This is a genomic window from Sphingomonas sp. EC-HK361 (assembly GCF_902498785.1).
Lineage (GTDB): Bacteria > Pseudomonadota > Alphaproteobacteria > Sphingomonadales > Sphingomonadaceae > Sphingomonas.
The window spans coordinates 726,665-782,566 of sequence record NZ_LR701494.1 but is presented as its reverse complement, the minus strand read 5'-3'; the positions used below and the strand labels follow the sequence as shown (position 1 = coordinate 782,566).

Genomic DNA, 55,902 nt, shown 5'->3' with positions numbered 1-55,902 from the left:
TCCCGCGCGAAAACCGCTTCTGATTCCAGCGTTATGCGGCCGTTTCGGTTGGAATTTTCTTTAGCCGCTCTTAACGGGTGACCGCGTAGGCCGGCGCCAATGGCGTCGCAATATGAGAGCTTGGCGCTCCAGGGCATGGGGCTGATACCGCCGGGGCTGACCGCCGCCGACGGCGCGCTCGAGCTGTTGCCGATTCCGGCCGTCATCGTCGGACCCTGTGACACGGGTCTGTTTTTCGAGGCGCACAACAAGGCCTTCCGCCACGCCGGGCTTGGCCACTCGCCCGATCGCTCGATCCTCGTGCGTCAGCTCGGCGAGCGGTTGATGCACTTCCTTCTCGACGGCGCGACGCGCGACGAATTCATCTGGGAAACCGGGGACTCCGTCGAAATCCGGCATTACCGGGTGACCATCGCGCGGATTGCCTCGCGCTGCGAGCCGCGCGCGCTGGTCACGCTGGTCGACCAGACCGGCGAGATGCGGACCGAGCGCAATCTGCGGCGCGAAATGCTGACCGACAGCCTCACCGGCCTCGCCAACCGGGCGGGGTTCAACGAGCGCCTCGAAGCGCTTGTGGCGGGGCAGCAGCAGCCCTTCGCGGTGCTCGTCGTCGATCTCGAACGGTTCAGCCGCGTGAACGCGTGCCTCGGCTCGCTTGCGGGGGACGAACTGCTGATCACGGTCGCGCGGCGGTTGAAGGCCGCGCTCAGGACTTGCGATATCCTGGCGCGCACCGGCGGTGACGAATTCGCGATCCTTCTCGCGATCGACGAAGACGCGGACGAGGCGCTCCGGGTCGCCGCCCGCCTGCGCGCGGTGCTTGCGGCGCCGTTCCGCCTCAGCGAAACCGAGGTGCGCATCTCCTGCTCGATCGGCATCGCGCACGGCGACGAGGTGCAGGACGAGGATGTCGGCGCGGTCATCCGCCACGCGCAGTTCGCGGTCAACCGGTCGAAGAAGAGCGGGCGCGACGAGGTCTATCAGAAGCGCGCCTTTGCGATTGCGCGCGAGGAGTTCGCGGTCGAGGCGGCACTTCGCCGCGCGATCGACAGCCGCGCGCTGCGGCTCCACTATCAGCCGATCTGCGACCTTTCGACCGGGCGGATCGCCGCGTTCGAGGGGCTGGCGCGCTGGACCGACGAGTGCGGCCGCAGTCATCCGCCCGACGAGTTCATCGCGCTGGCCGAGAATACCGGGCTCATCATGCCGCTGGGCCGGTGGGCCATCGACGAGGTCGTCGCGACGCTGGCCCGTTGGGATCGGCGCTATGGCGGCGATTGCGGGGTCAAGCTTGCGGTCAACCTGTCGGCGATCCAGCTCCACCGCGACGAGATCGCGCCGGTGGTGGCGGCCGCGCTCGCCGCCCACGGGGTCGACGGCACGCGGCTGAAGCTCGAACTCACCGAGAGCGCGCTCGTCACCGATCCGGACCGGATCGCCGACACGCTGCATGCGCTTAAGGCGCTCGGCACGACGCTGGCGATGGACGATTTCGGCACCGGCTATTCGAACCTCGCCTCCCTCCAGAAGCTGCCGATCGACATCTTGAAGATCGACCGGAGCTTCGTGACCGGGATGCTGGCCGACCGGGACAAGATCGCGATCGTGCGCGCGATCCTGAGCCTTGCGCAGACTCTCGGCATGACAACGGTTGCCGAGGGGATCGAGACGCAGGAACTGGCGCAGACGCTGTCCGCGCTCGGCTGCACGCACGGTCAGGGTTATGTCTTCGCGCGGCCGCTGGAAGCCGAGGAAGCCTACCGGCTGCTGCTCGCCCGCAACATCTGATCGACCGCGGCATCGGCGAGGGCCGAGACGCGCGCCTCGTCGGGAAAGCCTTCCGCGATCCACTGCGTTTCGATCCCGCGTAGCGCGCGTGCGACGTCCGGTCCCTTCGCAAGCCCGCGCGCGACGAGCGCTCCGCCCGACAGCGGCAGGCGCGGCGGCGTGAAGCCTTGCAGCGCGTTCACATCGGCCCCCGCAATAAGGAGCCGATCGGTCGCCTGCTCGACGCCGACGCGGTAGGCGAGCGCACGTGCCCCCTCGTCGCCGGGGCCGCCGCTCGCTGCGATCAGCCGCTTGCGCTGGGCATTGGACAGTTTCAGCCGCGCGCCGATATCGTCGGCCGCCTCGCGCGGGACGAGGACGGCGAGGCGGCGGATCGCGTCGGGCGCAATGCCATTGGCGCCTTCTGCCCCAGCCAGCCGGGTCAGACGATCGACCGCGGCGGCGTCGATCTCCGGCAGCACCGGCCTCAGGATACCGCGATCGACCATGAGCGCCAGGGTCTCGACCGCGCCGCTCGCGACGAGCAGCTTCAGCAACTCGGCCGCGATCCGCTCGCGTGACAGCGCCATCAGGTCGTTCGCGCGCGCGACGCAGGCCGCCAGACCGCCCTCATCGACCGCGTCACCGAACCGTGCGTGGAAGCGGAAGAAGCGCAGGATGCGCAGGTGATCCTCCGCGATGCGCTGGAACGGATCGCCGATGAAGCGCACGCGCCCGGCTTCCAGATCGGCCAGGCCGTCGAAATAATCGTGGATTTCGGTCGTGACCGGATCGGACGACAGCGCGTTCATCGTGAAGTCGCGCCGCGCCGCATCCTCGCGCCAGTCGTCGGTGAAGGCGACGGTCGCGTGCCGTCCGTCGGTTTCGAGATCGCGGCGCAGCGTCGTCACCTCGACGACGGTGCCTTGCGACACCGCGGTGATCGTGCCGTGCGCGATGCCGGTCGGGATCGCCTTGATCCGCGCCGCCTCCAGCCGGTCGATCACCGTCTCGGGCGCGTGCACGGTCGCGATGTCGATATCGGACACATCGAGGCCGAGAAGCGTGTCGCGCACCGCGCCGCCGACATACCGCGCCTCGCCAGCATCGCCGCCGAGCGCGCGGGTCAGCTCGGCGAGTCCCGGGCGACCGAGCCATGGGGCGTCGGGCAGCGTCACCATTGCAGCCGCCGCGACAGGTTCACGATCATCCCGGCCGTTGCCCCCCAAATCCGTCGATCCTGCCACAATATCTCGTAAAAATGGCGTTCGCGACCCTGCCAGTGCGCGCTCGCCGCGCGGTGATTGGCGGGATCGAGCAGGAAATCCAGTGGCACCTCGAAGACCGCCGCCACCTCCGCCTCGCTCGGCACGAGCGACAGGTCGGGGGGCACGACGCCGATGACCGGCGTGATGCTGAACCCGGTGCCGGTGCGGTAGCGATCGGCGGTGCCAACGACCGCGACGGCGGAGGGATCGAGCGCGATCTCCTCGTCCGCCTCGCGCAGTGCGGCGGCGACCGCGTCCTCGCCCGCGTCGATCCGTCCGCCGGGAAAGGCGACCTGGCCGGCATGGCGGCGCAGCGTTTCGGTGCGCTGGGTGAGGATGACACCCGGCCGCACGCGGTCGGTGACAGGGACGAGCACGGCCGCCTGGGCAAGCGCGCCGTGGTCGGCGATGTCGGGATGGTCGCCGCTCATCAGGTCGCGCGCCGGAGCGGCGACCAGCGCGGCGGCGAGCCGCTCGGCCAGCGTCATTGCGAAGCCGGCGGCTGCAACGCGAAGAAGGCGCCCGCGCTCCACACGCCCGGCGGTTCGTCGGGGCCCGCCAGCGCGAACTCGGCGAGCTCGTAATAGAGGCTGCGTGCAACGAGCGCCTCCAGCCCGCCGCGGACGTGGAGATAGGGGTGGGGGCCGTCGTCCCGTTCCTCGAAGCGAAGCGGGTGCTCGGCGGACGCGGTGACCATGTCGCCGGTGTTGAGCCGGAAGGCGAGGCGCGCGTCGCGGCCCGTGCCCTCGGCCTTCAGTTCGACGGCGACGAACGGTGCGTCCTCGACCGCGATGTCGAGCTTCTCGACCGGCGTGACGAGGACATAGCCGCTATCCTCCTCACGCCGCAGGATTCGGCTGAATGCGCGGACCATCGCGGTGCGGCCGATCGGCGATCCCTGGTGATACCAGGTGCCGTCGCGTGCGATCCGCATCTCGCTGTCGCCGCAATGCGTGGGGTGCCATTGCTCGACGGGGGGCAGCCGGTCGTCGGCAGCAAGCCGCGCGATATCGGCGATCGTCAGCGTATCGAAATTGGGGGGCGGCGCCATCGGCATGGCCTGCGAGGTAGGCGCGCGTCGCTGCGCGGTAAAGAGTCAGGCGATGACCGCGACCCGCGGGGCGATCTCTCCGGGGCCGCGCGGCACCAGCGCGCCGCGCGCCAGCAGGCGGTGGCGCTCGACCGGGCCGGGGAGGCGCCACCTGGCGGTCGCGTCGGCGGTGAAGCCGAAGAAACGCTCGTAATAATCGGGATCGCCGACGAGCATGAGCGCGCCGTCCAGCCCTTGCGCGCCAGCGGCGATCAGGCTTGCCCCCATCAGCATGCGGCCGATTCCGGCCTGCTGATGCGCCGGATCGACCGCGACCGGGCCGACCAAGACGAGAGACGTGCACGCGCCGTCGTCGCCGATGTGCCGGACCGGCCAGCACTGGATCGAGCCGACAAGCGTGTCCCCATCGACTGCGGCAAGGCTGAGGCCGCTCAGCGCCCGCGTTTCTTCCCGCAGCCGATACGCGGTGCGCGCATGGCGATCGGCGCCGAACGCGCGGTCGAGCAACTGCTCGACAGCGGCGGCATCGATCGTCTCCAGCGGCGCAAGTTCGATCACGGCAATCCAGACGGCGTTGAAGACGCATGCCGCGTCGGAGGCGCGGCGCTTTAGCTGGAGCGCTGGTGAACGCAAGCGGAATGCGGGGGCCGCCGCCCGCGACTCGCCAAGGCGCGCGAACCTGCTACAGGCGCGGCGCATGAACGACAGCCTCCAGCTCGAGGTCCACGATCTCGAAGTGCCGGTCCTGACCGGCATCTACTCCGAAGAGACGCATTTGCCGCAACCGCTGCGCATCTCGATGACGGTGGACCTGGATTGTCCCGATCACTTCGCGCCCGATACGCCGCTGTCGGGGTCGAAAAACTATATGGACCTGAAGCACGCCGCGACGACCGCGCTGCCCCAAGGCGTGCATTTCACGCTGATCGAGGGGGTTGCGGATCATATCTGCGACACGCTGTTCCTGCAGGACAAGCGCGTGCGACGGGTGATGATCCGGATCGTGAAGCTTGCCATCGCCGAGGGGGGCGAATCGATCGGCATCACGCTCGTGCGGCACCGCCGCTGATGGTGGCGACGATCACGCCGCGCGACCTAGCCTCGCTGGAAGCTGGTGTCGCGAGCGCTGGCGGAGATGTGACGGTCCTGCTCGATTCGGCGCTGCCGCCGGTCCCGCTCGCCGCAATGCGCGCCGCCATCGGCCCGCTCGCGGTGGAACAGGCGCCGACGCGCCGGATCAACGCCGTGGCCGCCGATACGGGCGCTCACCCCGACGACGTTGCCGCAGCGTGCGCATGGCTCGCCGACGCGACATCGACGACGGGGCAGGTGATCGAGATCAGCGCGCGGGGCTGACCGCGGGCGCGCCGGTCGTGCGCCCGCACGGACCGAGCCGGTCGAGGACGAATCGATAGTCGTCCTGCGCGGCGCTCGCGTCGCCCGGCGCCAGGGATGCGGTGCTGCGATCGGGAAGCGCGGGCGGCAATGTGCACGCGAGGCGATACCACAGCAGCGTGTCGCGCGCGGGCGGGGCGGCGGCATCGTCGACGATCTCCGACAGCGCGACCGCCCAGCGCGGCTGCTCGCCGGGGCGGCGCAGGATCGAGAGCGAGACCGGGCGGTTGTCCGCAGTGGTCAGGAAAATCTGCGTCTCGCCTTCGCCCGGCAGCGATCCGGCGACGTGGAAGGCGTTGCCGATGCCGGTCACGACCGGCGGCGCGTCGCTGGCGAGCGTTGCCTGGACGATGCCGCGCACCTGCGCCTCCGCAGCCGGCGTCCAGTCGCGCTGGGCATCCGGCTTCACAAGCTGGACCTGATCGGGACGGCCGTCGACGGTGCGTGCGAAGAGCAGCACACGCAATTTCTTCAGTTTGGGCGCGCGTCCGCGCGGATCGAGGGGAAGATCGACGAGATAGCCGATGCGCGGCGGGATCGCGCTGGCGCCGCGGATCAGCGCCGTCACATCGGCCTCGACATAAAATCGCGCCGAGCCCGCGGCGACATTCGCCGCCTCCGGCCCCTTGATTCGGGTGGCCGAGCGAATCGCCGCATCGACGACGAGCGGGGCGGCGAGCACGAGATCGGCGGTGTCGGCATACCCATAGGGTGACGTGGCGGCAGGGGCGGAACCGGAACCGTTTCCAGGCGCTGTGGCCTGAGAGATTGCTGCGGAGGAGACGGAAAGTGCCGCAATCGCGACGACTTGGGAAAAACGGGGGAGGCGAAGCATGGCATTTCCGTTACGCGAAGCCCCGCGGATTATACAGAAATAATTCTGCCACGGAGCGCTTGTACGTTTGTTGCGTGAGACAAAGCGTTTGCGCGTTCGTTGACGTGCGGTTAGGACTCGCGCTCTGTCCGAGGATACATTAGCCCACGGGCGGTGGGCGCGGGGTCCGGTTTTCGCGGATCGCGTGCCCGATTGTCGTCCGGCCATTGGGAAGAGGGAGTTTCGTTGCTGAATGGCCTATGCTGACCAGAAGATGAGCGGAGGCAAGATCGGGGCGATCGTTATCGTCGCGCTGATCCATCTTGCCCTCGGCTATGCCTTCGTCACCGGCCTTGCGTACCAGTACGCCAAGAAGGTGTCGGAGAAGCTGAATACGTTCGACGTCGAGGAGCCGCCGCCGATCGTGCAGAATCCGAATCCGCCGCCCGTGACGATTGCCACGGTGCCGACTCCGCCGCCGGCCTATGTGCCGACGCCGATCGTCGCGCCCCCGGCACCGCCTGCGCCGCCCGCGCCGCCGGTCGTCAGCAAGGCGGCTGGTGCCAAGGGTAATCCGGCCGATTGGATCACCAACGATGATTATCCGCCCAGCTCGATCCGTGCGGAGGAGCAGGGGACATCGGTGATTGCCTGGACGATCAGTACTGCAGGCAGGGTCGAGAATTGTCGCGTCACCCAGTCGAGCGGCTCATCGGCGCTGGATCAGGCAGCCTGCCGCGCGTTGACACGCCGTGGCAGATATACGGCTGCGACCGATGCTGCCGGCAATCCGATTGCCACGACGTCGTCCCGACGAGTGGTATGGAAATTGCCTGAAGACCGTTAATGGGGCGAAAGTCCGCAAGAAATCAGCTAGTTAGAGGGAATAACTGAATGTTCACCACTGTTCTTGCCGCCGCCTCGACCGGCGCGGCCGCCCCCCAGGGGGAAAACCCGTACGGCTTGATCGCCGCACTCGAGCAGGGCGGTATCATCGCCCAGTCCGTGTTCGGCATCCTGGTGCTGATGTCGATCGTGTCGTTCTACATCATGTTCACCAAGCTGTTCGAGCAGCAGAAGATCATCAACCAGTCCAAGCGGGTGCGTGCCGGCTTCTGGACCGCCAACAACCTGCGCGACGGTTCGGCCAAGCTCGAGAAGAACTCGGCTTACAAGCAGATCGTCGATGACGGCCTGGCGGCGCAGGATCAGCACAAGTCGCTGACCGACCCGGTCGAGGCGCATGACTGGCTGCACGGCTCGCTGGCGCGTTCGGAAGCGGCGATCAACTCGAAGCTGGGTGGCGGTCTCGCCTTCCTGGCGACCGTGGGTGCGACCGCACCGTTCATCGGTCTGTTCGGGACGGTTATCGGCATCTACCGCGCGCTGATCAAGATCGGCGCGTCGGGCGATCCGTCGATCGACAAGGTCGCCGGCCCGGTCGGTGAGGCGCTCATCATGACCGCGCTCGGTCTGGCGGTCGCCGTGCCTGCGGTGCTTGCCTACAACTGGCTGCAGCGCCGCAACAAGTCGATCGCGGAGAACCTCTCGGCCTTCTCGAACGACGTGCTCGGCTACCTCGCGTCGAACGGTTCGGTTCGTCCGGCATCGGTCGGTGGCGTGAAGCCCGCTGCGGTCAAGCCCGCCGCCACGACGACTGCCGGCCAGACCGGTGGCGTTCCGCCGCGCGCATAAGTGACGGTCGGCCGGGTCGCCCGCATCGGGCGCCCGGCCGTCCCCCCGATCCCGGTGTTCGCGCCGGGACGGCATGAAGTAACGGATAGGATAGCTCTCACATGGCGATGAGCGTTGGTGGGGACTCCACCGATACACCGATGTCGGACATCAACACGACGCCCCTCGTGGACGTCATGCTGGTGCTCCTCATCATCTTCCTGATTGCGGTCCCGGTCGCGATCCAGGCGAAGAAGGTCAACCTGCCGAACGTGCGGTTCGACCCGACGACGACGAAGCCGGAGAACGTCCTTCTGGCGATCACCGGCACCGATGGGCAGTGCCAGGTCTATTGGGGGGTGACCCCGGTGACCCATGCCGAGCTGCTCGATCGTGCGGTTGCGAAGCTGAAATATGAGATCGCCCGTCAGGGTGGCCCGACCGCGCCTGGGCTGGAGCTGCCGGAAGTGCATATCCGCGGAGACGTGGAAACACCCTACCGCTGCATCGGCGGCGCGATCTACACGATGCAGATGGCCGGTTTCGCCAAGGTCGGGTTCATTTCGCGCCCGCCCCCCGGCGATACGATCGCGCGTCTGTAACCGCCGAACTCAGGAGTAGTTTGACATGGCAATGAGTGGCGGCCGCGACGACGGCGAGCCGATGATGGAAATGAACACGACGCCGTTGATCGACGTCATGCTCGTTCTCCTCATCATGTTTATCATCACGCTCCCCCGGCCGACCCATGCGGTCAAGGTCGACCTGCCGGTGAACGATCCCCGGCAGCAGAAGCCGCCGGTGGACCCGCAGAAGAACAAGATCACGATCGATCCGTCGGGCATCGTCGCCTGGAACGGTTCGCCGGTGAACGACGTGACGCTGCGCCAGTATCTCGATACCTCGGCGGCGATCAGCCCGGAGCCCGAACTGCAGTTCGCGCCTGATCGTCAGGCGCGCTACGAGGTTGTCGACCGGACCCTTGCGGTCATCAAGCGGTCGGCGGTCACGAAGCTTGGCTTCGTCGGCAACGAGCAGTATCGCAACGACTTCTGATTTCATCCGTCACGGATGGAGCAAGCAGGGCGGCCTTCGGGCCGCCCTTTTTTGTTGCCGCCGTCGCCCCGATTCAATCTCGCTTGCACTGATTTCACGAAAGTGACACAACAGTGTCACAAAAGTGAAACGCAACAGTCATGCGTTGCAGGAGATGGGCAATGGCATCTGCAAGGATGGGACAGAAGTTTGGACGCGCCGCGATGGCGGTTTCGGCCGCGCTCGGCGTGACGGCGGGTCCCGCGCTGGCGGGCAATACCGATCGGATGGGATATCAGGCGATCGCGGCGGGTAATCTCGCCGCGGCGGAGCGGACGATCACCGCTGAACGCCGGATATTTCCGCACCAGCCCGAACTCGCGCTGAACCTGGCGACGGTTTACGGCCGGACAGGGCGCGCCGATGCAGCGCGCAACCTCTACCGTGAGGTGCTGGCGCTGGAGCCGGTCGATCTCGTTCTGGCGGACGGTGCGAGCTACTCCTCCCACGCTATCGCGCGCGCCGGCCTGGCGCGACTGTCTGCGGAAACGATCGCTTTGCGTTGAGATAATAGCGATGGCCGGCTCTCCGCCGGCGGGCTGATCTGCGCAGTAACGGCGTACCGGGCTGATATTGGTGGTCCGCGCTCTGCCACGGGTCGATCGGCGCGCGGCTGGGCAAGTCAGCGGGGTATGGACCGTCCTCGATTTTTTGGCGATGTTGGATAGATCGGCAGGGTCATGGACGACGTTCGCAGGGTTACGTCGCGATTGACCCCAGGCTAGATTTCCTCATTTTCACCGTCATGCGGGGCTCGTTCCGGTGGCCAATGTCCCGCGTCGATCAAATGGCAGGTCAGCCCGTGACGGCGCATCTGGCAGACCGCTGCGCGACGAAGAGCGAGACCTCAGTCACGGTCCGTCGGGAATCGCCACTTTGCTTTGGTCGCCTTGGCCCGGGGCGGATCGCCGTTCAGCGCGATGGCGGCGATGCCTCTCCCGCCAACGCGAGGTCGGTTGTGCAGCGGCTCGGAGGGGGGGGCGGCATGCGATTACGATCGTTTGTGCGTCCTCCCCCTCCGTCAGCCTCGCTGCCACCTCCCCCTGGCGGGGGAGGATCGCGAAGCGGTACTTTTGCCAGACGCTAGGGCGTGTTCGCCTCCAGCTCCGCCAGCCACAGCTTCGCGTTGCCATCGGACGGCGCGCGCCAATCGCCGCGCGGCGACAGCGCGCCGCCGGCGGAAACCTTCGGGCCGTTGGGGATCGCCGATCGCTTGAACTGGCTCGTCTGGAAGAAGCGGACGAGGAACTTCGCCAGCCAGTCCTTGATCGTCGGCAGGTCGTAGGCGACGCGCGCCGCCTCCGGCAACCCGACCGGCCAGCGCCCGGCGGTTGCATCGCGCCAAGCATGCCAGGCGAGGAACGCGATCTTCGACGGCGCGAGGCCGTAGCGGATCACATGGTGCGCGAAAAAATCGTTGAGCGCGTAGGGGCCGATCCGCGTTTCCGTGCTTTGCATCGCCCCATCCGCGCCCGCCGGCACGAGCTCCGGCGAAATCTCGGTGGCGAGAATCGCCTCGAGAACCGCGTCGGTCGCCGCATCATATTGGTCGGTCGCGATGCACCAGCGGATCAGGAACTGGATCAGCGTTTTCGGCACGCCCGCGTTGACCGCATAATGGCTCATCTGGTCGCCGACGCCGTAGGTGCACCAGCCGAGCGCCAGTTCGGACAGGTCGCCGGTGCCGACGACGATCCCCTCGCGCTGGTTGGCAAGGCGGAAGAGATAATCGGTGCGCAGGCCCGCCTGGACGTTCTCGAACGTCACGTCATAGACGGGCTCGTGCGCCGCGAAAGGATGCCCGATCCCCTCCAGCAAGGTGCGCGCGGCGGGGCGGATGTCGATTTCCTCGGCCGTTATGCACAGCGCGCGCATCAGGTCCCACGCCTGCTGCTTCGTCGCGTCGCCGGTCGCGAAACCTGGCATGGTGAAGCCGAGGATATCAGCGCGCGGGCGGCCGAGCCGATCCATCACCTTCGCCGCGACGATCAGCGCATGCGTGGAATCCAGCCCGCCGGATATGCCGATGACGAGCCGCTTCGCGCCGGACGCGGTGACCCGGCGCGCGAGCGCCTCGACCTGGATGTTGAAGGCTTCGTAGCAATCCTCGTCCAGCCGCGCCGCGTCTTCGGGTACGAAGGGAAAGCGGCTGACCGGGCGGCGCAACCCGATATCGGCGAAGGTTGGCTGGTGGGTGAAGCCGATGCGGCGGAAGCGCGTTTCGGGGTGGCCCGCAACAGCCGCGGCGTCGTTGAACGTCCCGACGCGGGTGCGTTCCTGCCTGATGCGCTCGCAATCGACATCGACAACCAGCAACTCGGGGTCGTCGCCGAAGCGGGTGGACTCGGAAAGCTGGACGCCGAGTTCGTGCACCATGCCCTGACCGTCCCAGGCGAGGTCGGTCGTGCTCTCCCCTGGCCCGGCGGCGGAAAACACATAGGCGCAGATCGCGCGCGCGGACTGCGCGGCCGCCAGAACCGCGCGTTCGCGTGCCTTGCCGATGATGATGTTCGATGCGGAGAGATTGCAGCAGATGAGCGCTCCGGCGAGCGCGCCCATCGTCGAGGGCGGGGTCGGTGCCCAGTAATCCTCGCAGATTTCAGCATGGAAGGTGAAGTGGGCGAGATCGTCTGCGGCGAAGACAAGGTCGGGGCCGAAGGGCACCGTTTCGCCGCCGAGATCGATCGTCGCGTCCGAAAGGCCGGCGCCGCTCGCGAACCAGCGCTTCTCGTAATATTCGCGGTAATTGGGGAGGAAGGTCTTCGGCACCACGCCAAGCACATGCCCGCGCGCGATGACGACCGCGCAATTGTAGAGCCGCCCGGTGCGTTCGATCGCCGCGCCCACGAGAAGAACGGGGTTCAGCGTGGCGCTCGTCTCCACCACGGCGGCGATGGCCGCCAGCGTGGCGCCTTGCTGTGCGGTTTGCAGATGCAGGTCGTCGATCGCGTAGGAGGTGAGGTTGAGTTCGGGGAAGACGATCAGATCGACGCCCTCGGCATCGCCGCGCCGGGCAAGCTCGATCGTCGCGATCGCGTTCGCCGCGGTGTCGCCGACGCTCGCCGCCGGGGTTGCCGCCGCGACCCGCACGAAACCGTGCGAATGGATCGAATGGAAGGCGAAGCGTTCTGCCATGACGGCCTTCGCTTAGCCGGGTTTCAGGGCCGGTGTTAGTGCTTTCCGCTGATGGCCGAAGGAGCTAGAGCGACCCTGATGACGACGCCGCAGCCTTTGCCGTCACACCGTCTTTTCGAAGGCGGCGGGGAGATGGGCAGACTGATCCGGGAAAAGGATTGGTCGTCCTCGCCCATTGGATTGCCGGACTCCTGGCCGGCCGAGCTGCGCAGCACGATGAGCCTCATCCTTCCCGCGAGTTCGGAAATCGTCGTGTTCTGGGGCGATGACATGGTCGCGCTCTATAATGACGCATACGCCCCGACGATCGGCGACAAGCATCCGGCCGCGCTTGGCCGGCCCGCGCGGGAGGCCTGGGCGGAGCTGTGGGACGACCTTGAGCCGCTGCTGCGCCACGTCGTGACGACGGGCGAGACCTACGCAGCGAAGGACCGCCCCTTTTACATCGAGCGCCATGACGGGCTGGGCGAGGAGGTGTATTTCGACATTTCCTATTCGGCGATCCGGCTGGACGACGGCAGCGTGGGCGGCGTGCTGTGCATCGTGTCGGAGACGACCGACCGCGTATTGGCCTCGCGCGCCATTGCCGAAGACCGCGCACGGCTGTCGCAGATGTTCGACGAGGCGCCGAGCTTCATGACGCTGCTGCGCGGCCCGGCGCTGGTCTATGAAGTCGCCAACAGTGCCTATCTCGAACTGATCGGCAAGCCGCGCGAGGCAGTGGTTGGCAAGCCGCTCGCCGAGGTGCTGCCCGAGGTGGTCGCGCAGGGTTTCGCCGATCTCCTGACACTGGTGCGCGAAACCGGCCGGTCGCACCGCGCGCTCGCGGCGCCGGTGGATCTGGCAAGGGGCGAGAGCGGGGCGCTGGAGCGGCGCTATGTCGATTTCGTCTTTCAGCCGCTGACCGACGCGGCCGGCACGGTGACCGGCGTGTTCGTCGAGGGCAGCGACGTGACCGACAGGATGGCGGCGGAGGAACGGCTGCGCGTCAGCGAGGAATCGCTGCGCCTGGCGACCGACGCGGCGGGGATCGGGACGTGGGATCTCGATCTGGTGAACGACGTGCTGACCTGGTCGGATCGGTGCAAGGCGATGTTCGGCATCTCCCCGCGCGTCCCCGTCAGCCTCGTCGATTTCTATGCGGGTCTGCATCCCGACGATATCGACAGCACGCGTGCCGCCTTCGACCGCGCGCTCGATCCCGAAACCCGCGCGCCCTATGATGTGGCCTATCGGACGATCGGTGCCGAGGACGGCATCGTGCGCTGGATCGCGGCGCGCGGCATCGGCCTGTTCGACGAAGGGCGCTGCGTCCGGGCGCTGGGTACCGTCATCGACATCACCCAGCACCGCGTGCTCGACGACGAACTGCGCGAGAGCGAGGCGCGGTTCCGCACGCTTGCCGATACCGCGCCGGCGCTCATCTGGATGACCGATCGCGACGGCGCGACGATCTTTCTGAACAGCTGGTTCCGCACGCTGCTGGGCTTCGATCCGGCGAGCCTGGTCGGGCCGGAAGGCTGGCTGGCCGTCATCCATCCCGCCGACCGGGCGATCGCGCTCAAGAATCGCAGGGCGCGGATCGCCAACTACGAAGCCTTTGGTGGCGACATCCGGCTCGTCGATACGGATGGCAACACCCGCTGGGTCCATGCGGAAGGGCAGCCGCGGTTCGCCGCGGGCGAATTCATCGGCTATGTGGGCTGCGCGGTCGATGTGACCGAGGCGCATCAGGCGGCCGAGGCGCTCGAGGCCAGGATCGACGCGCGCACGGCAGAGCTGGCCGCGGCCAATGACGCGCTCGTCACGCAGATCGCCGAGCGCGAGCGGGTCGAGGCCACGCTCCAGCAGATGCAGCGGCTGGAGGCGATCGGCCAGCTGACCGCCGGGGTCGCGCATGATTTCAACAATCTGCTGACCGTCGTCCTTGGCAATGTCGCGATGGTGGAGCGCCAGCCGGATGGGACCGCGATCGACGCGAAGATCCGGCAGCGGCTTGGCCACGTCCGCACCGCGGCGGAGCGCGGCGCCTCGCTGACCGCGCAGCTCCTCGCCTTTGCGCGGCGCACGCCGCTTGCCAGCGAGGCAGTGGACCTGAACGATGTCGTGCAGCGGATGCAGTCGCTGCTGCAAAGTTCGCTTGGCGGATCGATCACCATCGCGACCGATCTCGCCCCCGGATTATGGCCGGCGCTCGTCGATCCGACGCAGGTCGAGCTCATCATCCTCAATCTTGCGATCAATGCGCGCGATGCGATGCCGGTCGGCGGTGCGCTGACTGTTGCCACGACCAACGTGACGCTGGACGCCCCGCGGAGTGCGGAGGAACCCCCGGCGGGCGACTATGTCGCGGTTGCCGTCCGCGATACCGGTACGGGCATGACGCCGGATGTCCGTGCGCGCGTGTTCGAACCATTCTTCACCACCAAGGAGGTCGGCAAGGGATCGGGCCTTGGTCTGGCCCAGGTCTTCGGATTCGCCAAGCAGTCGGGCGGCGGCGTCCGGATCGACACGGTCTTCGGGGCGGGAACGACCGTCACGGTTTTCCTGCCGCGCACCGATGCCGCGCACATGGCAACGATCCGTGATGATGCCGAGGAGCCCGGCGCACGCCATGGGGCAGGGCGAGTCCTGTTGCTCGACGATGACGACGCCGTGCGCGCCGTTGCCGCCGACGATCTGCGCCAGGCAGGGTTCGCGGTCGTCGAGGCGTCGAGCGGGGCTGCCGCGCTCGGTTTGATCGACGAGCACCGCGACATATCCGCAGCGATCGTCGATTTCGCGATGCCGGGAATGAACGGCGCCGAATTCGCGCGACGCGCGCGTGAACGCCGCGCGCTGCCGGTGCTGTTCGTGACCGGCTATGCCGACCGTGACGCTATCGATGCGCTCGACGATGTGGCGGTCGTCCTGAAACCCTATCGCAGCGGGGACGTCGCGCGCGCGCTCCGGCGCCTGATCGACAAGGTGCCCATGCCGTCGGCGCGCTGACCCGTCAGGTCGTGCGGCGCTCCACCAGCCGCGGCGAAAGCAGCGTCGCGTCGGTCGGCTGGTTGGCGATGCGGCGGATCAGCGTATCGACCAGCATCTCGCCCGCGCGGCGGAAATCCTGCGCGATCGTCGTCAGCGGCGGGTGGGCGAGGACGGCGGCGGGAATATCGTCGAAGCCGATGACGGCCACGTCTTCGGGCACGCGCATGCCGGCCTCTTCCAGCGCGCGCATCGCACCGATCGCGATGAGATCGGACGCGGCGAACACCGCATCGAACGCGACGCCGCGCGCGAGGAGCTGGCGCATCGCGCCATAGCCGTCATCCTCGACCGATTGCGCATCGACCTGCAGCGCCGCGTCGAAGGTCAGCCCGGCGTCGCGAAGCGCGGCGCACAGCCCGTGGAACCGCGCCTGGAACTCGGGATAATGGCCCGATGCGTCGCCGATGAACGCGATCGACCGGCGCCCCCGCGCGATCAGATGCTCGCCCGCGTCCCGCCCGCCGCGCAGGTTGTCGCACCCAATCGTGCCGACCGCGCTCGACGGATCGACCGACCCCCAGCGCACGAAATGCGTGCCCTGCCGCACCAGCTGTTCCTCGCGCGCGCGGTAGACCTCGTAATCGCCATAGCCGAGCAGGATGATCCCGTCCGCCTTGCGGCTGTCCTCGTAATCGACGTGCCAGTCCGACGACAGCTGCTGGAACGAGGTCAGCAGATCATAGCCGCGCCGCGCGCAGGTTTGCAGGATGGAGCCCAGCATCGACAGGAAAAACGGGTTGATGAGCGATCCGTCGGGCGTGCGTTCGTCGAAGAACAGCAGCGCCAGCGTATTGGTCTGGCCGCGGCGCAGCGACGATGCGTTCTTGTCGACCTTGTAGTTCAGCTGCGCGGCGATCGCCTCGATGCGCAGGCGGGTCGCCTCGCTGACCGTCTTGTCGCCGCGCAGCGCCCGGCTGACCGTCGGCTGCGACACGCCGGCGAGCGCCGCGATGTCGAACGAGGTTGGTTTGTCCTGCACCGGCATTGGCCTTTGCGTCGTCCTCTCCTGATTGGCTCTCCGCTGCTACGCCCGATGGCGCGCCAAGGCAAAGCGCCCGTGAATATGCCCGTGAATACGTATGTCGTCCGCTTCCATTGCGGCCGGAGTGGGATCATTGCGATCCTGTGAAATGCCCAGCGTCCGCAAGACGGCGCAGGATCAGTGGAGGGGACTATGACAGACTTTTCTCGCGCGGCGACCGCGCGCTTTCGTGCTCATCTGACGTTCGGCGCAAGCCTCGGCGCACTCGGCGCGGCCATGGTGCTGACCGCGACGCCGGCCCTCGCCCAGACGACGCCCGCGCCCGCGCAGACCCCAGCGCAGACCACTGACGATCAGACGGCGACCGACGATCAGGACATCGTCGTCACCGGCTTTCGTGCCAGCCTCGAATCCGCGGTCGCCGAGAAGAAGAACCGCGACCAGATCGTCGAATCGGTGTCGTCGGAAGATATCGGCAAGCTGCCCGACGCTTCGATCGCGGAATCGATCGCGCGCCTGCCGGGCCTGACCTCGCAGCGCGTATCGGGCCGCTCCAACGTCATCTCGATCCGCGGCTTCTCGCCCGACTTCTCGACGACGCTGCTGAACGGTCGCGAACAGACCTCGACCGGCGACAACCGCGCGGTGGAATACGATCAGTATCCGTCCGAGGTCGTCAACCAGGTCCTCGTCTACAAGACGCCGATGGCGAGCATCGTCGGTCAGGGCCTGTCGGGCACCGTCGACCTGCGCACGATCCGTCCGATCGAATATGGCAAGCGCGTGATCTCGATCGGCGCGCGCGGCGTCGATGCCGATCTGGGCAAGCTCAATTCGGGGTCGAAGCAATATGGCTACCGCGTCAACGGCACCTATGTCGACCAGTTCGCGGACGGCAAGATCGGTGTCGCGCTCGCTGCGAGCTATACCGACGAGCCTTATCAGATTCAGGAGTTCAACTCCTGGGGCTACAACACGATCAACGGCAACGCGCTGATCGGCGGGTCGAAGTCCTACGTCACCTCGACCGACCTGAAGCGCTTCGGCGTGACGGGGACGGTGGAGTTCAAGCCCGTCGACAACTTCACCTCGACCTTCGACGGCTTTTATTCGGACTTCAAGGACGACCAGATCAAGCGCGGCATCGAGCTGCCGCTTGCCTATGACGGGCAGGACAACAAGTCGGTCACCGACCCGACCAACAACGGCGCGCGCTTCAATCCCGCGACCGCGACGGCGACGAACGGCACCTACACCAACGGCACGTTCACCAACGTCGAAGGCGTGGTTCGCAACGATGCGTTCCAGCGGCACGCCAAGCTCTATTCCTTCGGCTGGAACAACAAGTGGGAAGGGGATGACGGCTGGAACGCGATGGTCGATGTCAGCCATTCGCGCACCGACCGCAACGAACTCGTCCTCGAAAGTTATTCGGGCACCGGCTTTCGCCGCGGCGTCGGCGCGACCGACACGATCGGCTTCACCACCAGCGAGACCGGTTCGTTCTACAGCCACCAGCTCGACTATTCCGATCCGAACCTGATCGGGCTGACCGATCCGCTCGGCTGGGGCGGCAGCAACATCCAGGCGGGTTATTACAACAACCGGATCGTGAAGGACCGGATCTGGCAGTACCGCGTCGAGGTCGAAAAGGAGATGGACGGCGGCTTCCTCTCCAGCATCAAGGCCGGGTGGAACTACACCAATCACGATAAGTCGCTGACGCCGGACGAGGCGCTGCTGCAGATCGCCGACGGATCGGTATTCAAGGCGATTCCGAGCAACTATCTGCTCAAGCCGACGCAGCAGGCCTATCTCGGACTCGGCCCGATCGTCAGCTACGATCCGCTCGCCCTGCTGGACGGCGGCATCTACAAGCTGACGCCGAACACGTCGCTCGATGTCCCGGCCAAGGCCTATCAGGTCCATGAGGACCTGATGACGCTATATGCCCAGGCGAACATCAAGACGCAGCTCGGCGCCAGCGAACTGACCGGCAATATCGGCCTGCAGGCGATCAACACCTCGCAGCATACCGACGGCTATTATGTCGTGAATAATGCGCTGGTCGCGAACCGCAAGGGCGCGGACTATTGGGACGTCATGCCGAGCCTGAACCTGTCGCTGCGGTTCCCCAGCGACTTCGTGATCCGCGCGGGGCTGGCGCGCGAAGTCATGCGTCCGCGCATGGACGATATGCGCCTCGCTGTCGCCTACGGCGTGGATCAACAGCGCCAGCTGATCGCGGGAAGCAGCGGCAACCCGTATCTGCGTCCGTTCCGCGCTAACGCGGCCGACCTGTCGTTCGAGAAGTATTTCGGCAACAAGGGGTATCTGGCAGCACAGTTCTTCTACAAGAAGCTCGTCAGCTACGTCATCGACCAGAGCATTCCCGAAACCGCCTATGACTATTCGGGTCTGCCGCTGTCGGGCGGCTATCAGACGACGAATCCCGGCGGTCCGCTCTATGTCTCGCCGATCGGGGTCATTACAACGCCATACAACATCAGTGGTGGCGAGCTCTACGGTGTCGAGCTTGCCGGCACGTTGCCCTTTGGCGAGATCGTTAGCGCGCTTGACGGCTTTGGCGTGACGGGCGGCGCATCCTATACGGAATCGAAGATCCGCACCTCGCCGACATCCGATCCGTCGGACATTCCCGGCTACTCCAAATGGGTCGCCAACGGCACTGGCTATTTCGAGAAATGGGGCTTCTCGGCGCGCGGTTCGGTCCGTTACCGGTCGAGCTTCATCGGCGAGCTCTCTGGCTTCGGCGCCAACCGCGTCCAGCGGCGCGCGCTGCCCGAGACGATCATCGATGCACAGATCGGCTATGATTTCTCGCGCGGGTTCCTGAACGGCCTGTCGGTGTATATCCAGGCGCAGAACCTGACCAACGAGCGGTTCGCGACCCAGAATCCGGGGCAGCCGCTCCAGATCATCGATTATCAGACCTATGGGCGTCGCTATCTGGCGGGGTTCACCTTCAAGTTCTGATGCGGTGACGTCTTGCTCGGTTCTCCGCTAGAGCATCGAGCGTCAACCAGACTCGTTCGTACTGAGCGAAGTCGAAGCACTTTGCGCCAAGCATGGCCTTCGACTTCGCGCAGGCCGGACGGACGGACTCCAGGACCGAAGCGGAACAGGGAGGCGAGGCATGGACAAGACGAAAACCACGCCCTCTCCAAACGTTGTCATCGTCGGCGGGGGAACCGCCGGCTGGATGGCGGCGGCGGCCTTTGCGCGCTTCCTGCCCGCGGGCTGGACGGTGCGGCTGATCGAATCCGATGCGATCGGCACGGTCGGGGTGGGCGAGGCGACGATCCCGCAGCTGCGCCTCTTCAACGCGCATCTCGGCATCGACGAGGATGCGTTTGTCCGCGCGACGCTAGGCACGTTCAAGCTGGGGATCGAGTTCGTCGGCTGGTCTGGCCCGAAATCGAGCGGCGACAGTCGCTACCTCCACGCCTTCGGCACGATCGGCCGCGGCATGGGGCTCGTGCCGTTCCATCATTACTGGCTGCGCGGCGGCGAGGCGGCAGGCGATCTGTGGGACTATTCCCCGACCGCGATCGCCGCGCGCGGCAACCGTTTCGCGCGCGATCTCGGCCGTACCGAATTGCCGAGCGGGGTCGCCTGGGCGTTCCAGTTCGACGCCGCGCTCTACGCCGCTTTCCTGCGCCGCTACGCCGAGGCGCGCGGGGTCGAGCGGATCGAGGGCCAGGTCGTCCATGTCGCGGTCGATGACGGCAACATTGCTTCGATCACGCTTGAAGGCGATCGCAAGGTCGCCGGCGATCTCTTCATCGACTGCTCGGGCTTTCGGGGTCTGCTGATCGAGGAGGCTCTCCACGCCGGCTATGAGGACTGGACGCACCTGCTGCCGTGCGACCGTGCGCTCGCGGTGCCGTCCGCCAATGCTGGCGCGCTGACGCCCTATACCCGCGCGACTGCGAAGGAGGCGGGGTGGCAGTGGCGCATCCCGCTCCAGCATCGCTGTGGCAACGGCATCGTCTATTCCAGCGCGCATCTGTCGGACGATCGCGCGGCCGACATCCTGCTTGCGGGGCTGGATGGCGCGCCGCTCGCCGATCCACGCCCGCTACGCTTCCGTGCAGGGCGGCGCAAGCGGGCGTGGGTCGGCAACTGCATCGCGCTCGGGCTGGCGGCTGGGTTCATGGAGCCGCTCGAATCGACGAGCATCCACCTCGTCCAGTCGGGCATCGCGCGACTGCTCCAGCTGCTGCCGGCAGGCGACAGCCCCGCGAGTGCGGCCGAGTTCAATCGCCAGACCGCGCGCGAATGGGAAGCGATCCGTGATTTCCTGATCTTCCACTATCACGCCAACGGCCGCGACGAGCCGTTCTGGCGCGCCTGCCGCGAGGCTGCGATTCCGGACAGCCTCGCCGCGCGGATCGCGTTGTTCCGCGAAAGCGGCCGGATCGTCCACGAAAGTCACGAGCTGTTCACCGAGGTCGCATGGCTCCAGGTGATGACCGGGCAGGGCATCCGTCCGCAAGCCTATCATCCGCTCGCCGACGATCTCTCGGCCGCAGAACTCGCCGAATATCTCGCGCTCGCCCGCCGCCACGCCCAAGGCGTCGCCGCGCGGATGCCGACCCACGACGCCTTCATCGCGGCCCATGCAGCGGCCGCCCCAACCACGGTGGCCGCATGAAACTTCCTCTGCTCGCACTCTTTCTCGCAACCGCACTTCCCGCGCCTGCGCTCGCGCAGGCCGCAGCACCGGCGTCTTTCCGCGACCGTCTGCCGCAGGACGAGGTGATCTATTTCGTCCTGCCCGACCGGTTCGAGAACGCCGACCCGTCGAACGATCGCGGCGGGCTAAAGGGCGGACCGCTGACGACCGGGTTCGATCCCACCCACAAGGGCTTCTACCACGGCGGCGACCTGAAGGGCCTCGTCAAGCGGCTCGATTACATCCAGGGGCTCGGCGTGACCGCGCTGTGGGTCGGCCCCATTTTCAAGAACAAGGCGGTGCAGGGCGCGAAGGGTCAGGAATCGGCCGGCTATCACGGCTACTGGATCACCGATTTCACCAAAGTCGATCCGCACCTCGGCACCGAGGCCGATTTCCGCGCGCTCGTCGATGCGGCGCATGCGCGGGGGATGAAGGTCTATATGGACATCATCGTCAACCACACCGCCGACGTGATCCAGTACCGCGAATGCGGTGAAGGATCGAAGTGTGACTATCGCGACCGCGCGACCTACCCCTATCAGCGCAAGGGCGGGGTGACTGGCAAGGCGATCAACGCCGGTTTTGCGGGAGACGCGGTGCAGACGCCCGAGAATTTCGCGAAGCTCGCCGATCCGAGCTACGCCTACACGCCTTACATCCCGAAGGATTTGGAAAAGGCGAAGACGCCCGCGTGGCTGAACGACGTGACGCTATACCACAACCGGGGCAATTCCACCTTCGCCGGCGAAAGCTCGACGATGGGCGACTTCTCCGGCCTCGACGACCTGATGACCGAAAACCCGAAGGTCATCGCCGGCATGATCGATATCTTCGGCGGCTGGATCGACCGGTATGGCGTCGACGGCTTCCGCATCGATACGGCGCAGCATGTGAACCCGGAATTCTGGCAGGCGTTCGTGCCCGCCATGAAGGCACGCGCCGCGGCCAAGGGCATCGCCAACTTCCACATCTTCGGCGAGGTCGCGACCGGCGACATGGACCCGGCGCGGCTCGCGGCACACACCCGCGTCGACAAGCTGCCCGCAGTGCTCGACTTCGCCTTCGACCGCGCGGTGAACGACGTGGTCGAGGCCGATGCGCCGACAAGCGAGCTCGCGAAGCTCTTCATGGGCGATTCGCTCTACGAAGGCGGCGCGGAGGCAGCCGAGCAGCTGCCGACCTTCCTCGGCAATCACGATCAGGGCCGCGTCGGCTGGTTCATCCGCAAGGCCAAGCCCAAAGCCGACGATGCCGAGGTGCTGAAGCGCGACATGCTCGCGCACGCGATGCTGCTGACGTTGCGCGGCGTGCCGACCATCTATTCGGGCGACGAGCAGGGGTTCGCCGGCGACGGCGGCGATCAGGACGCGCGCGAGGACATGTTCGCATCGAAGGTCGCGGTCTATAACGACAACACGCTGATCGGCAGCAAATCGACCAACGCAGTCGCGAATTTCAACCCCGATCACCCGCTTTACCGCGAGATTTCAGCACTTGCGAAAGTGCGTACCAGCCATCCGGCGCTCACCCGCGGCAAGACCGTCATCCGCTGGGTCGAGGAGAAGCCGGGGCTCTTTGCCGCGTCACGCCTCGATCCGGCGACGGGCGCGGAAATCCTCCTCGCCTTCAACACCTCGACCGCGCCGATCACCCGGCAGGTCGAGGTGAATGTCGGCTCGACCCGCTTTACGACGCTCGCCGGCACCTGCGTGCCGACCGCGAGCGCGCCCGGAAGCGTCACGGTGACGCTGCCGCCGCTCGGCTATGCGGTGTGCGCTGCGGAGTCCGGCCAGTGAACGTCCCGATGAACGTCATGGCGCGAAAGCCCGAAACCGCGTCCGACCATGAATGGTGGCGCGGTGCCGCGATCTACCAGATATACCCGCGCAGCTTCGCCGATTCGAACGGCGACGGGATCGGTGATCTTGCTGGCATCACCGCGCATCTCGATTACGTCGCCGACCTTGGCGTCGATGCGATCTGGATCTCGCCTTTCTTCACCAGTCCGCAGGCGGACTTCGGTTACGACGTCGCCGATTACCGCGATGTCGATCCGATCTACGGCACGCTTGCCGATTTCGATGCGCTGATCGCCCGCGCCCACGCGCTGGGCCTGCGCGTCCTCGTCGATATGGTCTGGTCGCACACCTCAGATCAGCACGCGTGGTTCGTCGAGAGCCGGTCGAGCCGCGAAAATCCCAAGGCCGACTGGTACGTCTGGGCCGACGCCAAGCCCGATGGCAGCCCGCCCAACAACTGGCAGTCGGTCTTCGGCGGCCCCGCCTGGACGTGGGATGCGCGGCGTGGGCAATATTATTGCCACAATTTCCTCGCCGCGCAGCCGCAGCTCCATGTCCATCTGCCTGCGGTGCAGGACGAACTGCTCGACACCGCCCGCTTCTGGCTCGACCGGGGCGTCGATGGCTTCCGGCTCGATGCAATCAACTTCGCGATGCACGATCCGGCGCTCACCGATAATCCGCCCGCGCCGGAAGACGGGACGGTCCGGACCCGCCCGTTCGACTTCCAGCTCCACCGCTACAACCAGAGCCATGCCGCAATCCCCGCGTTCCTCGAACGCGTTCGGGCGCTGCTCGACAGCTATGGCGACCGCTTCACCGTTGCCGAGGTGGGCGGCGCCGACAGCGACCGCGAGATGAAGCTCTTCACCGCCGAAAAGCGCCGCCTCAACAGCGCCTATGGCTTCGATTTCCTCTACGCGCCGGCGCTGACTCCAAAGGTCGTCGCCGATGCGCTCGCCAACTGGCCCGAGGGCGAGAGTATCGGCTGGCCGAGCTGGGCGTTCGAGAACCACGACGCCCCGCGCGCGATCTCGCGCTGGGTCGCGGCGGAACACCGGGACGCCTTCGCGCGCGTGAAGATGCTGCTGCTCGCGTGCCTGCGCGGGAATATCTTCCTTTACTACGGGGAGGAGCTCGGCCTGCCGCAGGTCGAGATCGCGTTCGAGGATCTGCAGGACCCCGAAGCGATCGCCAACTGGCCGCTCACTTTGTCGCGTGACGGCGCGCGCACGCCGATGCCGTGGCAGGCGGAGGCGCCGCAGCTTGGCTTCAGCACGGCGCCGCGGACGTGGCTGCCCGTCGGCCCGGAGCACCGCGCGATCGCGGTGTCCGCGCAGGCGGATGATCCGCAGTCGCTCCTCGCCTTCACCCGCGGCGTGCTCCGGTTGCGCAACGACCAGCCCGCGCTGCTGTGGGGCGACATGCATCTGGTGGAGGCCGAGGCGGCGCTGCTCGTGTTCGAGCGGCGGCTGAACGGAGAGCGTCTGCGCTGCGTCTTCAACCTTTCGGCGCAAACCACGGCGCATAGCCCTCAGCCCGAATGGCATATCATTGCATCGACGGGTGTCTGCGATAACGGTGCGCTCGGCCCGTATGCGGGCTATGTCGCCAGTCTTGTTGGTCGGGAGTAAGCCATGAAATTGTCGGGTCGCACCGTCTTGTCGCTGATCGCGCTCATCACTGCCACGCCGGCGCTCGCCGATGTGGTCGCGAGCGCCAAGTCGCCGAACGGCAAGATCGCGGTAAGCGTCAGCCTCGATCCCGAAGGCCACGCGACCTATGCGGTGACCCGCAACGGCAAGCCCGTCATCAATGACAGCCGGCTCGGTTTCCTGTTTACCGATGCGCCCAAGATCGAGCGCAACATGACGTTCCTCGATGCGAAAACGGCGAAGTTCGACCAGACGTGGAAGCAGCCATGGGGCGAATGGTCGCAGATCCGCGACAATCATGTCGAGCTGAAGGTCCGCCTGAAGGAGGCTAAGGACCTGAAGCGCGAGATGGACGTCACCTTCCGCCTCTTCGACGACGGTATCGGCTTCCGCTACGAAATGCCCGACCAGCCGAACCTGAAGACCGCGCATATCGCCGACGAGCTGACCGAGTTCGCGCTGGCGCAGGACGGCACCGCCTGGTGGATCCCGGCGGGCGAGTGGAACCGCTACGAATATCTCTACAACAAGACGCCGATCACCAGCGTCGGCCAGGCGCACACGCCGGTTACGATGAAGCTCGCCGACGGCACCTATATCGCGTTCCACGAGGCGGCGCTCGTTGACTATTCCTCGATGTGGCTCCGCCATGTCGAGGGCACGAAATTCAAGGCGACGCTCGCCCCCGGCGCGACCGCGGCGAAGGTCACGAAGGCCGGCGCGTTCACGACGCCGTGGCGCACGATGATCCTCTCCGACGACGCGCCCGGCCTCTATATGAGCCATATCGAGCTCAATCTGAACGAGCCCAACAAGCTCGGCGACGTCAGCTGGTTCAAGCCATCCAAATATGTCGGCGTGTGGTGGGAAATGCACATCGACAAGTCGGGCTGGGGCGGGCCGAACGTCGGCGCGACAACCGACAATGTGAAGAAATATATCGATTTCGCCGCCGCCAATGGCTTCCCCGGGGTGCTGGTCGAGGGGTGGAATGTCGGTTGGGACTCCGACTGGTTCGGCAACGGCAACGCGTTCGACTTCGCGACCCCGCAGGCCAAGTTCGACATGCCGACGCTCTCCGCCTACGCCTCGGCCAAGGGCGTCCACCTGATCGGCCACCACGAAACCGGCGGCTCGGCGAGCCACTATGAAAGCCAGCTCGACCGCGCCTATGCCTATGCCGCCTCCAACGGCGAGCAGGTCGTGAAGACCGGCTATGTCGCCGATGCCGGGCAGATGGAACGTGTCGATCCCGACGGCACCCACTACCGCGAATGGCATGACGGCCAGTGGTCGTCGAACCACCACCTGCGCGTCATCGAGACCGCGGCGAAATACCATGTCGCGGTCGACACGCATGAGCCGATCAAGGACACCGGCTTGCGCCGGACCTACCCGAACTGGGTCAGCCGCGAAGGTGCGCGCGGCATGGAATACAATGCCTGGGGCGTGCCCAAGAACCCGCCCGAGCATGAGGCGAACCTCGTCTTCACGCGGATGCTGTCAGGGCCGATGGACTTCACGCCGGGCGTGCTCAGCCTGACGGGGAAGGGCGGCACCCCGATCCAGTCGACGATCGCAAAGCAACTCGCGCTCTATGTCGTCCTCTATTCGCCGGTGCAGATGGCCGCCGACCTGCCCGAGAATTACGCGAAATATCCGGAGGCCTTCCAGTTCATCAAGGACGTGCCCGCCGACTGGTCCGACACCCGCGTGCTCAACGGTGAAGTCGGCGACTATGTGACCTTCGCGCGCAAAGACAAGAATTCGGACGACTGGTATTTGGGCGCGGTCGGCGACGAGCAGCCGCGCACCAGCCAGGTGAAGCTCGATTTCCTCGACAGGAACCGCAGCTATACCGCTGAAATCTATCGTGATGGCCCCGGCGCCAATTACCGCACCGAGGCGCGGCATTCGATCACGATCGAGAAGATGGAGGTCGCGCAAGGGCAGACGATCACGGTAGCGCTGGCTCCCGGCGGCGGCGAGGCGATCCGCTTCGTCGCGGGCAAGAAGGGCAAGCCGGGGAAGAAGCGGAAGTGAGTGGGCTCTTTACCCCGCTTAAGCGTATCCCCGCGAAGGCGGGGATCCGGCCCGCAAGAAGAGTCTGGATTCCCGCCTTCGCGGGAATACTGGCGACATTGGTGTTCGCGCTCTTCACCCTGCCAGCCGCTGCGCAGGACACCGGCCGCTTCGTCGAAATCGCCGCCGTCCCGACGACCAACATCACGCCGCCGCACGTCGTCGTCTGGCTCCCGCCCGGCTATGACGCCGCCAAACGCCGCTACGGCGTTGTCTATATGCACGACGGGCAGAACCTGTTCTTCCTCGCGCGATCAAACTTCAACAAGGTCTGGGCCGCGGACAAATCCGCGCTCCGCCTCATCGCCGCAAAGCGGGTCGATCCGTTCATCATCGTCGGCGTCGATCAGCCGGGCGAGGCGCGTTACCGTCAGTATTTTCCGCAGAAGCTCTATGCGATGGCCTCTCCCAAGGTGCGCGCCGGCTTCGATCGCCTCGCCAAAGGCCCAATAACCGGAGATGCTTATCTGCGCTTTCTCACCGACGATCTGAAGCCGATGATCGACCGCGAGTTCCGCACCTCGCCCGATCCGAAGCACACTGCGGTCATCGGGTCCAGCATGGGCGGCCTCATCTCGTGCTATGCCTTTGTCGAAAAGCCCAGCGTCTTCGGCCGCGCCGCTTGCGTCTCGACGCATTGGCCGCTCGCCGATCCGTCCGATGTCGGCCCGTTCAATCCGGAGATCACCGCCATCTGGAAGGCATATCTCACGAAATCGCTCGGCAAGCCGAACGGCCGGCGTCTGTGGATGGATCACGGCACCGAAACGCTCGACGCCAACTATCGCCCGTATCAGCAGGCGATCGATGCCGATCTGATTGCGCTCGGCTGGAAGCGCGGCCGTGATTTCCAATCCCGCGAATATCCCGGCGCCGCGCATGAGGAAAACGCCTGGGCGGCGCGTATGGACGACATTTTCGGCTTCCTGCTGGGCAAGCGATGACGCCGCCCAGCGTCGTCATCCTCGGCGGCGGCACCGCCGGATGGATGACGGCGTGCCTGATTGCCAAGGCTTGGCCTGATGCATCGGTAACCTTGGTCGAAAGCCCGGAGATCGGCATCGTCGGAGTCGGTGAGGGATCGACCCCGCAACTCCGTCATTTCTTCCGAACCCTCGGTATCGACGAGCGCGATTGGATGCCGGCCGCGCACGCGACCTACAAGGTCGGCATCGCGTTTCGCGGCTGGTCGCGTGAGCCGGGATATGAGGCGTATTTTCACCCTTTCGCCAGCGCAGTCGATCTGCACACCGAGCCGGCCTTCCACGCCGCGCATCTGGCGCGCCGCACCGGGCGCGACGTGCCCGCGCATCCGGATCGCTTCTTCCTCAACAGCCGCCTCGCGGAAGGATCGCTCGCGCCGCTGCCGTCGGAGAGTTTCCCCTTCGACGCGACCTACGGCTATCATTTCGACGCCACGCTGGTCGGGCAGGTGCTGCGCGATCATGCGGTCGGGCGCGGCGTTACCCATTTGCCGCGCCGCGTGGACGAGGTGGTGATCGGCGCGGAAGGCGCAGTCACCCACCTCGTCCTCGACGGCGGCGAGACGCTCGCCGGCGACCTGTTCGTCGATTGCTCGGGCTTTGGTTCGGTCATTGCGCAGGGCGCGCTCGGCGTTCCGTTCGTGAGCTATGCCGACACGCTGTTCAACGACCGCGCGGTGGTGATGCCCACGCCGCTGACCGATGCCGGACCGCGACCCTACACGACCTCCACCGCACTGTCGGCGGGCTGGGCGTGGGACATCCCGCTCATCACGCGGACCGGAAACGGCTATGTCTATTCCAGCCGCTATATCGACGCCGACGCTGCGGAGGCGGAACTGCGCGCGAATCTGGGCGACACCAATGCGACCGCACGGCACCTGACGATGAAGGTCGGGCGTGTCGCGGAAAGCTGGAAGGGCAATTGTCTTGCGGTCGGGCTAGCCCAGGGCTTCATCGAACCGCTCGAGGCGACCGCGCTCCACATCGTCCAGGCAACGGTCGAGGGATTTGTCCAGGCGTTCACCGATGGCGGCTTCACCCCGAAGCACCGCGACACGTTCAACCGGACGATCGCGCGGCGCTATGACGGCATCCGTGACTATATCTTCGCGCACTACCGGCTGAACCGGCGCGGCGACACCGAGTATTGGCGCGATTGTGCGGCGAACGATCGCCTGTCGGATTCGCTGAAACGCCTCTTCACCTGCTGGTTCACCGGCGGCGATCTGCTTACGGAGATCGCGGAACAGGACATCGCGCGCCATTACGCACCGCTGAGCTGGGGCTGCATCTTCGCCGGTTACGGCACGTTTCCGGACGCTGCAAAGCTCACCGCTGTGCCGACACGCGATGACGGATTGGACGACTTTCTAACGCGTTGTGCGTTGAACTTCCCATCACACGCGAAAGCGCTTGAGGCGCTGGCCGCATGACCAGGCTCCGCAAGCCGCACCTCAGTCTCGCCCGCATCGTGCAGATGAACATCGGCTTTTTCGGCCTGCAATTCTCTTTCGGGCTCCAGCAATCGAACATGGGGCCGATCTACAATTATCTGGGCGCGGATGAGGGCAATACGCTGCTCTGGCTCGCCGGGCCGATGACCGGGCTGCTCGTGCAGCCGATCATCGGCGCGCTCAGCGACCGGACGGTCACGCGTTTCGGCCGCCGCACGCCCTATTTCCTGATCGGCGCGGTCATCGCCTCGCTCGGCTTGCTCGCGATGCCGTACAGCCCCGCGCTCTGGGTCGCGGCGTCGCTGCTGTGGATTCTCGACGCTGCCAACAACATCACGATGGAGCCTTACCGCGCCTATGTCGGCGATCGGCTGGATGAGGATCAGCGCCCGTTCGGCTTCCTGACCCAGGCGGCGTTTACGGGCCTTGCGCAGACGCTCTCCTATCTCGCGCCTTCGATCCTCGTCTGGTGGGGGATGGATGCGGACGCGATCGACGCCAACGGCATTCCCCACATCACCCGCGCGGCGTTCCTGATCGGTGCGGTGCTGTCGCTGGGGTCGATCCTTTGGTCGGTGCTGAGCGTCCCCGAATTGCCGATGAGCGAGGGTGAGATCGCGGCGATGCGCTCCCGTCCACTCTCGGCGGGCTCGACGCTGCGCGACATCGGCGATGCCATCCGCGAGATGCCGGTCGCGATGCGCAGGCTCGCCATCGCGATGCTGTGCCAGTGGTTCGCGATGTTCGCCTATTGGCAGTTCATCGTCTTCGCCATCGCCCGCACGCTCTTCGGCAGCGGCGACGCCGCGAGCGTTCGCGCGGCCACGCTCGTCAACGGGCAGGTCGGCGCCTTCTACAATTTCGTCGCCTTCCTCGCCGCCTTCGCGATGGTGCCGCTCGCGAAGCGCTACGGCGCGCGCGGGGTACATGCGGTGTCCGTCACCGCCTCAGGCGCAGCGATGCTGGCGATTCCCCACATCGCCGATCAGACGACGCTGTTCGTCGCGATGATCGGCATCGGGCTCGGCTGGGCGAGCCTCATGGGCTGCCCGTATATCATGCTCGCAAACGCGATCCCGCCCGAGCGGACGGGGGTGTATATGGGCATTTTCAACATGTTCATCGTGATACCTATGATGATCGAGACGGTCGTGATGTATCTCGCCTATCATCCGGTCCTGGGCGGCGATCCGCGCCACGTCCTGATGCTCGCGGGCGTACTCATGCTCTGCGCGGCGGTGGCGACCATCTTGGTAGGAACGACACGGCGCGCAGACGCCGCAGGGGAGGGTGCATGACCGCATTGCGTCGGCCGCGGCAGGGGTTCGCCGGGCTGTGGAACATCAGCTTCGGGTTCTTCGGCATCCAGATCGGCTTCGCGCTGCAGAACGCGAATATGAGCCGCATCTTCCAGTCGCTCGGCGAAAGCCTCGACAATCTCGCCATCCTCTGGATCGCGGCGCCGCTGACCGGGCTGCTCATCCAGCCGATCATCGGCCATTACAGCGACCGGACCTGGGGGCGGTTCGGGCGGCGGCGCCCCTATTTCGTCGCGGGCGCGATCCTCGCGACGCTCGCGCTGTTCGGGATGCCCAATGCGCCCGCGCTGCTGGCGGCGGCGCTGCTGCTGTGGATGCTCGACGCGTCGCTCAACATCTCGATGGAGCCGTTCCGCGCATTCGTGGGCGACATGCTCGACAAGGATCAGCACACGGCGGGCTATGCGATCCAGACCGCGTTCATCGGCGCGGGGGCGGTCATCGGCTCTGCCACGCCGTTCATCCTCGATCATCTCGGCGTGGCGAACGCGGCCCCCGGGGGCGGTATCCCCGATACTGTCCGCTACAGCTTCTATTTCGGCGGCGCGGCGCTGTTTCTGGCGGTCATGTGGACCGTGCTGACGACGAAGGAATACAGCCCCGCGCAACTCGCGGCGTTCGACGGGCGCGAGCCTGCCGACGCGCTTTCTCCGCCACCACCGCCCGCTTCGAGCATCGGCGCGTGGCCGTGGATCGGCGGCGGACTGCTGATCGCGCTGCTGGTCGCGTTCGCCGGGCTGGAGAAGGAGCTCTATCTCCTCGCTGGCCTTGTCGCGGGCTACGGGATCGCCCGCCTGGCCGCCGCGGCGCTCCATGCCCGCGGGCGCCACGACAATCTCCTGACCCACATCGTCGGCGATTTCGCCGGGATGCCGCCGATCATGAAGCGGCTTGCGCTCGTCCAGTTCTTCACCTGGTCGGCGCTGTTCATCATGTGGATCTACACCACGCCCGTCGTCGCCCAGTATGTGTTCGGTTCGAGCGACCCGGCGAGCGAGGCCTATAACCAGGGCGGCAACTGGGTCGGCATCCTGTTCGCGGCATATAACGGCGTCGCGGCGATCTTCGCGGCGTTTTTCCTCCGCCCGATCGCGCGCCGGCTGGGGCAGATCAGGACGCATGCGCTAGCGCTGACGCTCGGCGCGCTGGGGTATCTTTCGTTTCTCTTCGTCCGCGATGCGAACCTGCTTATCTTGTCGGAAATCGGCATCGGCATCGCCTGGGCGTCCATCCTCGCCATGCCCTATGCGATCCTCGCGTCGAACCTGCCGCAGGCAAAGCTCGGTATTTACATGGGGTTGTTCAACGTCTTTGTCGTCATTCCGCAGCTTTTGGTCGCAACCGTCATGGGGACGATCGTCCGTCACTTTTTCCCGACCGAACCGGTGTGGACGATGGCGTTTGCCGCGGGTGTTATGCTGATTGCCGCGCTCGCGACGCTGCGCGTGGAGGTTGAGTAGTTCGGATCGGCCTTCCCACTTCCGTTCGGGCTGAGCCTGTCGAAGCCCCGTTCCTCTTTTCGCGCAAACAGGACAAGGGCAGCACTTCGACAAGCTCAGTGCAAACGGATGGAAGGCGAGGAGTTCAGAACACCGCCATCGCCGCGTGCAGCGTCAGCGCGACGAGGCAGAGCGTTGCGATCAGGAAGAGCGCAAAGCGGATCGACACCTTGTTGACCGTCGCCTGCCAGACGCTGTGGGCGATGCGGAACGCGACATAGGTCCAGGCGATATAGGCATTCACGCCGTCACCGGTTCCGCTGAACGCGATCACCAGGCACACCGCGTAGAAGAGCACCGGTTGTTCGAGCAGGTGGTTGTAGTTGTGCGCGATCCACTGCGTCTTGTCGGGCAGCACGCCGTCGGCGTCGGTGCCCTTGCCGCCGACCAGCCGGCCCAGATCGACGCCCGCGGCCTTCATCGCGGGAAGACGTGTCGCCACCAGCCAGACGAGCATGACCAGCGTCCACGCGATCAGGACGACGACGGGCTTCAGAATCTCGCTGTGCATGAAAAAGCCTCTCCCGGAATATTGCCGTGGGAGGCTGCCTCAATCAGTTCGGTTCCGCAACGGATTTGCGACTGCGGTGGTAGAACTCCGTCGTCACCCCGGACTTGGTCCGGGGTCCCGCTGTCACAACCGCCGTGACCGACAGAAGCGGGACCCCGGCTCGGAGGCCGGGGTGACGATGTGGTCAGCCTTACTGGAAAAGCTTCGCCCACTTGCGGACGGGGCGATCCTTCCACAGGCCGCGGTGATAGGCATCGGACGCGAGCAGCGGCACCACCGATCCGGCTTCCGCGAACACCATCTGCTCGATGCCCGTATTCACCTTGCCCCAGCTCGCCGCTTCCTGGAGCGTCGAGGACGAGCACGCCCCGTCACGCACGTCGGCGACGGTGATCTGCACCGCGTATTTATGGACCTCGACATCCTCGTGGCCGAGGATCTCCGCGCACACGACCGTGTCCTGGATGAAGTTCTTCGGCACACCGCCGCCGATCATCAGCAGGCCGGTGGTGCCGCCAGCGATCTTGATCTCGGTCAGTTCACGAAAATCGGCGATCGCGTCGAGCACCATATAGGGCTTGCCCGCCTTCGCGCGATCGACCTGATGCTTCACCAGCCCGAAGCCGGCCGAGGAATCGACGAACGCCGGGCAGAAGATCGGCACGTCATGCTCGTAAGCGAGCTTGACGAGGCTGTTCTCCTTTTTGCCGTGCTCGACGAGATATTTCCCCATCTCGCGAATGAACGCGCGGCTCGAATAGGGCTTCGCCTCCAGCGAATCCGCGATCTTCAGGATCGTGTGGTCGCAGTCCTGAAGCTGCTCCTCGTCGATATAGGTGTCGTAGATGCGGTCGATATAGAGCGAGCGCAGCGTGTCATCGTCAGGAATCTCAAGCGCTTGGTAATGCTTGTGGCCAAGTCCTTCGAAGAAATCCATGTCGACGATCGACGCCCCCGTCGCGACGATCACATCGACCATGTTCGACCGCACCAGCTCGGCATACAGGTCCATGCACCCACCCGCGGAGGTGCTGCCAGCGATGACAAGCACCACAGTGCAGTCCTTGTCGGCGAGCATCTGGTTGTAGATGTCGGTCGCGCGGCCGAGATCGCGGCTGGTGAACGACATCTTCTTCATCGCATCGACGATGGGGCGCGCGTCGAAGCTCCTGATGTCGATATGCTCGACCGTGGTGGAGAGCAGCTCCGCCTTGCGGGTGTCGTTGATCGGCGCGCTCGCCGAGGCTGTCTTGGTCAGGGTGTCGGTCATGATCTTCTCCATACGCCGTCACCCCGGCGAAGGCCGGGGTCCAGAGCCACAAGAGACGACGCTCGCGACTCTGGATCCCGGCCTTCGCCGGGATGACGGTTAAACGTGATTGCCGTTACAGCGTGACGACGTTCGACGCGACCCGCGCGGGCGCCTCGACATACAACGACACCATCGGCTCATCCTCGACGATCACCGTCTCGTCCGATCCGAAGCCGTTGAACGCGGTGCGCATCGCCGAGCCGTAGGCGCCGAGCATCCCGATCTCGATATAATCGCCCGCCTGGACGTCCGCCGGCAGCAGGAACGGTCCCGCCATATGGTCAAGATCGTCGCAGGTCGGGCCGTAGAACGAGAAGGGATGGTCGCGCACCGTCGATTCCGGCTCGCGCAGCAGCGCCACTGGAAAACGCCAGCCGATATGCGCCGCATCGAACAGCGCGCCATACGCGCCGTCGTTGATGAACAGCTCGTTCCCGCGCCGCTTCTCCACACGCACCACGACCGACGAATATTCCGCGCACAGCGCACGGCCCGGTTCGGCCCACAGCTCCGCCGAATAGCTGATCGGCAGCGATTCGAACGCGCGGTGGATCGTCTCGAAGTAATTCTCGAGGGCGGGCGGCTCCATGCCGGGATAAGCGGACGGGAAACCGCCGCCCACATCCACGACATCGACCGTGACGGCCGCCTCGACGATCGCCTGGCGCACCCGCTCCATCGCCTCGGCATAGGCCTGCGGGGTCATCGCCTGGCTACCGACATGGAAGCAGATGCCGAGCGCATCGGCCGCCTGGCGCGCCCGGAACAGCAGGTCCTTCGCCTCATGCGGGGCGACGCCGAACTTCGACGCAAGGCTGAGCTTCGAATGCTCCGACGAGACGCGCAACCGCACGCACAGCGTCAGGTCCGCCGCGTCGTTCGTGGCGCGTAGAATCTTGTCCAGTTCCTCGATCGAATCGAGGCTGAACACGCGCACGCCGTGGGTGGCATAGGCCTCGCGAATCGCTTCCTCGGCCTTCACCGGGTGCATGAAGCACAAGGTGGCGTCGGGCAGCGTGCGCGCGACGAGCCGCACCTCGGCGATCGAGGCGACGTCGTAATGCGTGATCCCGCTCTCCCACAGAACCTCCAAAAGGTCCGGCGAGGGGTTCGCCTTCACCGCATACATCGAGCGGCCCGGGAACTTCTCGACGAAGAACCGGGCGGCCCGCGCCGCGGCGTGGGGACGAATGAGCGTCACCGGCTGGACCGGATTACGCTTCGCAATGTCGATGGCGCCTGCGACGGAATCGGAGACGACGGTCGATTGGGCTTTCGCTAGCCCCAGCGCGCTATGATGCTTGTGCAACTCAAGGGACCTCCAAGTGGCTGACGCCGACGACGAAATGCTGCCTTGCGGTTGGAAGTCCCATGGGGCAGCGGGAAGCGGGCACATAAGACCCTCGATCCCCTGTGTAAAGCGGGTCTCAGTAAACGGAGACGGCATGTGACGATTTTACGACAGCCGACACGGGCGGGGGTCCGCGACGCAGCGGAAAAGATCGCGCGGGTGCTCCCGCTGAGTCCGCTCTTCGTCCACGAAATCAAGGGCGTGGCAGTCGCTTTCAAGGCCGAGTCGCTGCAGCCGATGGGCGCCTTCAAGCTGCGCGGCGCGTGGCACCGGCTGACCGCGCTGGACGAGGACGCGCGCCGAAAGGGCGTCGTCGCCTTCTCCAGCGGCAATCACGCCCAGGGAATCGCCTGGGCGGCGAAACGGCTGGGAATCGCGGCGACGATCGTCATGCCCGCGGACGCCCCCGCGGCGAAGCGCGAGGGCACGCTGGCGCTGGGCGCCGAGATCGTCACCTACGACCGCGCCACCGAAAGCCGCGAACAGATCGCCGGGCGACTCGCCGAGGCGCGAGGCGCGACGCTGGTGCCGAGCTTCGACGATCCCTGGGTGATCGAGGGGCAGGGGAGCGCCGGCATCGAAGCGGCTGCGCAGATGGAGGCGGCCGGGCTGGGGTCGGTGGCGCACGTCGTGACCCCGTGCGGCGGCGGCGGCCTCGCCGCTGGCCTCGCGCTTGCGCTACCCGAGGCGCGGATCAGCGTCGTCGAGCCCGAAGGCTGGGACGACATGCGCCGCAGCCTGGAGGCGTCGTGGATCGAACCGGTCGGCGACAACCCTCCGCCGACGGCGTGCGATGCGCTCCAGACGATGCGGGTGTCACCGCTGACGTTCGACGTGTTGTCGCGGCGGGATGCGACCGGCCACGCGGTGAGCGAGGCGGAAACCGCGGCGGCACAGCGCTGGGCGGCGACACATCTGCGGCTCGTGGTGGAACCTGGCGGCGCAGTCGCGCTCGCCGCGCTGCTTGCGGGCAAGGTCGCGCCGGAGCCGGGAGTGCTGGTGCTCCTGTCAGGCGGTAACGTGGACATCGAAGCCTATGCTCGCGCCTTGGCAGAAGAGCAATGTGCCCCCGCGCAGGCGGGGGCCCAGCCTGGGTTCCCGCCTTCGCGGGAACACATCGAGGCATGAACGGCGCCTTGGGAAGCATCGCCAACGCCGCTCCCGCGATCGCGATGCTCGCGGCCTTCGCCTGCGCGATCGGCGGCGGTTACCTGCTGGCGACGAAGCGCGACGTAAAGAAGGGCGCGCTGATGCTGGTGATGGCGGCCGTGCTCGTGGGCAATGTGATGATCTGGACTTTGTGAAGGAACCGGGATGGCCCACGAAGAAACCCGCCCAGCGTCGCTGATCGACGCGCGGATACGCGAGTTGGGCGACTGGCGCGGGGAGACGCTCGCAAAGGTGCGCGCGCTGATACGGGAGGCGGTTCCGGACGTGGTCGAGGAATGGAAGTGGCGCGGCGTGCCGACATGGTATCGCGGCGGCATGATCTGCACGGGCGAGAGCTACAAGAATGCGGTGAAGCTGACTTTCGCGAAAGGCGCGTCGCTCCCCGATCCGGCGGGGCTGTTCAACGCAAGCCTCGACGGCAATGTGCGCCGCGCGCTTGATCTGCATGAGGGTGACACGATCGACGAAGCGGCGTTCGTGGCGTTGGTTCGCGCGGCGGCGGCGGCGGCGGCGGCGGCGTGCGTGAAGTGACGTAGGGGCGCGACATGGGCAAAGCCCATGCCGTCGGTCGGCGCTGATCGCGCCGCCGGCCGCAGTTCGCGGCAAAACGCGGATTAGCTTCGCTAATCCGCTCCGCTCACCGAATAGGACAATCCGGGTGCAGGCGCATATCCAGATACGTATCCACCGCTCGCATCAGATCCGGCATCTCGTGCTCGAAGAAATGATTCGCCCGCGGGATCACGTCGTGGTGGATCGTGATGTGCTTTTGCGTGCGCAGCTTGTCGACCAGCTTCTGCGTGGCGAGCGGGGTGACGACCTCGTCGGCCTCGCCCTGAATGATTATGCCGCTCGCAGGGCACGGCGCCAGGAAGGTGAAGTCGTACATGTTCGCCGGCGGCGCGACCGAGATGAAGCCGCGGATTTCCGGGCGGCGCATCAGCAGCTGCATCCCGATCCACGCGCCGAAGCTGACGCCCGCGATCCATGTCGTCTGCGCCTCCGGATGAAAGCTCTGGACCCAGTCGAGCGCGGCGGCGGCATCGGACAGCTCGCCGATGCCGTTGTCGAACGTCCCCTGGCTCTTTCCCACCCCGCGGAAATTGAAGCGGAGCGTCGCGAAGCCGCGGCGCTGGAAGGTCTTGTAGATCTCCTGCACCATCCGGTTGTTCATCGTGCCGCCCGATGCCGGGTGCGGATGCAGGATCATCGCGACGGGCGCGCGGGGCTTGGGAGCAGGAGCGAAACGCCCCTCGAGACGGCCTTCGGGGCCGGGAAAAATGACTTCTGGCATGGATCTCGCCGGCAAGGGATGGGGGGACGCTCGCGCCCCCGAATTGCATCGCTATATAGAAAGCGCGCGATCTTTCGCAATTGGAACGACCCAAGGACGACTTTGCCAAACCGTATCTATCTGGATCACGCCGCGACTACCCCGATGACGGCAGCCGCACGCGCCGCGATGACGGGAGCGATGGCGGCGTGGGCGAACCCGTCATCGCCGCACGCCGAGGGGCGCGCGACGCGGCGGGCGCTGGAGGATGCGCGCGGCGCCATCGCCAGCGCCTATGGCTGGCGGCACGAGACGCTGCTGACGAGCGGCGCGAGCGAATCGCTCGGCATCGCGCTCGGCCGGTCGATGGCGGAGCGAATCGTCATCAGCGCGGTCGAGCACGATGCGGTGCTGCGCGCCGCCGGCCCTGCGCCGATGCTGCCGGTTGGCGCGGACGGCGTGATCGACCTCGATGCGCTGCGCGAGGCGGTGACGCCGCGCACGCTGGTCGCGGTGCAGTGGGCAAACAGCGAAACCGGCGTCCGTCAGCCGATCGCGGCGGTTGCGGAAGTGGTGCACGAGCGCGACGGTTGGATGCTGGTCGATGCCGCGCAGATGCCCGCAGGCGCCGACCCCGACGTCGCGCGCCATGCCGATCTCGTCGCGCTGTCGGCGCACAAGCGCGGGGGGCCGATCGGGGTTGGTGCGCTGCTGGTGCGCGACCTTTCGGTGTTGCTGCCGACCGGGGGGCAGGAGCGCGGCTATCGGCCGGGGACCGAGAATGTGCCCGGCGTGCTCGGCTATGCAGCGGCGCTTGCCGAGCCGGAGGATCTCGCGCGGCTGTCTACGCTTAGGGCGCGGCTGGAGGAGGCGATTCGCGGTGCTGGCGGCGTGGTGGCCGCGGAAGGCGCGCGGCGGCATCCGGCGATCGGCGCTTACCGGATGCCCGGCATGGCCGCTGCGGCGCAGCTCATCCGCTTCGACCTGGGTGGGTTCGCGGTGTCGGCGGGCAGCGCCTGCGCGTCGGGAAGCATGCGCCCGAGCCATGTGCTCGCCGCGATGGGCTGGGACGAACAGGCCAGCCGCGAGGTCGTGCGGGTCAGTTTCGGGCGGACGACTACCGAGGCCGAGATCCATGCCTTCGTCGCCGCGTGGACGGCGATCGCGCGCGAGCGGGCGGCGGCATGATCTATCTCGACTATCAGGCAACGACCCCGCTCGCGCCCGAGGCGCTCGAGGCGATGCTGCCCTGGCTCAAGGACGGCCACGCCAACCCGCATAGTGCCCACAGCGCCGGCCGCGCGGCGAAGGCGGCGGTCGAGGTCGCGCGCGACGAGATCGCGGCGCTGCTGCCGAAGGGCGGTCGCGTCGTCTTCACCAGCGGCGCGACCGAGGCGCTGAACTGGGCGATCAAGGGTACGAGCGGGCCGATCGTGACGCTGGCGACGGAGCACGCTGCGGTGCTGGACACCGTCGCAGCGGAGGCGAGGCGTGGCTGTGAGGTGACGGTAGTGCCTGTAGATACCGATGGCCTCCTGCCCCTCGTCACCCCGGACTTGATCCGGGGTCCAGCTTCTTCTTCTCCGCCAACAGTAGCGGGATCCCGGATCAAGCCTGTCCTGAGCTTCGCCGAAGGGTCCGGGGTGACGAGGGGAATTGTCGCCGCGATGCTGATCAACAACGAGATTGGCGTGCTCCAGCCCATCGCCGCGCTCGCCGATCAGGCGCACGCGGCGGGCGCTCTGTTCCTGTGCGATGCGGTGCAGGGCTATGGCCGCGTGACGATTCCCGAGAACTGCGATCTCGTCGCGATCTCGGCGCACAAGATTCACGGGCCGAAGGGCGTGGGTGCGCTGTGGATACGCGACGGCGTCGCGCTCGATCCGTTGCTGCACGGCGGCGATCAGGAGGGCGGGCGATCGGGCACGCTCAGCCCCGCCTTGTGTGCCGGCTTCGGCACCGCCGCCCGGCTGATGCGCGAGCGGGCGGAGGCGGATGCGGCGCATGTCGCACGCCTCTGGCAGATCGCGGCGGAACGGTTCGGAGTTGCGCCTCCCCTCCCTGCACGCAGGGAGGGGAGGCGCAACTCCGAACCGTTCCGCCGCGATCTGCCAGAGGCGTGCGACATGCGCCGCATCCGCCTCCGCCCGCTCGCGCATCAGCCGGGCGGCGGTGCCGAAGCCGGCACACAAGGCGGGGCTGAGCGTGCCCGATCGCCNACCCACCCCCGACCCCTCCCTTTCAGAGAGGGGAGATGTGCTAAACCAGCGCCTTCGCTTCGTCGTCCATCGTGCCGGAGACTTCGTTGGCCTGGAGGATCATGTCGGTATGCGCCGCGCCGCTCGGGATCATCGGGAAGCAGTTGGCGAGCTTCGCCACCCGGCAATCGACGATCACCGGGCCGTCATGCGCGAGCATCGCGGCGATGCCGTCGTCGAGTTCACCGCGCGCGTCGATGCGGATGCCCTTCCAGCCGTAAGCCTCGCCCAGCTTCACGAAGTCGGGGAGCGAGTCCGAATAGCTTTCGGCATAGCGGCTCTCATAGGTCAGTTCCTGCCACTGGCGGACCATCCCCATATATTCGTTGTTGAGGATGAAGACCTTCACCGGCAGCCGGTATTGCGTCGCGGTCGCCAGTTCCTGGATGTTCATCTGGATCGACGCCTCGCCGGCGATGTCGATGACGAGCGCGTTCGGGTTGCCGAGCTGCGCGCCGATCGCGGCGGGCAGGCCGTAGCCCATCGTGCCGAGCCCGCCCGAGGTCAGCCACTTGTTGGGCTTTTCGAAGCCGAAATGCTGGGCTGCCCACATCTGGTGCTGGCCGACTTCGGTCGTGATGATCGGCTCGCGCGCATGCGTCGCCTCCCACAGCGCGCGGATCGCGCGTTGCGGCATGATCGCGTCGCCGTCCTCGGGGAAGGACAGGCAGGCGACGGCGCGCCAGCCGGCGATGCGGCGCCACCATTCGTTGGTGTCGGGTTTGGGATGCTGGCGCGATTTCCAGACGCGCACCATGTCCTCCAGCGCGCGGCCGGCATCGGCGATGATGGGGAGATCGACGCGGACGTTCTTGTTCACGCTCGACCGGTCGATATCGATATGGACCTTACGGCTGTTCGGGCTGAACGCGTCGAGCCGCCCCGTCACGCGGTCGTCGAAGCGCGCGCCGATCGCGATGACCAGATCGGCCTGGTTCATCGCCATGTTCGCTTCGTAGGTGCCGTGCATCCCGAGCATGCCGAGGAATTGCGGGCTGGAGGCGGGGAAGCAGCCGAGACCCATCAGCGTCGAGGTTACGGGCGCGCCGGAAATCCGCGCCAGTTCAGCCAGCAGTTGCGACGCGCCGGGGCCGGCGTTGATGATGCCGCCGCCGGTGTAGAGGATCGGGCGCTCGGCGGCGGCGAGCATGTCGACGACCTGCTCGATCGCGGTCTTGTCGGGCTTCACCTGCGGGCGATAGGTCTTGTGCTGGATCGGGCCGGGCTTCTGGTAGCGCGCGGTCGCGACCTGGACGTCCTTGGGGATATCGACGACGACCGGCCCCGGGCGGCCCGAGGTCGCGATATGGAACGCCTCGTGGATGATTGAGCCGAGAACGGCGGGGTCCTTAACCAGATAATTGTGCTTGGTGCAGTGACGGGTGATGCCGACGGTGTCGGCTTCCTGAAACGCATCTGTGCCGATCAGCGCGGTCGGGACCTGCCCGGTGATGACGACCATCGGGATCGAATCCATCAGCGCATCGGTAATGCCGGTGACGGCGTTGGTCGCGCCGGGGCCGGAGGTGACCAGGACGACGCCGGGTTTGCCGGTGGAGCGCGCATAGCCCTCCGCCGCGTGGGTCGCCGCCTGTTCGTGGCGGACGAGGATGTGCCGGATACGCTTGGACCGGAACATCGCATCGTAGATCGGCAACACCGCACCGCCGGGATAGCCGAACACGACCTCCACACCGAGATCGCACAGCGCCTCGATCAGGATGTCTGCTCCGCTCTTCTCGGCCACGTCGGGTTTCCTTTCGATGTTGCGGTGCGGCGCTAAAGTAACGAAATATGCGCGTCAACCACCAAAACGGAAATATTCTTTCAAGTTCGAGGGTGGTTCGGTCAGTCGGCGCCAGTCGGGCGGGGTCTGGTTGCGAAACCAGGTATATTGGCGTTTGGCGTATTGGCGGGTGACGAGGGCGAGGGCGCTGGTGGTTTCCTCGTGCGTGGCCGTGCCATTGAGCAGTCGTTCGATTTCCGGGACGCCGATCGCGCGGCGGATCGGCGCGTCAGCGAGGAGCGCGCGAGCCGCGATGCGGCGGACTTCATCGATCGCGCCGTCTTCCAGCATCACGGCGGCGCGGCGATCGATGCGATCGAACAACCATGTCCGTTCGGGGAGCAGCAGCACGGGGCTGAGCATGATGTCGCGTCCGATCCCACCCGCGCGCTGCGCCTGCCAGACGGCGAGTGGTTGCCCGGTCGATCGCACGACCTCCAGGGCGCGGGCGACGCGGGTGGTGTCGGCGGGCGCCAGTCGCGCGGCGGCGGCGGGATCGGCATTGGCGAGGGCGCGATGCGCGTCGGCGACAGGTAGGTTGCGCACCTCCGCCCGAATAGCGGGGTCGATCTCCGGCACCGGCGCGATGCCGTCCAGCAGGGTGCGGATGTAGAGGCCGGTGCCACCGACGAGGATCGGCAGGCGTCCGGCCGCGTGGGTTTCAGCGATCACGGCGCCCGCGTCGATCGCCCAGCGGGCGGCCGAACAGGCCTCGGCACCGTCAATATAGCCGTAGAGGCGGTGCTCGGCGCGCGCCTCCTCGTCGGCGGACGGACGCGCGGTGACGACGCGGAGGTCGCGATACACCTGCGCGGAGTCGGCGTTGATCACGACCCCGCCGGTTTCCTCTGCCAGCCGCAGCGCGATCGCGGACTTGCCGCTGGCGGTCGGCCCTGCGATGAGCGCCAGCGGTGGTCGGGAGGTCTGCATGTTCACGGCAACGCTGATAGCGGTGGGTCGCCTGCGCGGCACGGATATTTCGCGCGCGCGTGACCTGCTGGCAGGGGCGGGTTGCGCGCCGGTGGCCGACGGCTGGCTCGACGAGGGCGATGCCGCGGACCTGCATTTCGGGATGGCGCCCGATGCGGCGCGGGGTGCGCTGGAAGGCGCGCTCGACTGCGTCGATATCGTCGTTCAGGCGATGGAGGGGCGCGAGAAGCGGCTACTGATCGCCGACATGGATTCGACGATGATTACCGTCGAATGCATCGACGAGCTTGCCGACTATGCCGGGCTGAAACCGCAGATCGCGGCGATCACCGAGGCGGCGATGCGCGGTGAGCTGGATTTCGAGGGCGCGCTCGACGCGCGCGTGGCGCTGCTCAAGGGACTCGATGCGAGCGTCATCGATCGCTGCCTTGCCGAGCGCGTGACGATCATGGCTGGCGCGAAGACGCTCGTCCGCACGATGACGGCGCGGGGCGGCCGTGCGGTGCTGGTGTCGGGGGGCTTCACCCGCTTCGCCGAACCCGTCGCGGCGGAGATCGGCTTCGACCGCGCGATCGCCAACGTGCTGGAGATCGAGGGCGGCATGCTCGCGGGAACCGTCACGCGGCCAATCGTGGGCGCCGCGACGAAGCTGGAGACGCTCGAGAGCGAAGCGGCGACCCTGCTGCGATTGGCGGTGATCGCGGTGGGGGACGGCGCCAACGACCTGCCGATGATCCGCGCGGCGGGGCTGGGTGTCGCCTATCACGCCAAGCCGATCGTCGCGGCCGAAGCGGCGGCGCGGATCGACCACAACGACCTGACCGCGCTGCTGTGGGCGCAGGGGATCGCGCGCAAGGACTGGATCAGCGCCGCCTGAGATAGAGGCGGTCCAATGGCTTCGAACAGGATTTCAGGGGGCGATAACCAAACACGCGGCGCCCGCCTTTTTCGCGGCAGCACATGCCTGATTGGCTTGTGTGCTTGAGGCGAAGCCGGTGGCGACAAGGCGGGTGACGGGACCGGCCTTCTCGTAGGAGGGAGAGGCGCCCGACATCCGGCCGGCTAGCTTTTTCCACTGCGCCTGCGCCGCGCCATCGGCTTTGAACGCGCCGAGCTGGATACGCCATTTGCCGCCGGAGGCGAGGATTGCCGGCTTGGGTGTTTCGGGTTTCGGTGCGGGCTTGGCCTCGGCTTTTGCCGTGGTGGCGGAAACCGGCTTCGCTTGCGCGGACTTCGCAGCCGCCTTGACGGCGGGCGGTGTCTTGGCGGGAGTAGCGGTCTTGACCGGGGCGACTCCCGCGAGCGGCTTCGTGCCCAGCGCTTCGTCGGGCGCGTTGGGGACGATCGGTGCGCTGCCGAGGGCTGCGAACTTCGCGTCGCTTTCGATCTGCTTCGCCATTTCCGTGCCGCGCGCGCGCTGATCGGCGGGGATGAACCGGTCCATCTGCGCCAGCGTTCCCGCGGCCTGCGGCAGCCCCTGCTGCGACGACCGCGTCACCAGCGCATAGGCGCGCGGATAATCCTTCGGCACGCCATCGCCGTTGAACAGCATCGTGCCGAGGACGAGCTGCGCGCGCCGCTCGTCGCGTTTCGCGGCCTTGTCCAGCCAGGGCAGGGCGGCGTCGGTCTTGCCGTCCTGAAACAGCGCGAGGCCGAGATTGGCCTCTGCCTGCGGGTGGCCCTGCATCGCCGCCTTTTTGAACCATCCTTCCGCGATCGAAGGGTCGAGCGGCACGCCGCGACCGAGCTGATAGGCCTTGCCCATGTTGAACTGCGCATCGGCGTCGCCGGCGATGGCAGGCTGGCGCCACTGGTCGATCGCGCCCTTCCAGTCGCCCTTCGCCCATAGATCGACGCCCGCCTTCACGTCGGCGAATGCCGGCGCTGCCACCAACGCCAGCGACGCCCAGACCGTCCAACCGAGATGCCTGACCATAGCGAACCCTCCAAGCCCCGAACCTTATGGCGCATCATGCCTTAACCATCGGCGCCGTGTCACCTGCGCTGATACGCCAAGGGCGTTAACCCTTCCTTAGAGGCGCGCATGGCATCCCTGACGCTGGATCAACGGGGCTTTCAGGGGACCTATGCGCGTTCTCGCAATGGCATCGCAAAAGGGTGGGTCGGGCAAGACCACGCTGTCGGGGCATCTGGCCGTCCAGGCTCAGATCGCCGGCGCCGGCCCGGTCGTGCTCATCGACATCGACCCGCAGGGCTCGCTCGCCGACTGGTGGAACGAGCGTGACGTGGAATATCCCGCCTTCGCGCAGACCACGGTCGCACGGCTTGCCGCCGATCTGGAGGTGCTGCGTCAGCAGGGCTTCAAGCTCGCGGTCATCGACACGCCGCCCGCCATCACCATGGCGATCCAGAGCGTCATCCAGGTCGCCGAGCTCATCGTGATCCCGACACGGCCTTCGCCGCATGATCTGCGCGCGGTCGGCGCCACGGTCGATCTGTGCGACCGGGCGGGCAAGCCGTTGATCTTCGTTGTCAACGCCGCGACCCCGAAGGCGCGGATCACCTCGGAAGCCGCTGTCGCGCTGTCGCAGCACGGCACCGTCGCGCCGATCACGCTTCACCAGCGCACCGATTTCGCGGCGTCGATGATCGACGGCCGCACCGTCATGGAAACCGATCCCAAGGGCAAGTCGGCCGCGGAAGTGACCGCGCTGTGGGGCTATATCGCCGACCGGCTCGAAAAGAATTTCCGCCGCACCGTCTTCGCGGTGCCGCATGCGATCAATCCCGTCGCGGGCATGCGTCCCGCTGCTGGCGGCTTCGGCCGCCGGGTGGTGGGCTGATGGCCGCGCTGCTCGGCAGCCAGCCCAAGCCGCTGGCGTCGCTGTCGTCGGGGCTGCTCGCCCGTAAGGGGCAGGCGCGGCCGGCGATGCGGCCGCAGGGTTTCGGCTTCACCTCGCTCTCGCATGCCGGCGACCAGCTCGGCTGGAACGACATGGGGCATGATGTCGCTTCGCCCGAACCGGTCGAGGCGCTGCCGCCGGTGCTTGTCGAGCGCGAGGCGCTGAAGGAAGAATTTACGGCGCCCGTGGTCGAGCCGGTGGTGGTTGAAGCGCCGACGGTGCCCGTATTCGACGCGGCGGTTCGTCCGGTTTCCGTGCTGACCGCAAAGCGGCTCCAGCGCGAAACGCGGGCGAAGGTGAAGGATGCGGGCAAGGCAGCGTTCACGCTGCGACTCGACGCCGATCGTCATTTGCGGCTCCGGCTTGCGACGGCGACGCGCCATCGTTCCGCACAACAGCTCGTCACCGAGGCGCTCGACGCCTTTTTGAAGACCCTGCCCGAGGTCGAGGCGCTGGCCAGCCAGCTGCCGCCTGTCGGGCGCCGATCGACCGGGGAATAACCGATGAAGATGCGCCTTGTTCTGAGCCTGGGGCTGTCCGCCCTCGTCATGGGCGGCACGATGGTCGGCTGCACCGCGGGCGGCGGCGATCTCGGCACCGCGAGCAGCCGCAGCGTGCGCAACGCGGAAAAGGTCGCGGCGAAGGACGCGAAGATGGCGGACAAGTTCCTTGTCGCCGGCAACCACGCGCAGGCCGTCCAGTTCGCAGAGGCAGCCGTCGCGCTTCGGCCGCAGACCGCCGCGTATCGCGCGGTGCTGGGCGAGGCGTATCTGAAGGCAGGGCGCTTTGCCTCTGCCAGCCAGTCGCTGAGCGATGCGATGACGCTCGGCAGCGCTGACGGTCATGTCGCGCTGAACCTTGCGCTCGCCCAGATCGGCGAGGGCAAGTGGCACGAGGCGCGGACGACGCTCGACAATCACGCGAATGTGATGTCCGCCACCGACCGCGGGCTCGCGCTCGCGCTGGCCGGCGATCCGGCAACGGGCGTGCAGGTATTGATGGACGTCGTCCGCAGCCCTGATGCGACCGTGAAGACGCGCCAGAACCTCGCCCTCGCTTTGGCGCTGTCGGGTCGCTGGGCCGACTCGCGCGTCGTCGCGGCGCTCGATCTCGCGCCGGCCGATCTCGACAAGCGGATGGTTCAGTGGGCCGCCTTCGCGCAGCCGGAGGCCGCGTCCGATCAGGTCGCGGCGCTGCTGGGCGTCGTGCCGGTTGCCGATCCCGGCCAGCCCGTCGCGCTTGCGCTCAATGCGCCGACCTCGGTGGGTGTCGCTGCTGCCGATGCGGTCGTGCCAGCCCGTGCGGCGCCTGCGATCGAGGTCGCGGCGGTCAGCCCCGTGCCGGTTCCCGCGGCGACCGTGCAGGTCGCTGTCGCGAACGCCCCGATCGCGACGATCGCGGCAGAGGGCGCGTTCAAGGTGGCGGCGCCGGTGAGGGCGAAATCGATGAAGGTCGCTGCTGTTGCCAAGGCGAAACCGCAACCGCGTGAACTCGCCAGCGGCAATTTCTACGTCCAGCTCGGCGCGTTCGACAGTGCGGGCGTCGCGAAGGACGCCTGGGGTCGCGCGCAGCGCCGCTTCGCCGCGTTCCGCCAGCAATCGCCCACCGGCATGGCGTTCGCGCATCAGGGGGCGAACTACTATCGCCTCTCGGTGGGCGGCTATACCCGCGCCGATGCGGTGTCGGTGTGCCGCCAGTATCGCAAGCGCGGCGGCAGCTGCTTCGTGCGGGCAGGCGCCGGCGACGCGATGGCGCAGTGGATCAGGCCGGGCGCCGGCGGTGTCCAGATGGCGGCGCGTTAAAGAACTTCGCGGCCACCCTTGAAGACCCGCAAGACGCGGCCCTGAACCGGCAGCCCGTCGAACGGCGTGTTGCCGGCGATTCCCGGCGTCGCTTCCGCATCGATCTGCCACGGCGCGTCCGGATCGACGAGGATGACGTCGCCCGGCTTGCCCGGAGCGAGCGTGCCGCTATCGATTCCCAGCAATCCCGCAGGTTGCCGCGCGAGGCGATCGAAGAGCGCGGGCAGGCTCAGCCGATCGTCGCGGACGAGACCGAGAGACAGTGCGAGCAGCGTTGCCGCACCTGCCGCGCCGGGAAGCGAATCGGCGAAGGGCAGGCGCTTGTCCTCCGGCCCGCGCGGGTCGTGGGCGGAGCACAGGATATCGATCGTGCCGTCCGCCAGCGCGGCGAGCGCCGCCTGGCGATCCGGCTCTTCACGCAGCGGGGGCGAGAGGTGCGCGAAGGTGCGGAAATCGCTCATCGCGTTGTCGGAGAGCAGCAGATGCGCCGGATCGATGCCGCAGGTGACGCGCACGCCGCGGCGCTTTGCGGCGCGGACGAGGTCGAGTCCGGCGGCGGTCGTCACCAGTCGCAGATGCAGCCGCGCGCCGGTATCCTCGGCGAGCATGATGTCGCGCGCGACGGCCAACGCCTCGGCGATCGCTGGCGCTGCGGCCAACCCGTGACGGGTCGCGGTTTCGCCGGCGGTGGCGACTGCGTCACCGACGAGTCCGTCGTCCTGCGCCTCGGAGATCACGACGAGGTCGAGATCGCGCGCATAGGTCAGGACACGGTGCATCAGCCCCGAATCGGCGATCCAGCGCCGCCCTGTTCCGATCGCGCGCGCCCCGGCGGACCCCAGGATCGCCATTTCCGCCATTTCGCGTCCGGCCAGCCCCTTGGTCGCGCCAGCGATCGGGTGAATCCACAGGTCCGGCTTGCCGATGAGGGCGGCGCGCTGGACGATACCGGGATCGTCGAGTGCGGGGGACTGATCGGGCATCGGTGCCACGCGGACGATGCCGCCGACGCGGCACGCCGCGCGGTCGATCGCGAAGGCGCCGATATCGACGATGCCGGGGGCGAGCAGCTTGCCGGCGCAATCGATGACGGTCGCGTCCGCCGGGGCGCATCCTTCCGCGATGACGCCGTCCACGATCGCCAGATCGCCGGTTCGCTCGCCAGCCACGGGGCAGACGATCCGCGCGCCCGTGAACAGAAGCGCGCGGCTCATGCCCAGCCCTCTACACGGCGCGCACGCCGGGTGAGTACGTCGAGGCACGCCATGCGGACGGCAACCCCCATCGCGACTTGCTCGGTGATCGCGGACCGCTCGACATGGTCGGCGACGGCCGAATCGATCTCGACCCCGCGGTTCATCGGGCCGGGGTGCATGACGAGCGCGTCGGGCCTGGCGCGTGCGAGCCGTTCCAGCGTCAGGCCGTAGCGCAGGTGGAATTCGCGCGGGGAAGGGACGTAGCCACCGGTCATCCGCTCGTTCTGGATGCGCAGCATCATCACCACGTCGGCACCGTCCAGCGCCGCGTCGAAATCAGTGAACGCCGTGACGCCCATCCGCTCGATCGCGGGCGGCATCAGCGTGGACGGCGCGCAGACGCGGACCTCGGCGGCGAGCGCCGTCAGCGCGAGGATGTTCGACCGCGCGACGCGGCTGTGGAGCAGATCGCCGCAGATCACGACGCGCTGGTTTGCGATCGATCCGCGCCGGCGGCGGATGGTCAGCGCGTCGAGCAGCGCCTGGGTCGGGTGCTCGTGGCGCCCGTCGCCGGCGTTCAGCACCGGGCAGTCCACCTTGTCCGCGATCAGTCGTACCGCGCCCGACGACATGTGGCGGATGACGATGACGTCCGCGCGCATCGCGTTCAGCGTCATCGCGGTGTCGATCAGCGTCTCGCCCTTCTTCACGCTCGATTGTGCGGCGTGCATGTTGACGACGTCAGCCCCCAGGCGCTTGCCCGCGATCTCGAACGACAGCAGCGTGCGGGTGGAATTTTCGAAGAAGGCGTTGATCTGGGTGAGGCCTGCGAGCCGCTTGTCAGGCTCCGCGTGGTTGCGATTGGGCTCGATCCAGCGCTCCGCCTCGTCGAGCAGGAACATGATCTCGTGCGGTTGGAGGCCGTCGATCCCGGTCAGGTGGCGATGCGGAAAGACGGCGCCGCCTTCGATAAGGGCGGCGGGGCGGTGATCGGAGCGTTGCATCAAAGCCGCCGGTTACGCGCGGCAGTCGTTCGAGGCAAGCGGGGCGTGAGGCGGCGTCAGGCGGCGCGCAGGCGGACGTAGAGCTGGCTTTCCTCGCGCCGGATACGCTGGCGCAGGGTCATCATGATCCGCCACGCCTCGACCTGATAGCCCGCCCAGTCGGCCCGCACTTTTTCGAGCGGCCAGCGCATCGTGTGGCTGCGATACGCCTCTGCCAGGCCACCCATCTCGCGGGAGAAGGTGGTGGCCAGTTCACGCGTCACGATATCCGGCGAGCGCAGCAGCACGGGGTAGAGGTGCTTGTCCTCCTTCGCGAGATGAACGGTCAGCACATGCGTCATCCGCCAGCGCACGGTGGAAAAGTCCTCCGGCGGAGCGGATTCGGTGCGAAGGATCTCCAGCAGCCGCACCGCCAGTCGGTCGAGCTCTGCATGTTCCTGCGACAATGCGGCCTTGAATGTCATCGATGCTCCCCCCTTCGATTGTCGGAGGCGTAGCGCGGGGGCGCCTGCATCGGGGTTACGCGGTTTTGGAGGAATCCACCGCAATCAACGCATCGATGGCGGCCTGAAGGATGTGCGCGGCGGCGAGGTTGTCGATGCGTTCGGCGCGTTTCGCGCGGCTCATGTCCTGTTCGATCATCGTGCGCTCGACCGCGACGGTGGACCAGCGTTCGTCCCAGAGCAGGATCGGATAGCCGAGGTCGAGGAGGTTGCGGGCAAAGGCGCGGGTCGACTGGCTGCGCGGGCTTTCGCTGCCGTCGAGGTTCAGCGGCAGGCCGATGACGAGGCCGCGCACCGCCTGCGCCGATGCGAGTTCGGCGAGAGCCGCCTTGTCTTTGGTGAACTTCGTGCGGCGGATGAGCGTGGCGGGGCTGGCGAAGCTCCAGCCGGCGTCGCAGAGCGCAGTGCCCACCGTCTTCGTGCCGACGTCGAGCCCGAGCAGCCGCCCGCCCTCCGGCAGGGCCTCGCGGAAGACGGTGCGGTCGAGCGTGATCATCACGGCTCGAACGCCGCGAGGCGGCGGGCCGCATCTGTGCGGACATTCGCCCAGAACAGGCTGTAGTCGTAGACGTGGTAGTTGTTGCCGGGGAGCACATAGGGCCCGACATCGGGCGGGGTGCCGATCAGCAGCAACCCGCGCGAATCGCAGCGGGCAGGCACGCGGCTGGCGGTGATCGCGGCGGTCGTCAGGTCCTTGTCCGGGAACAGCGTGCCCGCGTTCGCGCCGGCCGGTGCGGAGGCATTGGCGGTGCCGGTCAGCGGGTTGGTGCAGACGATCGGCGTGCCCTTGCGGGGCTGTCCATTGAACCCGGTCGAGGCATCGTAGGTGTCGAGGATCAGCGAGGGGTCGGCGGGTTCGGCGAAGCTCTCCCAAGACAGGATGCAGCCGGCCTGGTCGGCGCGGGTGCATTCGGGCAGACCCAGCAAGGGCAGGTCGGTGGTGCGCGATACGGGCCAGCCGACGATATAGGCGGCGACGATGCGCCTGCCGAGCGCGGGGTCCTTCGCGATCCGGTCGCGCAGCAGCCGCTCGAGATGAAGCGCGCCCTGGCTGTGGCCGGCGAGAATGATCGGCCGGTCGGGGCCGATCTGCGCGAGGAACGCGTCGAAGGCGGCGGTCACGTCGCCATAAGCGAGATCGAGCGCGCGCTGTGCATCGGCCTTCGTCGTCAGGAACGCGCCGAACGTCGCCTGGCGGTAGTGCGGCGCCCAGATCTCGCCCACCGCGTTGAACGCGCTTGCCTGCCCGCGCAGGAACAGCGCCGCGCGGGCGTTCGCCTCCGCATCGTCGAGCGGCGCGTTCCAGTGATTGCGGACAAGGTAGGAGGTCGGGTGGATGAAGAAGACCGCCGCCGCGCCCGGCTCCGTGCGCTGCACGCCCGTGGGCAGCCACTGCGCGGGGTTGTTCGCGATGTCCGGCCGGGCGAGCCACATCCGTTTGTCGGCGTAGGCACTCTCGGGCGTTGCCGCCTGCGCCTCGAACGCCTCGCCCGGCACCATCGCCATGCGGACGAGATCGTTGCCCCAGATGCGATAGGCGAAGGCTGCGGCGATCACGATCGCGATGAGCCCGGCCATGACATAAAGGAACTTGCGCGCCATGCGCGGCCCCGTGCCTCATCGTCCGGGAGCGCGCAACCATTGCATCCGGCGCGGGTGCGGTGGTAGCGGCGCCTCATGTCCGTAGACACAGCAACCGTGAAGAAGGTCGCGAGCCTTGCCCGGATCGCGATCAGCGATGCCGATGCGACGCGCCTCGTGCCCGAACTCAACAATATCCTCGGCTGGATCGAGCAGCTCGGCGAGGTCGATACGGCCGGGGTCGAGCCGATGACCGCCGTCATCCCCAATCATCTGCGGTTGCGCGATGATGTCGCGGGTGCCGATCCGCTGACCGGCGGCGGGATGCGCGATGCGGTGCTCGCCAATGCGCCGCAGGCCGAACACGGCTTCTTCACCGTGCCGAAGGTGATCGAATAATGACGCTCACCGATCTCGGCATTCGCGACATCCGCGACGGCGTGCGCGCGGGCACCTTCTCCGCGCGCGAAGTGGCGAATGACTTCGTCGCGGCCGTGGCCAAGGCGAAGCCGCTCAACGCATTTCTCGTCGAAACCCCCGATCATGCGCTGGCCGCCGCCGATGCCGCCGACGCCGCGCGTGCGGCGGGCGAGGCGCCGAAGCCGCTCGCGGGCGTGCCGCTGGGCATCAAGGACCTGTTCTGCACCAAGGGCGTAGAAGCGACCGCGGCGAGCCACATTCTTGAAGGCTTCAAGCCGCAATATGAATCGAGCATCACGCAGAAGCTGTGGGATGCGGGCGCCGGCATGTTGGGCAAGCTCAACATGGACCAGTTCGCGATGGGATCGTCGAACGAGACAAGCGCGTTCGGCAACGTGATTTCTCCCTGGCGGCGCAGCGACGGCGGCAACGCGGCGCTGGCGCCGGGGGGATCGTCAGGCGGATCCTCCGCCGCAGTCTCGGCGCGGATCGTGCCGGGGGCGACGGGCACCGACACCGGCGGGTCGATCCGCCAGCCCGCGGCCTTTACCGGGATTGCCGGGATCAAGCCGACCTATGGCCGCTGCTCGCGCTGGGGCGTGGTGGCATTCGCGTCCAGCCTCGATCAGGCCGGACCGATGGCGCGCGACGTCACCGATTGCGCGATCATGCTCGAGCAGATGGCGGGCTTCGACGCGAAGGACGCGACCTCGCTCGATCTCGCCGTGCCGCAGTGGGAAGCGGGATTGTCGAGCGATATGAAGGGCAAGCGCGTCGGCATTCCCAGGGAATATCGCGTCGACGGCATGCCCGCCGAGATCGAGGCGCTGTGGCAGCAGGGCATCGCCTGGATGCGCGATGCGGGCGCCGAGATCGTCGAAGTCTCGTTACCGCACACCAGATACGCGCTGCCGGCCTATTACATCATCGCGCCGGCCGAAGCCTCGTCCAACCTCGCACGCTATGACGGCGTGCGATATGGCGTGCGCGATCTGCCGGACGGCGCCGGGTTGCAGGACATGTATGCAGCGACCCGTGCGGCTGGCTTCGGTGACGAGGTGAAGCGGCGTATCCTGATCGGCACATATGTTTTATCAGCAGGGTTTTACGATGCGTATTTCACGCAGGCTTCGAAGGTGCGGGCGCTTATCGCTCGTGACTTCGAGCGGGCGTGGGAAACGTGCGACGTACTGCTGACGCCGACCGCGCCGTCCGCCGCGTTCGCGCTCGGCGAGAAGATGGCCGATCCGCTGGCAATGTATCTGAACGACGTCTTCACCGTGCCGTCGTCGCTCGCCGGCCTGCCCGCGATGAGCGTACCGGGCGGGTTGGACGCGGGCGGGTTGCCGCTGGGCCTCCAGATCATCGGCAAGCCGCTCGACGAGCAGGGCGTGCTCAACGCGAGCCTCGCGATCGAACAGCGCGCAGGGTTCACGGCGCGGCCGGAGGCTTGGTGGTGAATGACCCTGTGAAAAGCGAAGAATTGCGAGATTTCATCACTTCTACGCTTTCGGCGATTACCGATGGGGTCGCGCATAGCGCCCACGGTGCCTCTTTTCATCTAGCGTCTAACGTAAAGTTTGATGTCGCCATTACTGTTACGAACGAATCCGAAGCAGGTGGCGGCTTGCGCCTACACATCGCGAGCGCAGGGGCAAAGATGTCCGCTCAAAATGAGAGCGTAAGCAAGATAACGTTTGAGGTTGGTCGAGACATGGCGATCAGCAAGCGGGCTATCGATTATTCGAGTCGAGGTGTCGTATGACCGATTACCGCATCCAGGGCGAAACCGGCGAATGGGAGGTCGTGATCGGCCTTGAGGTCCATGCGCAGGTCACGTCGAACGCCAAGCTGTTCTCTGGCGCGGCGACCGCATTCGGGGCGGAGCCGAATACGCAGGTCAGTTTGATCGACGCGGCGATGCCGGGGATGCTGCCGGTGCCGAACCGCGAGTGCATCCGCCAGGCTGTGCGCACAGGCATGGCGATCGACGCGCAGATTAATCGCTGGTCGCGGTTCGACCGCAAGAATTACTTCTACGCCGATCTGCCGCAGGGATACCAGATTTCGCAGCTCTATCATCCGCTTGTCGGCGAAGGCTCCGTCGATGTCGAGATCGACGGCGCGACCAAGACGATTGGTGTCGAGCGCATTCACGTCGAGCAGGATGCGGGCAAGCTGATGCACGATCAGCATCCGACGCGCAGCTACGTGGACCTCAACCGGTCGGGCGTCGCGCTGATGGAAATCGTGTCGAAGCCCGATATGCGGTCGCCGGCGGAGGCCGGAGCCTATCTGTCGAAGCTGCGCGCGATCCTGCGCTATGTCGGCAGCTGCGACGGCAATATGGACCAGGGATCGATGCGCGCCGACGTCAATGTCAGCGTGCGCAGGCCGGGGGCCGAATTCGGGACGCGGACCGAGACGAAGAACGTCAACTCGGTGCGCTTCGTCATGGCTGTCGTCGAGCAGGAAGCGAAGCGCCAGGTCGCGGTGATCGAGGATGGCGGCACGATCGTGCAGGAAACGCGGCTCTACGATCCCGACCGCAACGAGACGCGGTCGATGCGGTCGAAGGAAGACGCGCACGACTATCGCTACTTCCCCGATCCCGATCTGCTGCCGCTCGAGCTCGACGAGGCGTTCCTCGACGAATGCCGCGCGAGCCTGCCCGAGCTGCCCGACGCCAAGCGCAAGCGGTATGAGGGTCTGGGGATCAGTGGCTACAACGCCGACGTCCTGACTGCGGACGTCGAGACGGCGCGCTGGTTTGATGCGTTGCTAGACGCCGGCGCACCACCCACACAGGCCGCGAACTGGGTCGGCGCGGAGCTGTTCGGCGCGCTCAACCGGCTTGACAAGAACATTGAGGAATCGCCGGTAAATCCTTCACAAGCGGCCGAGTTATTGCGATTGGTCGCGGATGGCACGCTGTCCGGCAGCCTCGCCAAGCAGGTGTTCGAGGTGATGCTCGAAACCGGGCAGGATGCCAGCGCCATCGTCGAGGAGCGCGGCCTCAAGCAGACGAGCGATACGGGCGCGATCGAGGCGGTGATCGCCGATGTGCTCGCGAAAAATCCGGGGCAGCTTGAACAGTATCGCGGTGGCAAGGTCGCGCTGTTCGGATTCTTCGTCGGGCAGACGATGAAGGCGATGGGCGGCAAGGCGAACCCGGGCGTCGTCAACGATCTGCTTAAGAAGGCGCTGGGCTGACAACCGTTACCCGTTCGCCCTGAGCGAAGTCGAAGGGCCGGCAACGCGGTGCTTCGACTTCGCTCAGCACGAACGACGGCACGAACGACAGGGCGAGCTTATTGCGCGTCGTCGTCCTGATTGCGCGTCACGCCGCCAGTCCCGCCGACGCCGTCCGGCATGCCCGGGTCTTTGAGGGTTGCGGGTTCCTCGCCGCCTTCGCCTCGCTTCACGGCGTCGCTGCGCGCCTCGACGATCTGTTCCAGGTCGCTGCGATCGTCGTCCCGTTCGGAATCCGGATGCTCGACAGTGTTGGGGTCGGCCATATCAGATACTCGGATTGGAGGGCGCGGGATCTTCGGCGGGGACACCGGGGGCGGGGAAGTCGGTATCGGGAATGGGAGCCGGAAATTCCGGCGGTGGCGCGTCGGGCTGCGGCGGCGTGGTCGGTTGGCCGGGCTGGGTCGCCATTGTTCTTCTCCTGGGGTTGGCAACCTGTAACGCGCGCGCTAGGCGCACGGTTTCGCGGGGCGCTTGCGACAAGCGGCTGTGCGGTATAGGGACGCGCCGACCGGCGGTGTCCCAAGCGGGCGTGGCGGAACTGGTAGACGCAGCAGGTTTAGGTCCTGCCATCGCAAGATGTGGGGGTTCGAGTCCCTTCGCCCGCACCAGTCCCCGCAAAGCGCATGCGGGGCGGCACCGATCCCAAGAGATTCTTTCGAGCTAGAAGGTTCCGCATGCAGACTGTCGAGACGTTGAACGAAGGCCTCAAGCGCGCCTACACGCTCACCATCACCGCAAAGGATATCGACAAGAAGGTCGATGCCGAGCTGAAGCGCGTCGCGCCGCAGATCAAGATGCCCGGCTTCCGCCCCGGCAAGGTGCCCGCGAACCTCGTTCGCAAGATGCACGGCCCCGCGCTGACCCAGGATGCGCTGAACACCGCGATCCAGGAAGGCATCCAGACGCTGATCGCCGAGAAGCAGCTGCGTCCGGCGATGCAGCCGTCGGTCGAACTCGACGAAGGGTATGAGATCGG

53 protein-coding genes, 1 tRNA gene and 1 pseudogene (2 of these 55 only partly in view) are annotated in these 55,902 nt (G+C 66.8%); 34 read left to right on the top strand and 21 right to left on the bottom strand.

Translation table 11 applies throughout. The features are described 5' to 3' along the window. Both parC and BOS5A_RS11075 read left to right on the top strand, forming a co-directional pair. Positions 1-23 carry the end of a DNA topoisomerase IV subunit A gene (gene parC / locus BOS5A_RS11080; RefSeq protein ID WP_151955162.1) on the top strand. Its footprint begins 2,230 nt before the window's first position, so the window shows 23 of its 2,253 coding nt (coding positions 2,231-2,253); its start codon lies off the left edge, out of view; it ends in the stop codon at positions 21-23. Positions 24-99: 76 nt separating this feature from the next. Next, on the top strand, positions 100-1,788 hold the full coding sequence (locus BOS5A_RS11075) for a putative bifunctional diguanylate cyclase/phosphodiesterase (protein ID WP_151955161.1): 1,689 nt from the start codon (positions 100-102) through the stop codon (positions 1,786-1,788). On the opposite strand, the gene BOS5A_RS11070 is transcribed toward BOS5A_RS11075, so the two are convergent. From BOS5A_RS11070 to BOS5A_RS11055, 4 genes are read right to left on the bottom strand one after another with little or no spacing between them, the layout of a single operon-like run. Further along, a complete protein-coding gene (locus tag BOS5A_RS11070; RefSeq protein WP_151955160.1) occupies positions 1,758-2,948 on the bottom strand; it encodes a CCA tRNA nucleotidyltransferase in 1,191 nt (396 codons plus the stop codon). The genes BOS5A_RS11075 and BOS5A_RS11070 overlap by 31 nt on opposite strands. Further along, complete coding sequence (locus tag BOS5A_RS11065) at positions 2,942-3,523, bottom strand: CoA pyrophosphatase (protein ID WP_151955159.1); 582 nt, start codon at positions 3,521-3,523, stop codon at positions 2,942-2,944. The genes BOS5A_RS11070 and BOS5A_RS11065 overlap by 7 nt, the downstream gene beginning before the upstream one ends. Beyond that, entirely contained in the window at positions 3,520-4,092 is a 573-nt protein-coding gene (locus tag BOS5A_RS11060; protein WP_151955158.1) for a DUF1285 domain-containing protein, read from the bottom strand. Before BOS5A_RS11060 ends, BOS5A_RS11065 begins: the two co-directional genes overlap by 4 nt. Positions 4,093-4,131: 39 nt before the next feature. Beyond that, entirely contained in the window at positions 4,132-4,644 is a 513-nt protein-coding gene (locus BOS5A_RS11055; protein WP_151955157.1) for a GNAT family N-acetyltransferase, read from the bottom strand. A gap of 139 nt (positions 4,645-4,783) precedes the next feature. Here BOS5A_RS11055 and BOS5A_RS11050 point away from each other — a divergent pair, with 139 nt between their 5' ends. Continuing rightward, positions 4,784-5,155: a dihydroneopterin aldolase gene (locus BOS5A_RS11050; RefSeq protein ID WP_151955156.1), complete on the top strand. Its 372-nt coding sequence runs from the start codon at positions 4,784-4,786 to the stop codon at positions 5,153-5,155. Next, positions 5,155-5,442, top strand: coding sequence for a Rossmann fold domain-containing protein (locus BOS5A_RS11045; RefSeq protein WP_151955155.1), 288 nt, complete (start codon positions 5,155-5,157; stop codon positions 5,440-5,442). The genes BOS5A_RS11050 and BOS5A_RS11045 overlap by 1 nt, the downstream gene beginning before the upstream one ends. Here the strand turns inward: BOS5A_RS11045 and BOS5A_RS11040 are convergent. Further along, positions 5,426-6,316, bottom strand: coding sequence for a hypothetical protein (locus BOS5A_RS11040; protein WP_151955154.1), 891 nt, complete (start codon positions 6,314-6,316; stop codon positions 5,426-5,428). The genes BOS5A_RS11045 and BOS5A_RS11040 overlap by 17 nt on opposite strands. A gap of 232 nt (positions 6,317-6,548) precedes the next feature. Here BOS5A_RS11040 and BOS5A_RS11035 point away from each other — a divergent pair, with 232 nt between their 5' ends. From BOS5A_RS11035 to BOS5A_RS11015, 5 genes are all read left to right on the top strand, one after another. Further along, positions 6,549-7,142, top strand: a complete 594-nt coding sequence (locus BOS5A_RS11035) for an energy transducer TonB (protein WP_151955153.1) — start codon at positions 6,549-6,551, stop codon at positions 7,140-7,142. A gap of 47 nt (positions 7,143-7,189) precedes the next feature. Beyond that, positions 7,190-7,990: a MotA/TolQ/ExbB proton channel family protein gene (locus tag BOS5A_RS11030; RefSeq protein WP_151955152.1), complete on the top strand. Its 801-nt coding sequence runs from the start codon at positions 7,190-7,192 to the stop codon at positions 7,988-7,990. A gap of 101 nt (positions 7,991-8,091) precedes the next feature. After that, positions 8,092-8,571 (top strand): ExbD/TolR family protein, encoded by a 480-nt coding sequence (locus tag BOS5A_RS11025; RefSeq protein ID WP_199857347.1) that lies wholly within the window; start codon positions 8,092-8,094, stop codon positions 8,569-8,571. A gap of 25 nt (positions 8,572-8,596) precedes the next feature. After that, positions 8,597-9,025 carry an ExbD/TolR family protein gene (locus tag BOS5A_RS11020; protein WP_199857346.1) on the top strand — a complete coding sequence of 143 codons (429 nt, stop codon included), beginning with the start codon at positions 8,597-8,599 and terminating at the stop codon, positions 9,023-9,025. Positions 9,026-9,186: 161 nt separating this feature from the next. Continuing rightward, complete coding sequence (locus BOS5A_RS11015; RefSeq protein ID WP_234419309.1) at positions 9,187-9,570, top strand: tetratricopeptide repeat protein; 384 nt, start codon at positions 9,187-9,189, stop codon at positions 9,568-9,570. A 577-nt stretch (positions 9,571-10,147) separates the two neighbouring features. On the opposite strand, the gene BOS5A_RS11010 is transcribed toward BOS5A_RS11015, so the two are convergent. Beyond that, positions 10,148-12,199, bottom strand: coding sequence for an NAD(+) synthase (locus BOS5A_RS11010; protein ID WP_151955151.1), 2,052 nt, complete (start codon positions 12,197-12,199; stop codon positions 10,148-10,150). A gap of 132 nt (positions 12,200-12,331) precedes the next feature. Here BOS5A_RS11010 and BOS5A_RS11005 point away from each other — a divergent pair, with 132 nt between their 5' ends. Continuing rightward, positions 12,332-15,190 (top strand): hybrid sensor histidine kinase/response regulator, encoded by a 2,859-nt coding sequence (locus tag BOS5A_RS11005; RefSeq protein WP_234419308.1) that lies wholly within the window; start codon positions 12,332-12,334, stop codon positions 15,188-15,190. 4 nt (positions 15,191-15,194) lie between these two features. Here the strand turns inward: BOS5A_RS11005 and BOS5A_RS11000 are convergent, their stop codons facing one another. Continuing rightward, a complete protein-coding gene (locus tag BOS5A_RS11000; protein WP_151955149.1) occupies positions 15,195-16,217 on the bottom strand; it encodes a LacI family DNA-binding transcriptional regulator in 1,023 nt (340 codons plus the stop codon). Between the two features lie 189 nt (positions 16,218-16,406). Between BOS5A_RS11000 and BOS5A_RS10995 the strand changes: the two genes are divergently transcribed. From BOS5A_RS10995 to BOS5A_RS10955, 9 genes are all read left to right on the top strand, one after another. Continuing rightward, positions 16,407-19,211, top strand: a complete 2,805-nt coding sequence (locus BOS5A_RS10995; RefSeq protein WP_234419307.1) for a TonB-dependent receptor — start codon at positions 16,407-16,409, stop codon at positions 19,209-19,211. A 160-nt stretch (positions 19,212-19,371) separates the two neighbouring features. Further along, on the top strand, positions 19,372-20,892 hold the full coding sequence (locus tag BOS5A_RS10990; RefSeq protein WP_151955148.1) for a tryptophan halogenase family protein: 1,521 nt from the start codon (positions 19,372-19,374) through the stop codon (positions 20,890-20,892). Further along, positions 20,889-22,712 (top strand): alpha-amylase family glycosyl hydrolase, encoded by a 1,824-nt coding sequence (locus BOS5A_RS10985; protein WP_151955147.1) that lies wholly within the window; start codon positions 20,889-20,891, stop codon positions 22,710-22,712. The genes BOS5A_RS10990 and BOS5A_RS10985 overlap by 4 nt, the downstream gene beginning before the upstream one ends. A 17-nt stretch (positions 22,713-22,729) precedes the next feature. Then, on the top strand, positions 22,730-24,349 hold the full coding sequence (locus BOS5A_RS10980) for an alpha-amylase family glycosyl hydrolase (protein WP_151955963.1): 1,620 nt from the start codon (positions 22,730-22,732) through the stop codon (positions 24,347-24,349). 3 nt (positions 24,350-24,352) lie between these two features. Then, positions 24,353-26,413: a glycoside hydrolase family 97 protein gene (locus tag BOS5A_RS10975; protein WP_199857344.1), complete on the top strand. Its 2,061-nt coding sequence runs from the start codon at positions 24,353-24,355 to the stop codon at positions 26,411-26,413. A gap of 101 nt (positions 26,414-26,514) precedes the next feature. After that, positions 26,515-27,396, top strand: a complete 882-nt coding sequence (locus tag BOS5A_RS10970) for an alpha/beta hydrolase (protein WP_234419306.1) — start codon at positions 26,515-26,517, stop codon at positions 27,394-27,396. Next, entirely contained in the window at positions 27,393-28,871 is a 1,479-nt protein-coding gene (locus BOS5A_RS10965; protein ID WP_151955146.1) for a tryptophan halogenase family protein, read from the top strand. The genes BOS5A_RS10970 and BOS5A_RS10965 overlap by 4 nt, the downstream gene beginning before the upstream one ends. After that, on the top strand, positions 28,868-30,190 hold the full coding sequence (locus BOS5A_RS10960; protein ID WP_151955145.1) for an MFS transporter: 1,323 nt from the start codon (positions 28,868-28,870) through the stop codon (positions 30,188-30,190). Before BOS5A_RS10965 ends, BOS5A_RS10960 begins: the two co-directional genes overlap by 4 nt. Next, entirely contained in the window at positions 30,187-31,671 is a 1,485-nt protein-coding gene (locus BOS5A_RS10955) for an MFS transporter (RefSeq protein WP_151955144.1), read from the top strand. The genes BOS5A_RS10960 and BOS5A_RS10955 overlap by 4 nt, the downstream gene beginning before the upstream one ends. A gap of 124 nt (positions 31,672-31,795) precedes the next feature. Here BOS5A_RS10955 and BOS5A_RS10950 read toward each other — a convergent pair whose 3' ends face one another. The 3 genes from BOS5A_RS10950 to BOS5A_RS10940 all read right to left on the bottom strand — a co-directional run bounded on the left by BOS5A_RS10950 (position 31,796) and on the right by BOS5A_RS10940 (position 34,842). Then, on the bottom strand, positions 31,796-32,221 hold the full coding sequence (locus tag BOS5A_RS10950) for an MAPEG family protein (RefSeq protein ID WP_151955143.1): 426 nt from the start codon (positions 32,219-32,221) through the stop codon (positions 31,796-31,798). A gap of 190 nt (positions 32,222-32,411) precedes the next feature. Further along, a complete protein-coding gene (locus BOS5A_RS10945; RefSeq protein WP_151955142.1) occupies positions 32,412-33,491 on the bottom strand; it encodes a 1,9-bis(guanidino)-5-aza-nonane synthase in 1,080 nt (359 codons plus the stop codon). 115 nt (positions 33,492-33,606) lie between these two features. Further along, positions 33,607-34,842, bottom strand: a complete 1,236-nt coding sequence (locus BOS5A_RS10940; RefSeq protein ID WP_151955141.1) for a type III PLP-dependent enzyme — start codon at positions 34,840-34,842, stop codon at positions 33,607-33,609. A gap of 138 nt (positions 34,843-34,980) precedes the next feature. Between BOS5A_RS10940 and BOS5A_RS10935 the strand changes: the two genes are divergently transcribed. The 3 genes from BOS5A_RS10935 to BOS5A_RS10925 are packed head-to-tail and all read left to right on the top strand — an operon-like array spanning position 34,981 to position 36,585. Next, positions 34,981-36,012 (top strand): threonine ammonia-lyase, encoded by a 1,032-nt coding sequence (locus BOS5A_RS10935; protein WP_151955140.1) that lies wholly within the window; start codon positions 34,981-34,983, stop codon positions 36,010-36,012. Then, the gene (locus BOS5A_RS10930) at positions 36,009-36,188 is read left to right on the top strand and encodes a hypothetical protein (protein ID WP_151955139.1); all 180 of its coding nucleotides are present in this window, start codon (positions 36,009-36,011) and stop codon (positions 36,186-36,188) included. The genes BOS5A_RS10935 and BOS5A_RS10930 overlap by 4 nt, the downstream gene beginning before the upstream one ends. Before the next feature lie 10 nt (positions 36,189-36,198). Continuing rightward, on the top strand, positions 36,199-36,585 hold the full coding sequence (locus tag BOS5A_RS10925) for a DUF1801 domain-containing protein (protein ID WP_151955138.1): 387 nt from the start codon (positions 36,199-36,201) through the stop codon (positions 36,583-36,585). A 106-nt stretch (positions 36,586-36,691) separates the two neighbouring features. Here the strand turns inward: BOS5A_RS10925 and BOS5A_RS10920 are convergent, their stop codons facing one another. Then, positions 36,692-37,348: an alpha/beta hydrolase gene (locus BOS5A_RS10920; RefSeq protein ID WP_151955137.1), complete on the bottom strand. Its 657-nt coding sequence runs from the start codon at positions 37,346-37,348 to the stop codon at positions 36,692-36,694. A 102-nt stretch (positions 37,349-37,450) separates the two neighbouring features. On the opposite strand from BOS5A_RS10920, the gene BOS5A_RS10915 reads away from it, so the two are divergent. Continuing rightward, positions 37,451-38,515 carry a cysteine desulfurase family protein gene (locus BOS5A_RS10915; protein ID WP_151955136.1) on the top strand — a complete coding sequence of 355 codons (1,065 nt, stop codon included), beginning with the start codon at positions 37,451-37,453 and terminating at the stop codon, positions 38,513-38,515. Continuing rightward, positions 38,512-39,545: pseudogene (locus BOS5A_RS10910) on the top strand (cysteine desulfurase family protein); the annotation flags it as partial. The gene BOS5A_RS10915 and the pseudogene BOS5A_RS10910, both read left to right, overlap by 4 nt. A gap of 41 nt (positions 39,546-39,586) precedes the next feature. Here the strand turns inward: BOS5A_RS10910 and BOS5A_RS10905 are convergent. Together BOS5A_RS10905 and miaA are read right to left on the bottom strand one after the other, a co-directional pair. Beyond that, positions 39,587-41,332 carry an acetolactate synthase 3 large subunit gene (locus tag BOS5A_RS10905; RefSeq protein ID WP_151955135.1) on the bottom strand — a complete coding sequence of 582 codons (1,746 nt, stop codon included), beginning with the start codon at positions 41,330-41,332 and terminating at the stop codon, positions 39,587-39,589. 54 nt (positions 41,333-41,386) lie between these two features. Beyond that, positions 41,387-42,301, bottom strand: a complete 915-nt coding sequence (gene miaA / locus BOS5A_RS10900; RefSeq protein ID WP_199857417.1) for a tRNA (adenosine(37)-N6)-dimethylallyltransferase MiaA — start codon at positions 42,299-42,301, stop codon at positions 41,387-41,389. Between miaA and serB the strand changes: the two genes are divergently transcribed. Beyond that, positions 42,300-43,178, top strand: coding sequence for a phosphoserine phosphatase SerB (serB, locus tag BOS5A_RS10895; RefSeq protein ID WP_151955133.1), 879 nt, complete (start codon positions 42,300-42,302; stop codon positions 43,176-43,178). The genes miaA and serB overlap by 2 nt on opposite strands. A 33-nt stretch (positions 43,179-43,211) precedes the next feature. Here the strand turns inward: serB and BOS5A_RS10890 are convergent, their stop codons facing one another. Beyond that, a complete protein-coding gene (locus BOS5A_RS10890; RefSeq protein WP_151955132.1) occupies positions 43,212-44,237 on the bottom strand; it encodes an SPOR domain-containing protein in 1,026 nt (341 codons plus the stop codon). Positions 44,238-44,388: 151 nt separating this feature from the next. On the opposite strand from BOS5A_RS10890, the gene BOS5A_RS10885 reads away from it, so the two are divergent. From BOS5A_RS10885 to BOS5A_RS10875, 3 genes are read left to right on the top strand one after another with little or no spacing between them, the layout of a single operon-like run. Next, positions 44,389-45,105: a ParA family protein gene (locus tag BOS5A_RS10885; RefSeq protein WP_151955131.1), complete on the top strand. Its 717-nt coding sequence runs from the start codon at positions 44,389-44,391 to the stop codon at positions 45,103-45,105. After that, positions 45,105-45,665 carry a hypothetical protein gene (locus BOS5A_RS10880; protein WP_151955130.1) on the top strand — a complete coding sequence of 187 codons (561 nt, stop codon included), beginning with the start codon at positions 45,105-45,107 and terminating at the stop codon, positions 45,663-45,665. Before BOS5A_RS10885 ends, BOS5A_RS10880 begins: the two co-directional genes overlap by 1 nt. A gap of 3 nt (positions 45,666-45,668) precedes the next feature. After that, on the top strand, positions 45,669-46,967 hold the full coding sequence (locus BOS5A_RS10875; RefSeq protein ID WP_151955129.1) for an SPOR domain-containing protein: 1,299 nt from the start codon (positions 45,669-45,671) through the stop codon (positions 46,965-46,967). On the opposite strand, the gene BOS5A_RS10870 is transcribed toward BOS5A_RS10875, so the two are convergent. The 5 genes from BOS5A_RS10870 to BOS5A_RS10850 are packed head-to-tail and all read right to left on the bottom strand — an operon-like array spanning position 46,964 to position 51,272. Next, positions 46,964-48,181: a dihydroorotase gene (locus BOS5A_RS10870; RefSeq protein WP_151955128.1), complete on the bottom strand. Its 1,218-nt coding sequence runs from the start codon at positions 48,179-48,181 to the stop codon at positions 46,964-46,966. The two genes, BOS5A_RS10875 and BOS5A_RS10870, sit on opposite strands and share 4 nt — an antisense overlap. After that, positions 48,178-49,167 (bottom strand): aspartate carbamoyltransferase catalytic subunit, encoded by a 990-nt coding sequence (locus BOS5A_RS10865; protein WP_151955127.1) that lies wholly within the window; start codon positions 49,165-49,167, stop codon positions 48,178-48,180. The genes BOS5A_RS10870 and BOS5A_RS10865 overlap by 4 nt, the downstream gene beginning before the upstream one ends. Before the next feature lie 56 nt (positions 49,168-49,223). Continuing rightward, entirely contained in the window at positions 49,224-49,631 is a 408-nt protein-coding gene (locus BOS5A_RS10860) for a hemerythrin domain-containing protein (RefSeq protein ID WP_151955126.1), read from the bottom strand. Between the two features lie 55 nt (positions 49,632-49,686). Then, positions 49,687-50,166 (bottom strand): Holliday junction resolvase RuvX, encoded by a 480-nt coding sequence (gene ruvX / locus BOS5A_RS10855; protein WP_151955125.1) that lies wholly within the window; start codon positions 50,164-50,166, stop codon positions 49,687-49,689. After that, positions 50,166-51,272 (bottom strand): DUF3089 domain-containing protein, encoded by a 1,107-nt coding sequence (locus tag BOS5A_RS10850; RefSeq protein WP_151955124.1) that lies wholly within the window; start codon positions 51,270-51,272, stop codon positions 50,166-50,168. Before BOS5A_RS10850 ends, ruvX begins: the two co-directional genes overlap by 1 nt. A gap of 75 nt (positions 51,273-51,347) precedes the next feature. Here BOS5A_RS10850 and gatC point away from each other — a divergent pair, with 75 nt between their 5' ends. The 4 genes from gatC to gatB are packed head-to-tail and all read left to right on the top strand — an operon-like array spanning position 51,348 to position 54,884. Continuing rightward, positions 51,348-51,650, top strand: coding sequence for an Asp-tRNA(Asn)/Glu-tRNA(Gln) amidotransferase subunit GatC (gene gatC, locus BOS5A_RS10845; protein ID WP_151955123.1), 303 nt, complete (start codon positions 51,348-51,350; stop codon positions 51,648-51,650). Then, the gene (gatA, locus tag BOS5A_RS10840; RefSeq protein WP_151955122.1) at positions 51,647-53,131 is read left to right on the top strand and encodes an Asp-tRNA(Asn)/Glu-tRNA(Gln) amidotransferase subunit GatA; all 1,485 of its coding nucleotides are present in this window, start codon (positions 51,647-51,649) and stop codon (positions 53,129-53,131) included. Before gatC ends, gatA begins: the two co-directional genes overlap by 4 nt. Beyond that, the gene (locus BOS5A_RS16170; protein ID WP_151955121.1) at positions 53,128-53,436 is read left to right on the top strand and encodes a trypco2 family protein; all 309 of its coding nucleotides are present in this window, start codon (positions 53,128-53,130) and stop codon (positions 53,434-53,436) included. The genes gatA and BOS5A_RS16170 overlap by 4 nt, the downstream gene beginning before the upstream one ends. Next, positions 53,433-54,884, top strand: coding sequence for an Asp-tRNA(Asn)/Glu-tRNA(Gln) amidotransferase subunit GatB (gene gatB, locus BOS5A_RS10835; protein ID WP_151955120.1), 1,452 nt, complete (start codon positions 53,433-53,435; stop codon positions 54,882-54,884). Before BOS5A_RS16170 ends, gatB begins: the two co-directional genes overlap by 4 nt. A gap of 98 nt (positions 54,885-54,982) precedes the next feature. Here the strand turns inward: gatB and BOS5A_RS10830 are convergent, their stop codons facing one another. Together BOS5A_RS10830 and BOS5A_RS10825 are read right to left on the bottom strand one after the other, a co-directional pair. Further along, on the bottom strand, positions 54,983-55,189 hold the full coding sequence (locus tag BOS5A_RS10830; protein ID WP_151955119.1) for a hypothetical protein: 207 nt from the start codon (positions 55,187-55,189) through the stop codon (positions 54,983-54,985). A gap of 1 nt (position 55,190) precedes the next feature. Then, the gene (locus BOS5A_RS10825; protein ID WP_199857341.1) at positions 55,191-55,334 is read right to left on the bottom strand and encodes a hypothetical protein; all 144 of its coding nucleotides are present in this window, start codon (positions 55,332-55,334) and stop codon (positions 55,191-55,193) included. Positions 55,335-55,449: 115 nt separating this feature from the next. Here BOS5A_RS10825 and BOS5A_RS10820 point away from each other — a divergent pair. Continuing rightward, a tRNA-Leu gene (locus tag BOS5A_RS10820) sits at positions 55,450-55,534 on the top strand. Between the two features lie 66 nt (positions 55,535-55,600). Beyond that, positions 55,601-55,902, top strand: the start of a protein-coding gene (gene tig, locus BOS5A_RS10815; protein WP_151955118.1) for a trigger factor. It continues 1,363 nt past the right edge of the window; the window shows 302 of its 1,665 coding nt (coding positions 1-302); it begins with the start codon at positions 55,601-55,603; the stop codon falls past the right edge of the window.

Excerpts from the sequence above, each read along its gene's own strand:
- BOS5A_RS11075 (WP_151955161.1), top strand. The coding sequence starts at position 100 with ATGGCGTCGCAATATGAGAGCTTGGCGCTCCAGGGCATGGGGCTGATA.
- BOS5A_RS11070 (WP_151955160.1), bottom strand. The coding sequence starts at position 2,948 with ATGGTGACGCTGCCCGACGCCCCATGGCTCGGTCGCCCGGGACTCGCC.
- BOS5A_RS11065 (WP_151955159.1), bottom strand. The coding sequence starts at position 3,523 with ATGACGCTGGCCGAGCGGCTCGCCGCCGCGCTGGTCGCCGCTCCGGCG.
- BOS5A_RS11060 (WP_151955158.1), bottom strand. The coding sequence starts at position 4,092 with ATGCCGATGGCGCCGCCCCCCAATTTCGATACGCTGACGATCGCCGAT.
- BOS5A_RS11050 (WP_151955156.1), top strand. The coding sequence starts at position 4,784 with ATGAACGACAGCCTCCAGCTCGAGGTCCACGATCTCGAAGTGCCGGTC.
- BOS5A_RS11045 (WP_151955155.1), top strand. The coding sequence starts at position 5,155 with ATGGTGGCGACGATCACGCCGCGCGACCTAGCCTCGCTGGAAGCTGGT.
- BOS5A_RS11040 (WP_151955154.1), bottom strand. The coding sequence starts at position 6,316 with ATGCTTCGCCTCCCCCGTTTTTCCCAAGTCGTCGCGATTGCGGCACTT.
- BOS5A_RS11035 (WP_151955153.1), top strand. The coding sequence starts at position 6,549 with ATGGCCTATGCTGACCAGAAGATGAGCGGAGGCAAGATCGGGGCGATC.
- BOS5A_RS11030 (WP_151955152.1), top strand. The coding sequence starts at position 7,190 with ATGTTCACCACTGTTCTTGCCGCCGCCTCGACCGGCGCGGCCGCCCCC.
- BOS5A_RS11025 (WP_199857347.1), top strand. The coding sequence starts at position 8,092 with ATGGCGATGAGCGTTGGTGGGGACTCCACCGATACACCGATGTCGGAC.
- BOS5A_RS11020 (WP_199857346.1), top strand. The coding sequence starts at position 8,597 with ATGGCAATGAGTGGCGGCCGCGACGACGGCGAGCCGATGATGGAAATG.
- BOS5A_RS11015 (WP_234419309.1), top strand. The coding sequence starts at position 9,187 with ATGGCATCTGCAAGGATGGGACAGAAGTTTGGACGCGCCGCGATGGCG.
- BOS5A_RS11010 (WP_151955151.1), bottom strand. The coding sequence starts at position 12,199 with ATGGCAGAACGCTTCGCCTTCCATTCGATCCATTCGCACGGTTTCGTG.
- BOS5A_RS11005 (WP_234419308.1), top strand. The coding sequence starts at position 12,332 with ATGGGCAGACTGATCCGGGAAAAGGATTGGTCGTCCTCGCCCATTGGA.
- BOS5A_RS11000 (WP_151955149.1), bottom strand. The coding sequence starts at position 16,217 with ATGCCGGTGCAGGACAAACCAACCTCGTTCGACATCGCGGCGCTCGCC.
- BOS5A_RS10995 (WP_234419307.1), top strand. The coding sequence starts at position 16,407 with ATGACAGACTTTTCTCGCGCGGCGACCGCGCGCTTTCGTGCTCATCTG.
- BOS5A_RS10990 (WP_151955148.1), top strand. The coding sequence starts at position 19,372 with ATGGACAAGACGAAAACCACGCCCTCTCCAAACGTTGTCATCGTCGGC.
- BOS5A_RS10985 (WP_151955147.1), top strand. The coding sequence starts at position 20,889 with ATGAAACTTCCTCTGCTCGCACTCTTTCTCGCAACCGCACTTCCCGCG.
- BOS5A_RS10980 (WP_151955963.1), top strand. The coding sequence starts at position 22,730 with ATGGCGCGAAAGCCCGAAACCGCGTCCGACCATGAATGGTGGCGCGGT.
- BOS5A_RS10975 (WP_199857344.1), top strand. The coding sequence starts at position 24,353 with ATGAAATTGTCGGGTCGCACCGTCTTGTCGCTGATCGCGCTCATCACT.
- BOS5A_RS10965 (WP_151955146.1), top strand. The coding sequence starts at position 27,393 with ATGACGCCGCCCAGCGTCGTCATCCTCGGCGGCGGCACCGCCGGATGG.
- BOS5A_RS10960 (WP_151955145.1), top strand. The coding sequence starts at position 28,868 with ATGACCAGGCTCCGCAAGCCGCACCTCAGTCTCGCCCGCATCGTGCAG.
- BOS5A_RS10955 (WP_151955144.1), top strand. The coding sequence starts at position 30,187 with ATGACCGCATTGCGTCGGCCGCGGCAGGGGTTCGCCGGGCTGTGGAAC.
- BOS5A_RS10950 (WP_151955143.1), bottom strand. The coding sequence starts at position 32,221 with ATGCACAGCGAGATTCTGAAGCCCGTCGTCGTCCTGATCGCGTGGACG.
- BOS5A_RS10945 (WP_151955142.1), bottom strand. The coding sequence starts at position 33,491 with ATGACCGACACCCTGACCAAGACAGCCTCGGCGAGCGCGCCGATCAAC.
- BOS5A_RS10930 (WP_151955139.1), top strand. The coding sequence starts at position 36,009 with ATGAACGGCGCCTTGGGAAGCATCGCCAACGCCGCTCCCGCGATCGCG.
- BOS5A_RS10925 (WP_151955138.1), top strand. The coding sequence starts at position 36,199 with ATGGCCCACGAAGAAACCCGCCCAGCGTCGCTGATCGACGCGCGGATA.
- BOS5A_RS10920 (WP_151955137.1), bottom strand. The coding sequence starts at position 37,348 with ATGCCAGAAGTCATTTTTCCCGGCCCCGAAGGCCGTCTCGAGGGGCGT.
- serB (WP_151955133.1), top strand. The coding sequence starts at position 42,300 with ATGTTCACGGCAACGCTGATAGCGGTGGGTCGCCTGCGCGGCACGGAT.
- miaA (WP_199857417.1), bottom strand. The coding sequence starts at position 42,301 with ATGCAGACCTCCCGACCACCGCTGGCGCTCATCGCAGGGCCGACCGCC.
- BOS5A_RS10890 (WP_151955132.1), bottom strand. The coding sequence starts at position 44,237 with ATGGTCAGGCATCTCGGTTGGACGGTCTGGGCGTCGCTGGCGTTGGTG.
- BOS5A_RS10885 (WP_151955131.1), top strand. The coding sequence starts at position 44,389 with ATGCGCGTTCTCGCAATGGCATCGCAAAAGGGTGGGTCGGGCAAGACC.
- BOS5A_RS10880 (WP_151955130.1), top strand. The coding sequence starts at position 45,105 with ATGGCCGCGCTGCTCGGCAGCCAGCCCAAGCCGCTGGCGTCGCTGTCG.
- BOS5A_RS10875 (WP_151955129.1), top strand. The coding sequence starts at position 45,669 with ATGAAGATGCGCCTTGTTCTGAGCCTGGGGCTGTCCGCCCTCGTCATG.
- BOS5A_RS10870 (WP_151955128.1), bottom strand. The coding sequence starts at position 48,181 with ATGAGCCGCGCGCTTCTGTTCACGGGCGCGCGGATCGTCTGCCCCGTG.
- BOS5A_RS10865 (WP_151955127.1), bottom strand. The coding sequence starts at position 49,167 with ATGCAACGCTCCGATCACCGCCCCGCCGCCCTTATCGAAGGCGGCGCC.
- BOS5A_RS10860 (WP_151955126.1), bottom strand. The coding sequence starts at position 49,631 with ATGACATTCAAGGCCGCATTGTCGCAGGAACATGCAGAGCTCGACCGA.
- ruvX (WP_151955125.1), bottom strand. The coding sequence starts at position 50,166 with ATGATCACGCTCGACCGCACCGTCTTCCGCGAGGCCCTGCCGGAGGGC.
- BOS5A_RS10850 (WP_151955124.1), bottom strand. The coding sequence starts at position 51,272 with ATGGCGCGCAAGTTCCTTTATGTCATGGCCGGGCTCATCGCGATCGTG.
- gatC (WP_151955123.1), top strand. The coding sequence starts at position 51,348 with ATGTCCGTAGACACAGCAACCGTGAAGAAGGTCGCGAGCCTTGCCCGG.
- gatB (WP_151955120.1), top strand. The coding sequence starts at position 53,433 with ATGACCGATTACCGCATCCAGGGCGAAACCGGCGAATGGGAGGTCGTG.
- BOS5A_RS10830 (WP_151955119.1), bottom strand. The coding sequence starts at position 55,189 with ATGGCCGACCCCAACACTGTCGAGCATCCGGATTCCGAACGGGACGAC.
- BOS5A_RS10825 (WP_199857341.1), bottom strand. The coding sequence starts at position 55,334 with ATGGCGACCCAGCCCGGCCAACCGACCACGCCGCCGCAGCCCGACGCG.